At 63.1% G+C, this 52,963-nt stretch carries 62 protein-coding genes, 1 tRNA gene and 2 riboswitches (2 of these 65 running past the window's edge); of the genes, 23 read left to right on the top strand and 40 right to left on the bottom strand.

What is annotated here, in order from left to right; genetic code table 11:
- Positions 1–1,502, bottom strand: the 5' portion of a protein-coding gene (locus ACR0CU_RS08660; RefSeq protein WP_170446739.1) for a thiamine pyrophosphate-binding protein. Its footprint begins 118 nt before the window's first position; 1,502 of the gene's 1,620 nt are visible here — the first part of the coding sequence; it begins with the start codon at positions 1,500–1,502; its stop codon lies off the left edge, out of view.
- A gap of 79 nt (positions 1,503–1,581) precedes the next feature.
- Positions 1,582–2,043, bottom strand: a complete 462-nt coding sequence (locus ACR0CU_RS08655) for a DUF302 domain-containing protein (protein WP_170358436.1) — start codon at positions 2,041–2,043, stop codon at positions 1,582–1,584.
- A 144-nt stretch (positions 2,044–2,187) separates the two neighbouring features.
- Between ACR0CU_RS08655 and ACR0CU_RS08650 the strand changes: the two genes are divergently transcribed.
- Entirely contained in the window at positions 2,188–2,532 is a 345-nt protein-coding gene (locus ACR0CU_RS08650; protein ID WP_170435096.1) for a DUF1636 family protein, read from the top strand.
- Here the strand turns inward: ACR0CU_RS08650 and ACR0CU_RS08645 are convergent.
- The 9 genes from ACR0CU_RS08645 to cbiE form a co-directional block, all read right to left on the bottom strand.
- Positions 2,520–3,014 carry a hypothetical protein gene (locus ACR0CU_RS08645; protein ID WP_170338190.1) on the bottom strand — a complete coding sequence of 165 codons (495 nt, stop codon included), beginning with the start codon at positions 3,012–3,014 and terminating at the stop codon, positions 2,520–2,522. The two genes, ACR0CU_RS08650 and ACR0CU_RS08645, sit on opposite strands and share 13 nt — an antisense overlap.
- A 64-nt stretch (positions 3,015–3,078) precedes the next feature.
- Entirely contained in the window at positions 3,079–3,777 is a 699-nt protein-coding gene (locus ACR0CU_RS08640; protein WP_170337718.1) for a CbtA family protein, read from the bottom strand.
- 4 nt (positions 3,778–3,781) lie between these two features.
- Complete coding sequence (locus ACR0CU_RS08635) at positions 3,782–3,952, bottom strand: CbtB domain-containing protein (protein ID WP_005981986.1); 171 nt, start codon at positions 3,950–3,952, stop codon at positions 3,782–3,784.
- Positions 3,953–3,988: 36 nt separating this feature from the next.
- Positions 3,989–4,197, bottom strand: a riboswitch (cobalamin riboswitch).
- Between the two features lie 43 nt (positions 4,198–4,240).
- The gene (cobF, locus tag ACR0CU_RS08630; RefSeq protein WP_170446737.1) at positions 4,241–4,984 is read right to left on the bottom strand and encodes a precorrin-6A synthase (deacetylating); all 744 of its coding nucleotides are present in this window, start codon (positions 4,982–4,984) and stop codon (positions 4,241–4,243) included.
- Positions 4,977–5,705, bottom strand: a complete 729-nt coding sequence (gene cobA / locus ACR0CU_RS08625) for a uroporphyrinogen-III C-methyltransferase (RefSeq protein WP_170446735.1) — start codon at positions 5,703–5,705, stop codon at positions 4,977–4,979. Before cobA ends, cobF begins: the two co-directional genes overlap by 8 nt.
- Positions 5,702–7,018, bottom strand: coding sequence for a cobyrinic acid a,c-diamide synthase CobB (locus tag ACR0CU_RS08620; protein ID WP_170446733.1), 1,317 nt, complete (start codon positions 7,016–7,018; stop codon positions 5,702–5,704). Before ACR0CU_RS08620 ends, cobA begins: the two co-directional genes overlap by 4 nt.
- The gene (gene cobM / locus ACR0CU_RS08615; protein WP_170446731.1) at positions 7,011–7,805 is read right to left on the bottom strand and encodes a precorrin-4 C(11)-methyltransferase; all 795 of its coding nucleotides are present in this window, start codon (positions 7,803–7,805) and stop codon (positions 7,011–7,013) included. Before cobM ends, ACR0CU_RS08620 begins: the two co-directional genes overlap by 8 nt.
- Entirely contained in the window at positions 7,802–8,170 is a 369-nt protein-coding gene (locus ACR0CU_RS08610; RefSeq protein WP_170447093.1) for a cobalamin biosynthesis protein, read from the bottom strand. The genes cobM and ACR0CU_RS08610 overlap by 4 nt, the downstream gene beginning before the upstream one ends.
- Positions 8,167–9,366 (bottom strand): precorrin-6y C5,15-methyltransferase (decarboxylating) subunit CbiE, encoded by a 1,200-nt coding sequence (gene cbiE / locus ACR0CU_RS08605; RefSeq protein WP_170446729.1) that lies wholly within the window; start codon positions 9,364–9,366, stop codon positions 8,167–8,169. Before cbiE ends, ACR0CU_RS08610 begins: the two co-directional genes overlap by 4 nt.
- Here cbiE and ACR0CU_RS08600 point away from each other — a divergent pair.
- Positions 9,365–10,114, top strand: coding sequence for a cobalt-precorrin-6A reductase (locus ACR0CU_RS08600; RefSeq protein ID WP_170446727.1), 750 nt, complete (start codon positions 9,365–9,367; stop codon positions 10,112–10,114). The genes cbiE and ACR0CU_RS08600 overlap by 2 nt on opposite strands.
- Here ACR0CU_RS08600 and cobJ read toward each other — a convergent pair.
- The 8 genes from cobJ to ACR0CU_RS08560 all read right to left on the bottom strand — a co-directional run bounded on the left by cobJ (position 10,087) and on the right by ACR0CU_RS08560 (position 19,290).
- Positions 10,087–10,839, bottom strand: a complete 753-nt coding sequence (gene cobJ, locus ACR0CU_RS08595; RefSeq protein ID WP_170446725.1) for a precorrin-3B C(17)-methyltransferase — start codon at positions 10,837–10,839, stop codon at positions 10,087–10,089. The genes ACR0CU_RS08600 and cobJ overlap by 28 nt on opposite strands.
- Positions 10,836–11,564, bottom strand: a complete 729-nt coding sequence (locus tag ACR0CU_RS08590; protein WP_170446723.1) for a precorrin-2 C(20)-methyltransferase — start codon at positions 11,562–11,564, stop codon at positions 10,836–10,838. Before ACR0CU_RS08590 ends, cobJ begins: the two co-directional genes overlap by 4 nt.
- Positions 11,561–12,190: a precorrin-8X methylmutase gene (locus tag ACR0CU_RS08585; RefSeq protein WP_170446721.1), complete on the bottom strand. Its 630-nt coding sequence runs from the start codon at positions 12,188–12,190 to the stop codon at positions 11,561–11,563. The genes ACR0CU_RS08590 and ACR0CU_RS08585 overlap by 4 nt, the downstream gene beginning before the upstream one ends.
- Complete coding sequence (gene cobG / locus ACR0CU_RS08580) at positions 12,190–13,317, bottom strand: precorrin-3B synthase (protein ID WP_170446719.1); 1,128 nt, start codon at positions 13,315–13,317, stop codon at positions 12,190–12,192. The genes ACR0CU_RS08585 and cobG overlap by 1 nt, the downstream gene beginning before the upstream one ends.
- Positions 13,314–16,607, bottom strand: a complete 3,294-nt coding sequence (gene cobN, locus ACR0CU_RS08575; RefSeq protein WP_480642831.1) for a cobaltochelatase subunit CobN — start codon at positions 16,605–16,607, stop codon at positions 13,314–13,316. The genes cobG and cobN overlap by 4 nt, the downstream gene beginning before the upstream one ends.
- A 6-nt stretch (positions 16,608–16,613) precedes the next feature.
- Entirely contained in the window at positions 16,614–17,669 is a 1,056-nt protein-coding gene (gene cobW, locus ACR0CU_RS08570) for a cobalamin biosynthesis protein CobW (protein WP_480642829.1), read from the bottom strand.
- A gap of 2 nt (positions 17,670–17,671) precedes the next feature.
- Entirely contained in the window at positions 17,672–18,055 is a 384-nt protein-coding gene (locus ACR0CU_RS08565) for a DUF1636 family protein (protein WP_170390537.1), read from the bottom strand.
- An 82-nt stretch (positions 18,056–18,137) separates the two neighbouring features.
- A riboswitch (cobalamin riboswitch) is annotated at positions 18,138–18,342 on the bottom strand.
- A 72-nt stretch (positions 18,343–18,414) separates the two neighbouring features.
- On the bottom strand, positions 18,415–19,290 hold the full coding sequence (locus tag ACR0CU_RS08560) for a LysR family transcriptional regulator (protein WP_170446714.1): 876 nt from the start codon (positions 19,288–19,290) through the stop codon (positions 18,415–18,417).
- Positions 19,291–19,398: 108 nt separating this feature from the next.
- Here ACR0CU_RS08560 and ACR0CU_RS08555 point away from each other — a divergent pair, with 108 nt between their 5' ends.
- Positions 19,399–20,355, top strand: a complete 957-nt coding sequence (locus tag ACR0CU_RS08555) for an NAD(P)-dependent oxidoreductase (RefSeq protein WP_170446712.1) — start codon at positions 19,399–19,401, stop codon at positions 20,353–20,355.
- A gap of 221 nt (positions 20,356–20,576) precedes the next feature.
- Here the strand turns inward: ACR0CU_RS08555 and ACR0CU_RS08550 are convergent.
- Positions 20,577–20,650 (bottom strand) — tRNA-Cys (locus tag ACR0CU_RS08550).
- A gap of 227 nt (positions 20,651–20,877) precedes the next feature.
- Here ACR0CU_RS08550 and ACR0CU_RS08545 point away from each other — a divergent pair.
- From ACR0CU_RS08545 to ACR0CU_RS08535, 3 genes are all read left to right on the top strand, one after another.
- Positions 20,878–21,531 (top strand): protein-L-isoaspartate O-methyltransferase family protein, encoded by a 654-nt coding sequence (locus ACR0CU_RS08545; RefSeq protein WP_170338223.1) that lies wholly within the window; start codon positions 20,878–20,880, stop codon positions 21,529–21,531.
- Positions 21,532–21,626: 95 nt separating this feature from the next.
- The gene (locus tag ACR0CU_RS08540) at positions 21,627–23,045 is read left to right on the top strand and encodes a TolC family outer membrane protein (protein ID WP_170446710.1); all 1,419 of its coding nucleotides are present in this window, start codon (positions 21,627–21,629) and stop codon (positions 23,043–23,045) included.
- Between the two features lie 74 nt (positions 23,046–23,119).
- A complete protein-coding gene (locus ACR0CU_RS08535; RefSeq protein ID WP_170358470.1) occupies positions 23,120–23,938 on the top strand; it encodes a hypothetical protein in 819 nt (272 codons plus the stop codon).
- Between the two features lie 3 nt (positions 23,939–23,941).
- Here ACR0CU_RS08535 and ACR0CU_RS08530 read toward each other — a convergent pair whose 3' ends face one another.
- Together ACR0CU_RS08530 and ACR0CU_RS08525 are read right to left on the bottom strand one after the other, a co-directional pair.
- The gene (locus ACR0CU_RS08530) at positions 23,942–25,399 is read right to left on the bottom strand and encodes a cobyric acid synthase (protein WP_170446708.1); all 1,458 of its coding nucleotides are present in this window, start codon (positions 25,397–25,399) and stop codon (positions 23,942–23,944) included.
- A gap of 158 nt (positions 25,400–25,557) precedes the next feature.
- Positions 25,558–25,878 carry a DUF6280 family protein gene (locus tag ACR0CU_RS08525; protein ID WP_093962585.1) on the bottom strand — a complete coding sequence of 107 codons (321 nt, stop codon included), beginning with the start codon at positions 25,876–25,878 and terminating at the stop codon, positions 25,558–25,560.
- Between the two features lie 219 nt (positions 25,879–26,097).
- Between ACR0CU_RS08525 and efp the strand changes: the two genes are divergently transcribed.
- Complete coding sequence (efp, locus tag ACR0CU_RS08520) at positions 26,098–26,661, top strand: elongation factor P (RefSeq protein WP_093962584.1); 564 nt, start codon at positions 26,098–26,100, stop codon at positions 26,659–26,661.
- 40 nt (positions 26,662–26,701) lie between these two features.
- Here efp and ACR0CU_RS08515 read toward each other — a convergent pair whose 3' ends face one another.
- Together ACR0CU_RS08515 and ygfZ are read right to left on the bottom strand one after the other, a co-directional pair.
- Positions 26,702–27,667: an ABC transporter transmembrane domain-containing protein gene (locus tag ACR0CU_RS08515; RefSeq protein WP_170338230.1), complete on the bottom strand. Its 966-nt coding sequence runs from the start codon at positions 27,665–27,667 to the stop codon at positions 26,702–26,704.
- Between the two features lie 106 nt (positions 27,668–27,773).
- Positions 27,774–28,511: a CAF17-like 4Fe-4S cluster assembly/insertion protein YgfZ gene (gene ygfZ / locus ACR0CU_RS08510; RefSeq protein WP_480642825.1), complete on the bottom strand. Its 738-nt coding sequence runs from the start codon at positions 28,509–28,511 to the stop codon at positions 27,774–27,776.
- Positions 28,512–28,583: 72 nt separating this feature from the next.
- On the opposite strand from ygfZ, the gene ACR0CU_RS08505 reads away from it, so the two are divergent.
- Positions 28,584–29,183 (top strand): glycosyltransferase, encoded by a 600-nt coding sequence (locus ACR0CU_RS08505; RefSeq protein WP_480642823.1) that lies wholly within the window; start codon positions 28,584–28,586, stop codon positions 29,181–29,183.
- Here the strand turns inward: ACR0CU_RS08505 and ACR0CU_RS08500 are convergent.
- Positions 29,131–30,000: a hypothetical protein gene (locus ACR0CU_RS08500; RefSeq protein ID WP_480642821.1), complete on the bottom strand. Its 870-nt coding sequence runs from the start codon at positions 29,998–30,000 to the stop codon at positions 29,131–29,133. The two genes, ACR0CU_RS08505 and ACR0CU_RS08500, sit on opposite strands and share 53 nt — an antisense overlap.
- 106 nt (positions 30,001–30,106) lie before the next feature.
- Between ACR0CU_RS08500 and ACR0CU_RS08495 the strand changes: the two genes are divergently transcribed.
- Positions 30,107–30,877, top strand: a complete 771-nt coding sequence (locus ACR0CU_RS08495) for an alpha/beta hydrolase (protein ID WP_480642820.1) — start codon at positions 30,107–30,109, stop codon at positions 30,875–30,877.
- Positions 30,878–30,891: 14 nt separating this feature from the next.
- Here the strand turns inward: ACR0CU_RS08495 and ACR0CU_RS08490 are convergent, their stop codons facing one another.
- The 3 genes from ACR0CU_RS08490 to parE all read right to left on the bottom strand — a co-directional run bounded on the left by ACR0CU_RS08490 (position 30,892) and on the right by parE (position 34,168).
- Complete coding sequence (locus ACR0CU_RS08490) at positions 30,892–31,173, bottom strand: DUF1496 domain-containing protein (protein WP_170435065.1); 282 nt, start codon at positions 31,171–31,173, stop codon at positions 30,892–30,894.
- 159 nt (positions 31,174–31,332) lie between these two features.
- Entirely contained in the window at positions 31,333–32,094 is a 762-nt protein-coding gene (locus tag ACR0CU_RS08485) for a hypothetical protein (RefSeq protein ID WP_170446702.1), read from the bottom strand.
- A 115-nt stretch (positions 32,095–32,209) separates the two neighbouring features.
- Positions 32,210–34,168, bottom strand: coding sequence for a DNA topoisomerase IV subunit B (gene parE, locus ACR0CU_RS08480; protein WP_170417968.1), 1,959 nt, complete (start codon positions 34,166–34,168; stop codon positions 32,210–32,212).
- A gap of 156 nt (positions 34,169–34,324) precedes the next feature.
- Here parE and ACR0CU_RS08475 point away from each other — a divergent pair, with 156 nt between their 5' ends.
- A complete protein-coding gene (locus ACR0CU_RS08475; protein ID WP_170538854.1) occupies positions 34,325–34,933 on the top strand; it encodes a carboxymuconolactone decarboxylase family protein in 609 nt (202 codons plus the stop codon).
- Between the two features lie 45 nt (positions 34,934–34,978).
- Here the strand turns inward: ACR0CU_RS08475 and ACR0CU_RS08470 are convergent, their stop codons facing one another.
- The gene (locus ACR0CU_RS08470; RefSeq protein ID WP_170363088.1) at positions 34,979–35,857 is read right to left on the bottom strand and encodes an alpha/beta fold hydrolase; all 879 of its coding nucleotides are present in this window, start codon (positions 35,855–35,857) and stop codon (positions 34,979–34,981) included.
- Positions 35,858–35,991: 134 nt separating this feature from the next.
- Here ACR0CU_RS08470 and ppk2 point away from each other — a divergent pair, with 134 nt between their 5' ends.
- The gene (ppk2, locus tag ACR0CU_RS08465; protein ID WP_170363089.1) at positions 35,992–36,921 is read left to right on the top strand and encodes a polyphosphate kinase 2; all 930 of its coding nucleotides are present in this window, start codon (positions 35,992–35,994) and stop codon (positions 36,919–36,921) included.
- Positions 36,922–37,022: 101 nt separating this feature from the next.
- Complete coding sequence (locus ACR0CU_RS08460) at positions 37,023–38,375, top strand: MATE family efflux transporter (protein WP_170358487.1); 1,353 nt, start codon at positions 37,023–37,025, stop codon at positions 38,373–38,375.
- A gap of 15 nt (positions 38,376–38,390) precedes the next feature.
- On the opposite strand, the gene ACR0CU_RS08455 is transcribed toward ACR0CU_RS08460, so the two are convergent.
- Positions 38,391–38,792 (bottom strand): hypothetical protein, encoded by a 402-nt coding sequence (locus ACR0CU_RS08455; protein ID WP_170446695.1) that lies wholly within the window; start codon positions 38,790–38,792, stop codon positions 38,391–38,393.
- 14 nt (positions 38,793–38,806) lie between these two features.
- Positions 38,807–40,009: a pyridoxal phosphate-dependent aminotransferase gene (locus ACR0CU_RS08450; RefSeq protein WP_170338255.1), complete on the bottom strand. Its 1,203-nt coding sequence runs from the start codon at positions 40,007–40,009 to the stop codon at positions 38,807–38,809.
- 92 nt (positions 40,010–40,101) lie between these two features.
- On the opposite strand from ACR0CU_RS08450, the gene ACR0CU_RS08445 reads away from it, so the two are divergent.
- The 3 genes from ACR0CU_RS08445 to ACR0CU_RS08435 all read left to right on the top strand — a co-directional run bounded on the left by ACR0CU_RS08445 (position 40,102) and on the right by ACR0CU_RS08435 (position 41,315).
- Positions 40,102–40,494, top strand: a complete 393-nt coding sequence (locus ACR0CU_RS08445; RefSeq protein WP_170363091.1) for a helix-turn-helix domain-containing protein — start codon at positions 40,102–40,104, stop codon at positions 40,492–40,494.
- Positions 40,491–40,739: a succinate dehydrogenase assembly factor 2 gene (locus tag ACR0CU_RS08440; protein WP_170338258.1), complete on the top strand. Its 249-nt coding sequence runs from the start codon at positions 40,491–40,493 to the stop codon at positions 40,737–40,739. The genes ACR0CU_RS08445 and ACR0CU_RS08440 overlap by 4 nt, the downstream gene beginning before the upstream one ends.
- Positions 40,740–40,817: 78 nt before the next feature.
- Entirely contained in the window at positions 40,818–41,315 is a 498-nt protein-coding gene (locus ACR0CU_RS08435; protein WP_093962569.1) for a MarR family winged helix-turn-helix transcriptional regulator, read from the top strand.
- On the opposite strand, the gene ACR0CU_RS08430 is transcribed toward ACR0CU_RS08435, so the two are convergent.
- Genes ACR0CU_RS08430 through ACR0CU_RS08420 form a run of 3 tightly spaced genes read right to left on the bottom strand, consistent with a single transcriptional unit; the run spans position 41,309 to position 43,163 of the window.
- Positions 41,309–42,040, bottom strand: coding sequence for a DUF1194 domain-containing protein (locus ACR0CU_RS08430; RefSeq protein ID WP_170446693.1), 732 nt, complete (start codon positions 42,038–42,040; stop codon positions 41,309–41,311). The two genes, ACR0CU_RS08435 and ACR0CU_RS08430, sit on opposite strands and share 7 nt — an antisense overlap.
- Complete coding sequence (locus tag ACR0CU_RS08425) at positions 42,037–42,768, bottom strand: DUF1194 domain-containing protein (protein ID WP_254437558.1); 732 nt, start codon at positions 42,766–42,768, stop codon at positions 42,037–42,039. Before ACR0CU_RS08425 ends, ACR0CU_RS08430 begins: the two co-directional genes overlap by 4 nt.
- Positions 42,735–43,163: a VOC family protein gene (locus ACR0CU_RS08420; protein WP_170337804.1), complete on the bottom strand. Its 429-nt coding sequence runs from the start codon at positions 43,161–43,163 to the stop codon at positions 42,735–42,737. Before ACR0CU_RS08420 ends, ACR0CU_RS08425 begins: the two co-directional genes overlap by 34 nt.
- Before the next feature lie 178 nt (positions 43,164–43,341).
- On the opposite strand from ACR0CU_RS08420, the gene thyX reads away from it, so the two are divergent.
- Positions 43,342–44,253 carry an FAD-dependent thymidylate synthase gene (gene thyX / locus ACR0CU_RS08415; protein ID WP_093962566.1) on the top strand — a complete coding sequence of 304 codons (912 nt, stop codon included), beginning with the start codon at positions 43,342–43,344 and terminating at the stop codon, positions 44,251–44,253.
- 58 nt (positions 44,254–44,311) lie between these two features.
- The gene (locus tag ACR0CU_RS08410) at positions 44,312–44,605 is read left to right on the top strand and encodes a hypothetical protein (protein WP_170447089.1); all 294 of its coding nucleotides are present in this window, start codon (positions 44,312–44,314) and stop codon (positions 44,603–44,605) included.
- Positions 44,606–44,687: 82 nt separating this feature from the next.
- Here ACR0CU_RS08410 and ACR0CU_RS08405 read toward each other — a convergent pair whose 3' ends face one another.
- Positions 44,688–44,894: a cold-shock protein gene (locus ACR0CU_RS08405; protein ID WP_008758035.1), complete on the bottom strand. Its 207-nt coding sequence runs from the start codon at positions 44,892–44,894 to the stop codon at positions 44,688–44,690.
- Positions 44,895–45,107: 213 nt separating this feature from the next.
- Between ACR0CU_RS08405 and ACR0CU_RS08400 the strand changes: the two genes are divergently transcribed.
- Together ACR0CU_RS08400 and ACR0CU_RS08395 are read left to right on the top strand one after the other, a co-directional pair.
- A complete protein-coding gene (locus tag ACR0CU_RS08400) occupies positions 45,108–45,425 on the top strand; it encodes an ArsC/Spx/MgsR family protein (RefSeq protein ID WP_170338265.1) in 318 nt (105 codons plus the stop codon).
- A 42-nt stretch (positions 45,426–45,467) separates the two neighbouring features.
- Positions 45,468–45,836: a hypothetical protein gene (locus tag ACR0CU_RS08395; RefSeq protein WP_170358498.1), complete on the top strand. Its 369-nt coding sequence runs from the start codon at positions 45,468–45,470 to the stop codon at positions 45,834–45,836.
- A 1-nt stretch (position 45,837) separates the two neighbouring features.
- On the opposite strand, the gene ACR0CU_RS08390 is transcribed toward ACR0CU_RS08395, so the two are convergent.
- The 5 genes from ACR0CU_RS08390 to thrS all read right to left on the bottom strand — a co-directional run bounded on the left by ACR0CU_RS08390 (position 45,838) and on the right by thrS (position 50,537).
- Entirely contained in the window at positions 45,838–46,365 is a 528-nt protein-coding gene (locus ACR0CU_RS08390) for a DoxX family membrane protein (protein ID WP_170370759.1), read from the bottom strand.
- Positions 46,362–47,126 carry an HvfC/BufC N-terminal domain-containing protein gene (locus ACR0CU_RS08385; RefSeq protein ID WP_170446689.1) on the bottom strand — a complete coding sequence of 255 codons (765 nt, stop codon included), beginning with the start codon at positions 47,124–47,126 and terminating at the stop codon, positions 46,362–46,364. The genes ACR0CU_RS08390 and ACR0CU_RS08385 overlap by 4 nt, the downstream gene beginning before the upstream one ends.
- Positions 47,123–47,980 carry an MNIO family bufferin maturase gene (bufB, locus tag ACR0CU_RS08380; protein WP_170446687.1) on the bottom strand — a complete coding sequence of 286 codons (858 nt, stop codon included), beginning with the start codon at positions 47,978–47,980 and terminating at the stop codon, positions 47,123–47,125. The genes ACR0CU_RS08385 and bufB overlap by 4 nt, the downstream gene beginning before the upstream one ends.
- A 73-nt stretch (positions 47,981–48,053) precedes the next feature.
- The gene (locus tag ACR0CU_RS08375; RefSeq protein ID WP_005982123.1) at positions 48,054–48,356 is read right to left on the bottom strand and encodes a BufA1 family periplasmic bufferin-type metallophore; all 303 of its coding nucleotides are present in this window, start codon (positions 48,354–48,356) and stop codon (positions 48,054–48,056) included.
- 222 nt (positions 48,357–48,578) lie between these two features.
- Complete coding sequence (gene thrS / locus ACR0CU_RS08370) at positions 48,579–50,537, bottom strand: threonine--tRNA ligase (RefSeq protein WP_093962560.1); 1,959 nt, start codon at positions 50,535–50,537, stop codon at positions 48,579–48,581.
- Positions 50,538–50,756: 219 nt separating this feature from the next.
- On the opposite strand from thrS, the gene ACR0CU_RS08365 reads away from it, so the two are divergent.
- The 4 genes in view from ACR0CU_RS08365 to ACR0CU_RS08350 are tightly spaced (at most 20 nt apart) and all read left to right on the top strand, a layout consistent with a single transcriptional unit that may run on beyond the window.
- A complete protein-coding gene (locus ACR0CU_RS08365) occupies positions 50,757–51,506 on the top strand; it encodes an alpha/beta fold hydrolase (RefSeq protein WP_170446685.1) in 750 nt (249 codons plus the stop codon).
- The gene (locus ACR0CU_RS08360) at positions 51,506–52,498 is read left to right on the top strand and encodes an alpha/beta hydrolase (RefSeq protein ID WP_480642813.1); all 993 of its coding nucleotides are present in this window, start codon (positions 51,506–51,508) and stop codon (positions 52,496–52,498) included. The genes ACR0CU_RS08365 and ACR0CU_RS08360 overlap by 1 nt, the downstream gene beginning before the upstream one ends.
- Positions 52,498–52,923 carry a VOC family protein gene (locus tag ACR0CU_RS08355; protein ID WP_170539436.1) on the top strand — a complete coding sequence of 142 codons (426 nt, stop codon included), beginning with the start codon at positions 52,498–52,500 and terminating at the stop codon, positions 52,921–52,923. The genes ACR0CU_RS08360 and ACR0CU_RS08355 overlap by 1 nt, the downstream gene beginning before the upstream one ends.
- A 20-nt stretch (positions 52,924–52,943) precedes the next feature.
- Positions 52,944–52,963, top strand: the beginning of a protein-coding gene (locus ACR0CU_RS08350; RefSeq protein ID WP_480642978.1) for a hypothetical protein. The gene runs 595 nt beyond the window's last position; only the first 20 of its 615 coding nucleotides appear in the window; the start codon lies at positions 52,944–52,946; its stop codon lies off the right edge, out of view.

Genomic DNA, 52,963 nt, shown 5'->3' with positions numbered 1-52,963 from the left:
CCGTTGCCGCCGAACGCCCGGCCCATCGCGGCATAGTCATGCCGGTCGAAATCGACTCCCCGGTTGCCCATCTGGCGCTGGCGCTGTTTCAGCTCGATCAGGGCCAGGCTGGCATCGACAAAGACCAGAAAGATCGGGTTTCCTCCCATTTCCGCGGCGGTCGATAACTCACCGGCTACCATCAGGAATCCGGCATCGCCGGAAAAGCTGATGACCGGGCGGTCGGGTTCGGCCAGTTTCAGGCCGATCGCCATCGGAACGGCGCAGCCCATCGTGCACAGCGCCGAAGACTGGATCAGGCCGCGCGCCTCGGAGCATTGCCACATCTGGCTGAGAAGGATGCGGTGCGCGCCGCTGTCGGCGGTGGCCAGTGTTTCGGGGGGCAGGGTATCGCGGGCCTCGGCGATCACGGCGGCGGGGCCCCAGTCGTCATCGGTGGGAAAGGCCGCGGCCAAGGCGGCCTTGACCTGCGCCGGTTGGCCTTGGGGCCAGGTCGGTTGGGCGGGGTTGCCCTTGGCGATCGCCTCGAGCGTGGCGCCGGTATCGGCCACCAGGTTCAGCCCCGCCTGGTGCATGTAGTGGTCATTCACCACGGCCGAGATGTCGATCACGCGTTTCTTGTCCGGGTCCCAGATCTCGCGCCAGCCGGGGCGCATTTCGATGGGGTCATAGCCCAGGCACAGGATCAGGTCGGCCTGTTCGACCAGCGGCACAAGCTGCGTGTCGGCCAAGGGCGACAGCCCCGCGCCCCCCAGGCACAGCGGGTGATCCTCGGGCACCACGCCCTTGGCCTTGTAGGTCGTGACGAACGGGATGCCGAAATGTTCCAGAAACGCCCGCACCACGCTGCGCGAGTCGTCATACAGCACGTCCAGCCCGATGATCGCCAGCGGACGCTCGGCCTCGGCGACCCATCGGCGGGCCTTCTCCAGGCATGTGCCCTCGGGCGCGACGCGGGCGGCCCGGGTCAGCCGTCGGCGCTTGGCGACCGACACCCGTGTATCGGCGACCGAGATCGGCACGTCGATATGCACCGGCCCGGGGCGTGGCTGCGTGGCCAGCGACACGGCCTTGTCGGCGATGATGTCGGCGCCCTTGGCCGTCAGGGTGAACGTACCCTTGGTGATCGAGCGATAGACCTGCGCATGATCCATGACCTGATGGGTGTAAGTCAGCGCCTCGTCGGCATCGACGCAGCCAGTCAGCACGATCATCGGCACCCGGTCCTGCAGCGCGTTGGCCACGACATTGATGCCGTTCATGGCCCCAGGACCCAGAGTCGCCACCAGAACCGCCGGCGCGCCGTCGCGGTGGTGCACCGCCTCGGCCATGAAACCGGCCGAGTTTTCGTGCTTGGTCAGGTGAAAGGTGATCCCGGCCTGTTCCAGCGCATCGACCAGGGTCAACACCTCGCCCCCGGGCATGCCGAATGCGTGGCGGCACCCGGCCTCGTACAGCCGTTGCGCCAGAAGGTCCGCAGCGCGGGGGGACAGGTCCTGCATCGAACAAGCTCCGTAAGTTCCGTTGCGCAGCAGATTGCGGAGGTTCCGGGCCGGTGCAAGCCGCATCACGTCAGTGTGACTATTTGACAGCCATCTGGGCGATGGCGGCGAATTTGGCGTCCAACTCTGCGGCAATCGCGGGCAAGGCGTCGGAGCCACCGTTGTAGGGGGCAAAGACCAAAGTGGGCGTTTTGTAGGACAGCGTCGCGGTCCCGTCCTCGTTTTCCGTGACGTACAGGCGGATCGGCGCCTCGATCATCGCGGGCACCGATTGTTCCAGAACCCGCACCGCATAGTCGTTGTTGAAGACGCCGATCACCCGATTGCCCGGAATGGTGATGCCGCGCGCGGCGGCGGCCTTGGTGGGCCCGGCCTGCGTTACCACGATCAGACCGTTTGCCTTGACCGCTGCGATCGTGTCGGCCACCAGCGCGTCATGGGTCTTGGTCGTCGGGTGGACGGCCCAACCCGGCCGTGGTTCGATATCGGCAGCAAGCGCGGGCAGCGCCAGCAGGCCGAGGAAAAACATAAGACGTTTCATCACGGGCTCTCCAGGTCGTGGTTGGCCCAAGTCTTCCCGAATTCCCGGGTGCGTACAGTCACAATATCGTGGGCGGCGGGCTTGCGCCGGGGGTGCGAAACCCGCACAAGCGACAGTGTGAAACGGAAAAGGCAGGCGAGTGGCATGCGTGTTTTGATCTGCAGCAGCTGCGCGGGCGAGCGCGACTTGCCGGCCGAGCGTCAGGCCGTATCGGACGCCCTGCGCGCTGCGGGCGTGGACGGGCAGGTCGAGATCGCCGAGCACGCCTGTTTCAGCGGTTGCAATGAGCCGACCGTGGTGGCGATGCAGGGGGAAAGCCTGGCGTCCTACGTGTTTTCGGGGATCGATCCGGTTGCCGATGCCGATGACATTGCGGCGACCTGCCGGACCATTCTGAACAGCCCGAATGGCTGGATCGAAGACGCCCGGCCGTGCGGGCGGCTTCGCTTGTGTCTGCGGGCGCGGATCCCCGCGTTTCAGTCCACCTGAACCGTGACCGAGGCGCTGACCGGCACCCCATCCACGGCCAGCGGGCTGTGGCTGTTGGCGTTCAGCGAGACCTCGATGGTAGTGTCGCCCTTGGGCAGGTCCGAAATGTGCATCCAGTTGCCATAAAGCCGGGCCAGCTTGACGCCGTTTACATAGACATGCGCATGGCCTTCGCCGGGCTTGTTGTCCAGCGAGGCGTTCTCCGGCGAGAAGCGGAAGTTTTTTGGCATCACATGCAGGTTCCAACCCGCCATCGGGTCGGGGGAGACGGCGATCTCCAGCCCCGGCGCGTCCGGTCCGGCGGGCAGGTTGATGGCGGCGCTGTGGTCATGGGCCATGGCCTCGGCGTGATGGCCGCCATGTTGGGCGGGGTCGGAATGGTCGTGGCCATCGAAGGTGACGCCGTTGGCCGCGGCCAGCACGAACCCGGCACCCCCACCAAAGACCAGACCGATCGCGAAAAGAGCAAGCGAGCGTGTCATCATGTTTCCTTGAAAAGCAAATGACCCGCCGGTTGGGCGCCGGCGGGTCGTGGGATTTCGGGGATCAGGCCGCGGCTTCGACGCGCTTGCCCTCGCTTTGCCAGAAATACCCGGCAAACGAACCCAGCAGCACCCAGGCCACAAGGCCGACGCCAAAGGCGCGTGCTGCGAACAGGGCCCCGATCTCGGTCGGAACCGGCCCGGTGAACACGTCGGGTTCCGGCGCGCCGATCAGGTGCGGGGCCATCAACAGCACGGCCGCAACCAGATAGCTGACGATGTTGCCACCAAAGGCGATCAGCCACATGGCCACACCAGCAGCCGCGACGGTTGCCCACCACCAGATCTGCCGCGCGAACACATCGGCTGCGGCAACACCCGGAACCTCGGGGGCCAGGGTGAAGCCCGGCGCCAGGTGAAAGGCGATGAAACCGGCAAGCCCCCATAGCACGCCCGTGCGCCCGTCAACCGGGTGGCCTTGCGCCTCGGCCAGCGACATCAGGGCGACCAGAACCAGCGCATAGCCGGTATAGGTCAGCATGGTGAACACCACGCTCAACCCGTCGCGGGTCAGGTCCGAGAACATGCCCGGCAGTTCGGGATGGGCCGAGACGGCTTCGGCTCCGAAATGCACCAGCTCTCCGGATTCATAGAGTTCAGCATGCAGCAACACGGGTTGCACGAATACCAACTGCAGCAGGGCGACGATCAACCCGGCTGCAGCACCAGCGAACAACGCGCTGGTCAGAATGCGACTGAACATTGGTTTAGTGGCAGGGGAAGCCGGTTGCGTGGCGCACGTCATGGGCGGCGTCATGCAGCGCCGATGCCTGAACGTGACCGGCTAGGGTGATGATCCCCAGGCCCAGGGCCGCCGCGAACACTGCCGAAAGAATGCCAGCGCGTGCCGTTGATGCGGTTTGCGTTTGTGTCGTCATTTTCTGTCCTCCTGTGCCGCCGCACCCGACGGCCGGTGTTTCATTGTGCGCCTGGCAGGTCTCCTGGCTTGCGGGTCAGCGCCTTTGTTCGCCTTCCCCCCGAACGGATCGGGAGTGGCTGGTTGAACAGGGCTCACCGCTTACAGTCGCGGGGGCGGCTTTGGATTTGACCTGCGCGCAGGCCGCACCAAATTCCCTCTTAGCATCCGGATGTCTCCGGCAGGACCAGACCCGTCCATTTAGACGTGAATGCCGCTGTGGCGCAATCGCCATTTGCGACCTTTCGCGTCAATTCCCGCGCTTTTTCAGAACATAGATATCCATGATCCACCCGTGCCAGGCGCGGGCCTCGGTGCGGGTGCGCAGGATCTCATCGGCCACATCGGCCAGCGGACCTTTGATCAGGATCTGCTCGGGCATACCCACGTAAGCCCCCCACCAGATGTCAAAATCGGCCATGTCCAGCGTCTGGAACGAACATTCGCCATCCAGCATCACCGCAACCGTATCGGCGTCGCTGGGCCAGCCCTCGTCGCGGATACGCCGGCCGGTGGTCACCAGATAAGGCGCGCCGATCTCGTTGATCGGCATGGCATGGGCCGCCGTCAGCGCCTGCAGCGCCGTGATGCCGGGAATCACCTTGGTGTTCGGCTGCGGGTCCAGCCGCGCCGCGATTCGCAGCGAGCTGTCGTAGAGCGACGGGTCGCCCCAGATCAGCAGGGCGACGGTGCGCGCCTCGGGGTGCCGGGCCATTGCCTCCTCCCAGCGCAGGGCGATCGCGTCGTGCCATTCATCCACGCCGCGCAGATAAGCATCCTGCGACCGGCGTTCGGGAATGTCGAAATAGGCGATTTGGGGCGGTGTGTCAGTGACCTTGCGGATGATTTCCTCGCGCACGCCGGCCAGATCGGCCTTGTTGGCGCCCTTGCGGGGGATCAGGATCAGATCGGCCGCGCGGATCGCCTGCGCGCCCTGAAAGGTCACGTGGTCCGGGTTGCCGGTGCCGATCCCGATCAAGACCAGATCAATCATCGTCGAACTCCGCCAGCGGACCATAAAGGATCAGCGCAGGTGCAGTGCCGACCTCGGAGCCCAGGCGCTCGGCCAGGGCGCCGACGGTGGACCGGTGCAGCGATTGCTCAGGCGTCGAGACCGACTCGGCCATCAGCGCTGGGGTGTCCAGCGGCAGCCCATGCGCGTGCAGCGCCTGCGCCAGCAGGGGAAAGGTGCGCTTGCCCATGAACACCACCGTCGTCGCACCCGGGTCGGCCAGCGCGGGCAGGTTCAGATCCTCGGGCAGCTTGCCGCTGACATCGTGGCCGGTGACGAATTGCACCCGCCGCGCAGTCAGGCGCCGGGTCAGCGGGATGCCCGCAGCCGCAGCCGCCGCAATGGCCGAGGGGATACCCGGAATGATCTCGTACGCGATCCTGGCAGCGCGCAGGGCCACCAGCTCCTCCTCTAGCCGTCCGAACAGGCCGCCATCGCCCGATTTCAGCCGCACGATCCGCTGGCCGGTCTGGGCGTACTCGACCAGCAGGCGGCTGACATGGTCCTGCTTGGGCGAGGGCCGCCCGGCGCGCTTGCCCACGCCCACAAGGTCGGCCTCCTTGCGCGCATGGCTCAGGATCGGCCCGCTGCTGAGATCGTCGAACAGTACCGCGTCGGCCTTTTGCAGCCGGTCCACGGCCTTGAGGGTCAACAATTCCGGGTCGCCGGGACCGGACCCGATGAAGGAAACGAAACCGCTCATGCGCTGGCCTCTGCGATCAGATGGAAGAACGTACCGGTGACATGCCCGCGGCGCGATCCGGTCTGCGGACCTTCGGCGCCTTCGGCGTCAAAAACCCGTGCCAAGGGCACGTCGGGCTGCTCGACGATCGAGGAATAGTGGAACTCGTGCCCCCGCAGCGCGGTCCCGGCCGAGAACCCGGGCATGTCGGCCAGCAACTCGGCCCGGCGATAGCCCAGGTTGAACTTGCGCTTCTCGTACGAGGTGACCAGACCCAGCAGCCCGGCCATCCGGTGGCGGGTGCCATCCTTGTCGATCAGCCCTTCGCCCAGGGCCATGTAGCCGCCGCATTCGCCATGCACGAGCCGCGTTTCGGCATGATTGCGCAAGCCGGTCAGGAACCGGTCTGCCGCAGCCAGGGTTCCGGCGTGCAGTTCGGGGTACCCGCCGGGCAACCAGACGAGATCGGCGTCCGGGGCCGGCGCCTCGTCCGCCAGCGGAGAAAACGGCAGAATCTCGGCACCGGCCGCCCGCCAGCCTTCCAGAAGATGCGGATAGGTAAAGGAAAACGCGGCGTCCCGGGCAAGCGCGATCCGTTGCGCCGGAGGGGGCGGCAGCGCGGGCGACGACGGCCCCATCGGGCCCGAGGAGGCCGCCCGCTTGATCGCTTCCAGATCCACATGTTCACGCAGAAAGGCCGCATAGCCGGCAATTGCGCTTTCCAGATCAGGGTGCTCGACTGCCTGGATCAGACCCAGATGCCGCTCGGGCAGGGTCAGGTCGCCGCGCCGGGGCAGGACGCCCAGAACCGGCAGGCCTGCGCGCTCCATCCCCAGACGGGTCAGGCGTTCGTGGCGCGGGCTGGCGCAGCGGTTCAGAATCACGCCGGCAAAGGGCAGGTCGGGGTTGTACATCCGGAACCCCAGCGCCGTAGCGGCGGCCGATTGCGCCTGACCGCCCACATCCAGCACAAGAACCACCGGCCAACCCATGCGCAGCGCGGTCTCGGCGCTGGACCCGTGGCCCAGCTCGCCCGGCTTTGCGACCCCGTCGAACAGGCCCATCGACCCTTCGGCCACCACGATGTCGGCGCCTTCGGCCTGCGCCGCAATCGCGCCCAGTAACGGCGCGCCCATCGCCCAGCTGTCAAGGTTGAACGAGGCCCGCCCCGCCGCCGCCCGGTGAAAGGCCGGGTCGATGTAGTCGGGACCGCTCTTGAAAGGCTGCACCGTCAGCCCGTCCTCGGCCAGCGCGCGCAGCAGGCCCAGCATCACGGTCGTCTTGCCCGTCCCCGAGGATGGGGCCGAAATGAGCAGTCCGGGCGGGTTAGTCATCGCCGTGACTCCAGCTCGACCACGGGCTGTCGGCGCTTTGCGGACGATAGCGACGGTCATAGGTCTTTGAATACAGACAGCTTTCGTCGAAGCCTTCACCGGCCAGTGCCGGCCCGACCAGGATCAGCGCGGTGCGCGAGATGCTTTCGTCCAGCGATTCCTTCAACGTGCCCAGCTTGGCGCGGATGATCCGCTCGTCCGGCCAGCTGGCGCGGTACACCACGGCCACCGGGCAATCGGCGCTATAGGCGGGGGTCAGGTCGGCCACCACCTTGTCCAGATTGCCGATCGACAGGTGGATGGCCAGTGTGGCGCCGGTGCGGGCGAAGTTTTCCAGCGTTTCGCCCTCGGGCATGGACGAGGCGCGCCCCGGCGTCCGCGTCAGCACCACCGATTGCGCCAGCCCGGGCAGGGTCAGTTCGGTGCCCAAAGCGGCTGCCGCGGCGGCAAAGGACGGAACGCCGGGGGTCACGCTGACTGGAATGCCCATCTGTTTCAGGCGCCGGATCTGTTCGCCCATCGCCGACCAGACCGACAGGTCGCCCGAATGCAGCCGGGCCACGTCCTGACCGGCGTCATGGGCGGCTTGAATTTCGGCCATGATCTGATCCAGATCCATCGGCGCGGTATTCACGATCCGGGCGCCTTCGGGGCAGTGGGCCAGGATCTCCTCGGGCACCAGCGACCCGGCATACAGGCACACCGGGCAAGCGGCGATGATGTCGCGTCCGCGCAGGGTCAGAAGGTCGGCGGCGCCCGGTCCGGCGCCTATGAAATGAACGGTCATGTCTGTCCTCCGATGGCGACCGCGCAGGTGGCAAGCCGGTCGTCCGAGATCTGTCGGGGTGAAAGCAGCCGCGCGCCCGGTCCGGCGGCGGCGAGGGCGGAAGCTTCGGCCACGCTGCCGGTGCCATGGGTGGCGCGGCTGCGGGGCGAGCAGGTGAGCGTGCGTTGCCCGGCCAGATCGGCCGGGTCCGCGAAATGCAGGGGCAGGGCGCAGGCAGCGGCAAATTCGGCCAGCGCCGGGTGGCCGGCTTTGTCGGCGGCGGTGGCCAGCGCGTCCACCGCCTGCCCGGCAGTGGCGCGGTCGAACGCTGCGCGCAGGCTGGCGCAGGTCGCGGTGGACGAAAACCCAAGCCCGGCCACGATCATAGGGTCACACTCCACTGCACGACCGGATAGGCCGATTTCCAACCGCGCCGGGGGCCGAGGTCGCCAGCCTGTGCCAGCTCGATCCGCAGTAGGTCTCCGCCCAGCTTGGCGTGCCATTGGCTCAGCACTGCTTCGCTTTCCAGCGTAACGGCGTTGGCGACCAGCCGGGTGCCCGAAGGGAGATTGCTCACGAGCCAGTCCAGCAGTGCGTCGCTTAGCCCGCCGCCGACGAACACCACGTCAGGCAAGGGCAGTCCGTCCAGCGCGTCGGGCGCCCGGCCATGGATGACCTGCAACCGATCCTGTCCCAGCGCGTCGGCATTAGCGCGGATTCGCGCGGCGCGGTCTGCGCGCGGCTCGATCGTGGTGGCCGTCAGGGACGGGTCGCACATCAGCCATTCGATGCCGATCGATCCGCTGCCGCCGCCGATGTCCCACAGATGCTCGCCCCGCGCAGGCGCCAGCGCCGACAGTGTCAGCGCGCGCACCGGCCGTTTGGTGATCTGCCCATCGGTTTCGAAAATCTCGTCGGGTTTGCCAGAGGCCAAGGGCAGCTCACGCCCGTCGCCCGAAACCTCGAGCGCAACGCAGACCGGATGCTCGAACGCGCCCAGCAGGGCTTCGGTCAGGGACATGCTGCGCGCGCGTTCCCGAGGGCCGCCGAGGGCCTCCATCACGTGCAGGGTCGTTTCGCCGAACCCGGTCTCGGTCAGATAGCGGGCCAGCTCGGCCACAGCGGCCCCGTCGCGCAGCAGGACGATGGCGCGCAGGCCGCGCGACAGATGCGGACGCAGGCGGGTCAGGGGGGCAGCGTGCAGGCCGAAGGTGGCAACGTTTTCCAGAGGCAAGCCCAATCGCGCCGCCGCCAGCGAGAAGGTCGACTGGCCCGGCCGTGCCGCCCACTCCCAAGGGGCGAAATTGCGCGCGATCACCGATCCGGCGCCAAACCAGAACGGATCGCCCGAGGCCAGCACCACCGTGCGCCGGCCCTTCAGCCCTTGCAGGATGGTCAGCCCGTCAGCGAATGGCACCGGCCATGCGATGCGTTCGGCCCCGGTTTCGGGAACCAGCGACAGGTGCCGGGGTGGGCCCATGATGACCTCGGCGCGTTCCAGCTCTTGACGGCTTGCGGCCGACAGGCCATCCAGTCCATCCTCGCCCAGGCCCAGAATGGTCAGCCACGGAGTTTCAGACATGCCCAACCTCCTGATCCTTGGCGGCACGACCGAGGCCAACGCATTGGCCCGCGCCGTGGCGGATTTGGGTGTGGCGGCAACCTATTCCTATGCGGGCCGGGTCGACAACCCGCGGCCGCAACCGCTGCCTACGCGCGTAGGTGGCTTCGGCGGGGCCGAGGGTCTGGCGCGTCACATCCGCGACAACGGCGTGACCCATGTGATCGACGCCACCCATCCCTTTGCCGCGCAGATGAGCCGCAATGCCATCGCCGCCTGCCAGCAGACGCAGACGCCGCTGGCCGCGCTGACCCGCGCAGAATGGACGGCCGCGCCCGGCGACCGGTGGCAACACGTGCCCGACATCGCCGGCGCCGTCGCCGCGCTGGCCGGTCCGCCGCGTCGGGTGTTCCTTGCGGTGGGGCGCATGCATCTTGAGGAATTCGCGGCGCAGCCCCAGCACCACTATCTTCTGCGGCCGGTCGATGAACCCGGCCCGCTGCCCTTCGCCGATTGCGACGTGGTCGTGTCGCGCGGGCCTTTTACGGTTGAAGAAGACACGGCGCTGATGCGCCGGCACCGAACTGAACTGGTGGTGTCCAAGAACGCCGGAGGCACCGGCGCGCGCGCCAAGCTGGACGCCGCGCGAGCGCTGGGCATCCCGGTGCTGATGATCGACCGGTCCAGGCTGCCCCGCCGGGTCGAGTTGACAAGCGTGCCGCAGGTTCTGGACTGGCTGGCTCATTTCGGCGTGGACCTTGGCGTATAGACGATGGGGCCGATGGGCCGCTCGATGACGCGGGTCAGGGATGAGCCGACGATCACCACCGTTTGCATGTCGGCCATGTCGGGCGTTGCCTCGGCCAGGGTCGCGATGCGGATCGCCTCGTCTGGGCGCGATACGGCGCGGGCGAACAGGATCAGGCGCTCGGGCTCGCATTCCTGCCGCAGGATTTCCAGCGTCTTTACAAAGCCTTCAGGCCGCGACTTCGAGCGCGGATTGTAGAAGGCCATCGCGAAATCGGCCTGCGCGGCCAGCCGCAGGCGTTTCTCGATCACGGCCCAGGGCTTGAGATTGTCGCTGAGGTTGATGGCGCAGAAATCATGGCCCAGCGGCGCGCCCGCCCGGGCCGCGGCGGCCAGCATGGCGGTGATACCGGGTAGTACGACAATCTGGATGTTACGCCAGGCGTCGGGGCCGTTTTCCAGCGCCTCGAACACAGCGGCAGCCATGGCGAACACGCCCGGATCGCCCGATGAGACCACGACTACCCGCTTGCCCTCGGCCGCCATGCGCAGCGCGTGCTGCGAGCGGTCGATCTCGACCCGGTTGTCGCTGGCGTGCAGGGTCAGGCCAGGCCGTTCGGCCACCCGCGCAACGTAGGGAATATAGCCCACCACATCGGTCGCCTCGGCCAAGGCGGCGGTCACCTCGTGGGTCACCAGCGCCTCGTTTCCGGGGCCAAGCCCGGCGATCTTGACCCAGCCGCTCATGGCCGCCGCCCCTGTCCGTGCACGATGATGATCGAGAAATAGGGCGTGACCTCGGTGCAGGCGTCGCTCAGCTTGCGAACGGTCTGGTTGGGCATCTGCGCGTATTCCACGATCCAGGCCCGGTCGAACAGGCCCGCCGTTTTCAGCGCGCGTTTCACCTTGTCGATGTTGCGGCCGATCTTCATCACCACCAGCGCGTCGGTGCGCGCCATGCGGTCTGCCAGAACATCTTCGGGAAGGGTTCCCATCAGCACCGTGAGGATGTCATCGCCCCAGGTGATCGGATCGCCCGTGGCCGTCCAAGCGCCTGACATGCCGGTGATCGCCGGCACCACCTCGACGGGCACGACGTCGCGCAGGCGGCTGTAGAGATGCATGAACGAGCCGTAGAAGAACGGATCTCCCTCGCACAGCACCACCACGTCCTCGCCCTGATCGGCCAGTTCTTTCAAGCGTGCGGTGCAGCGTTCGTAGAACTCGGCCAGCAGAGCGTTGTAGCGCGGATCGGTGACCGGGATCTCGGTCGTGACGGGGTATTCCATTGGGAACTCGACCGCATCGTCGCGGATCATCTCGTTGACGATCTTGCGCGCCTGCCCGGTTCGGCCGGGCTTGCGGAAATAGGCCACGTGTTTCGCGCCGCGCAACAGGCGGTCGGCCCGGACGCTCATCAAATCGGGGTCGCCTGGGCCGAGGCCCACGCCATAGATCGTGCCCATGCTCATTCCGCCCGGCTTGCGATGGCGTTGATCGCGGCGACGGTGATGGCGCTGCCGCCCAGACGGCCCTTGACGATGCAGCAGGGCACCGGCTGCGCTTCCCACAGGGCGTCCTTGGATTCGACCGCACCGACAAAGCCCACCGGGCAGCCGATGATCGCGGCGGGGCGGGGGCAGTCGGGGTCTTCCAGCATGTTCAGCAGGTGAAACAGCGCCGTGGGCGCGTTGCCGATGGCCACCAGCGCACCCTCCAGATGCGGGCGCCACAGTTCCAGCGCGGCGGCGGATCGGGTGTTGCCCATCTTCTCGGCCAGCGCGCGCACGCGCTCGTCATGCAGGGTGCAGATGACCTGGTTGTCAGCGGGCAGGCGAAAGCGTGTGACGCCTTCGGACACCATCCGCGCGTCGCACAGGATCGGCGCGCCGTTTTCCAGCGCGGCGCGGGCGGTGCGCACGAAGCCGTCCGAGAAATGGATGAATTCTTCCAGCCCGACCATCCCGGCGGCATGGATCATGCGGACGGCGACCTGCTCTTCGTCCGGATCAAAGCGGGCCAGATCGGCCTCGGACCGGATCGTGGCGAAGGATTGCTTGTAGATCGCCGCGCCGTCGGTTTCGTATTCATAGGGCATCAGGTCAGGTCCATGGTCTTCAGTGTTTCGGGGTCCAGCCCGCGCTGGAGGGGCTCATCCCCCGCGCGGCCGTGTTTTACAAGATCAAATCGCCCATCGCGGCCCACCAGCGTCAGATCGGCCGCGCCCATGCGCGCGCAGCCCTTGGCGCAGCCCGAGACATGCAGGCTGCCGGACACGCGCGGGGCCAGTGCGCGGGCGATGGCCCGGGTTTCGGTCTGCGCCTGCGGGCAGAATGGCGCGCCGGGGCAGGCGTCGGTGGATAGCAGCGCGTCGGCGCCGTCCGTCACGAAGGCCGGGGCTGGGAGCGCCGCCCCGCCTTCCAGCAGGAACAACCGCCAGGGCGTGACGCGCAGGGCGGCGGCGCCCGAGGCCTCGACCAATGCACGCAACTCGGCGGCGGGCAGTTGCCCGAAGGCCGCGCCATAGATCGGGCCGATTGTGCTTTTACCGGGTTGCGGCGCCGGTGCCGTGGGGCCGGGGGCGTGGCCCTGCCATTCCTCGGGCAGAGCCTGCACCGCGATCAGGCGGGCCATGCGGCGGGTGTCAGAAGTAAAGCGCTCGGCGAACCACATGGCCAGATCGATCACGCGATCGATCGCCTCATCTTCGGTCACCAAGCGGCCGGTCTCGGCCCCGTCGGCGCGCAGGATCAGGCCCGAAGGTCCTCGCTCCAATCGGATATCGGCCGAGTCCCCGGCCAGCTGCCGCGCCTCGCCGGTATCCACCGCAAAGCCGAACTTGGCGGGCAGGGCGGGCAGATCACCGAGCCGGTCGATCAATGCCTGCGTCAGGCGCGCGGTCAGGTCGCCCGGTTGGTACAGCGGCGACACAAGGATGTTGCGCCGGGTCTCAAGCCCGGGCTCTGCATCCAGCAGTTTCAGCGCCGACAACTCGGCCAGCAGTGGCTGGTGATCGTCTTCGGCCACGCCGCGCAATTGCAGGTTGGCGCGGTTGGTCAGGTCGATGGTGCCGTTGCCGAAGCGCAGCGCCAGATCGCACAGCCCCAGCGTTTGGGCTGCGCTCAGCCGGGCCAGACGCGGGCGTACCCGCACCACCAACCCGTCGCCGGACATCATCGGGCGATGCGCGCCGGGGCACCAGCCCTGGACGACCGGGGCGCTCATCCCAACCCCTCCAGATCGGCGCGGATCGAGTTGCGGCGGGTGTTCCACAGCCCGGCCTCGTACAGCGCGCGGAACCGGTCCTGCATGGCCTGATGGGCCTGCGGATTGGCCTGCTGCAAAAAGGCGTCCACCTCCGGGTTGCCGAGGGTGGCATCGTGATAGAGGTCGAACAAATGCGGGGCGACGCTGCCCGACAGATGTGCGAAAGACGCCATGTGATCCAGCGTCGCGGCGATCTCGGCCGCGCCGCGGAATCCGTGGCGCTGCATACCGGCGATCCAGTCGGGATTGGCGGCGCGGGCGTGGACCACGCGGCTGATTTCCTCGGGCAGGGTGCGGGCGCGGGGTGTTTCTGGGCGGGTATTGTCCAGGTGGTACAGCTGCGCCTGCCCGCCGGTCAGCTTTTTGGCGGCGGCAAATCCGGCCTCATGCGTGGCATAGTCATTGGCCAGCAGCAGGTCGGTCTCGGTCAGGTCCTGCAAGTGCACGAAACTGTCGGCTTGCGCCACGCGCTGGGTGATCCCATCGAGGTCGTGGGCAATGTGCTCGCCCTCGAAGGCAAAGGCGCTGGCGTCCAGCCAGGCCTGACCGGCCTGCGCGCGCGCCTCGTCGGTATAGGTCTCCGACAGGTGGGTCATGTTCAGCCCATAGCTGCCCGGCGCCGGGCCATAGACGCGGGCGGCGGGCGGCTGGCCCGCATAGGGGTTCCAGTCGGGCGCCTCGTCGCGTTCCGACAGCGCCCGGACCGCCTGTCCGAACAGCGCCGACAGGGTCGGGAACACGTCGCGGAACAGGCCCGAGACGCGCAGGGTCACGTCCAGCCGGGGGCGCTCCAGATCGGTGATCGGCAGAACCTCGATCCCGCTCACGCGCTCGGAGCCCGGATCCCAGACCGGTTTGACGCCCAGCAGGTGCAATGCCATGGCGAATTCCTCGCCCGCCGTCCGCATCGTGGCCGAGCCCCACAGATCGACGATCAGGCCCTTGGGGTAGTCGCCCTCCTCCTGCAGGTGGCGGCGCACCAGTTCCTCGGCCAGTTTCACCCCCTGCGCAAAGGCGGCGCGGGTGGGGACCGATCGCGGATCGGTGGTGAACAGGTTGCGCCCGGTGGGCAGCACGTCGGTGCGTCCGCGATAGGGCGAGCCGGACGGGCCAGCCTCGATCCGTTTGCCGGCCAAGGCATCCAGCAGGGCCTGCCGTTCGGTCTGTGCTGACGCGGCAGTATCGAAATTGCCCGCAACCTGCGGCGCGCGGCCAAAGACGTGCAGCCCGTCGCCGAACTGGCTTTCCTTGATGTCACAGACGAAGCGGTCGATGCGGGTGATAGCTTCGGCGGTGCTGGTGGCCTGATCCAGCCCCAGATCGGCCTCGAGCCCGATGGCCTGCGCCTCATCACGGATATCGGCCTGCAACCGGTCGCGCCGTTTGGGGTCCAGCCCGTCGGCGTTCGAGAACTCGTCCAACAGCGATTCCAGCCGCACCATGCGGTCGGGCGTGCTGCTTTGCTTCATCGGCGGAGGAATGTGGCCCAGCGTAACGGCCCCGATCCGGCGCTTGGCCTGCGCGGCCTCGCCCGGGTCGTTCACGATGAACGGATAGATCACCGGCAGGTCGCCGATCAGCGCCTCGGGCCAGCACTCGGCCGACAGAGCCACGGATTTGCCCGGCAGCCATTCCAGCGTGCCGTGGGCGCCAATATGGACCAGCGCATCGGCGCCCAACCCGTGCCGCAGCCACAGGTAGAAGGCTACGTAGCCGTGCCGGGGCGTGCGCGACAGGTCGTGGTATTCGTCGTCGCGCAGTTCCGGAGTGCCGCGTTCGGGCTGTAACGCCACCAGCGCCTTGCCGCGCCGAAGCGCGGTGAAGTGGAAGGCCCCATCGGCGCAGGCCGGGTCGTCCTCGGGTGCGCCCCAGACGGTTTCCAGATCGGCGCGCAACGCCTCGGGCAGTTGCGCCAGCGCCGCGCGGTAGGCCGAGACCGGCCAGGAAATCCGGGCGTCCAGCAGGGTATCGGCAATCGGTTCGGCGGGGGCGGTGTCATAGCCGGCGCCCTGCAGGTCGGACAGGATCGCCTCGGCCGAGGCCAGCGCGTCCAGCCCCACCGCATGGGCCATCTGCCAGTCTTTGCCCGGATAGGTGGACAAGACCAGCGCGAGGACCTGTTGCGCCTTTGGCTTCTCGGCCAGGTCCACCCAGGCCATCGCCCGGTCGACGATGGCGGTGATCCGGTCGGGCTCGGGCCGGTGGGCGAAACGGGAATATTCCAGATGCGGGTCGCGCTTGCCCGGCTCCTTGAACGAGGCGACACCGGCTGTGATACGCCCGTCCACCTCGGGCAGGACCACATGCATGGCCAGATCGGCGGGCGACAGGCCGCGTTCGGCCTCGGCCCAGGCCTTGCGGCGCGAAGTGGCCAGCGCGACCTGAAATACCGGCACGCCCGCCACGTCCAAGGGCGATGTGCCCGACGCACCCTTGCCCGAAAACGAGGTGGCATTGATGATCGCCGAGGGCGTCATCTCGGGGATAATCTCGGCCAGCCATTCCGCCGCCGCAGGCGCCTTGAGCGAGGGCGCGAACAGCCCTACCGCCTGATGACCCCGCGCGCGGATTTCTCGGATCAGGGCCGCGACCGGCGCGGTATCGGCCGCGGTCAGGTAGGCGCGGTAGAACGTCACGATGATGCGCCGGCCTTCGCCCGCGAATGCGTCCTCGGGCGCAATCACGCCGCGATCCGGGCACCACGCGCCGCAGTCGGGCAGAGTCTTGGCCCCCATCACCGGCCCGGCATAGAGTCCCGCCGCCAGCGCCATCTGCGCCAGCGCCGCCTGCGCGGCCACCTCGCCGCCGGTGTCGCACAGATGCGCCAGCCGCCGCAGGGTCGAGACCGGCAGGGTGGAATAGTCGTCCAGCCGCGTATCCTCGCGCCCGTCGGCGGGCAGCACCGCCAGCGCGATGCCCTTGGCCTGCGCCAGCGCCAGCACCTGCTGCAACCCGTAGGACCAATAGGGCACTCCGCCGATCAGCCGGATCAGGATGCCCTTGGCGCCCTCCAGCGTCTGCTCAACATAGGTATCGACCGACAATGGGTGCTTCAGCGCCGTCAGGTTGGCCAGCCGCAACGAGGGCATCCGCCCCTCGGGCCCGCCGCCGCGATGCCAGCCGGCCGCGAAAGCCCCCAGGTCGCTGTCCGAAAAGGACAGCACCACCAGATCCGCCGGGCTCTGGCCCAGATCGGTCGGGGTCTCGGTTTCTTCGAGCCCGTGGCTTTCGCGGAAGACGACGTGCATCGGTGCTTACTCGGCGGCCTCGGTGACGCCCGTCAGGATGCCGCGGATAGCGTCGGCGTCGATGTCGTCATGCTCGGCGATGACCACAAGGCGCGAGCGGCGCTCTTCCTCGGGTTTCCACGGGCGGTCATACTGGTGCCGCACCCGCGCGCCGACCGCCTGGACCAGCAGGCGCATCGGCTTGCCCTGAACGGCGGCATAGCCCTTGACCCGCAGGATGTTCAGCTCGTTCGCCAGACGCTCGATATTGGCGACCAGCTGCGCCGGGTCGGTCTGTTCTGGCAGCTCGACCACAATGCTTTCGAAATCGTCATGTTCGTGGTCGTCATGGCCATCGTGATGCGAGGGGCGGGCGTCCATGTCGTCTTCGGCTGCGGCCTCCAGCCCCAGCACCACGCGCACGTCCACCGCACCCTCGGCCACTTCGACCACGGGCAGGGGGCGGGGCGCCTCGGCGGCGATGATCTCGCGCGCCTTGGCCACGCCTTCGGGGCCGGCCAGGTCAGGCTTGGTCAGCAGGATGATGTCGGCGCACGAGATCTGATCCTCGAACACCTCGGACAGGGGCGTTTCGTGGTCGATCGAGTCATCGGCCATGCGCTGGGCATCCACCGCCACGACATTCGGGGCGAAGCGGCCTGCGGCCACGGCCTCGGCATCGGCCAGAGCGATCACGCCGTCCACGGTGATCTTGGAGCGGATGTCGGGCCAGTCGAACGCCTTGAGCAGCGGTTTCGGCAGGGCCAGACCGCTGGTTTCGATCAGGATGTGATCGGGGCGCGGGTCGAGCGCCATCAGCGCCTCGATCGTGGGGATGAAGTCATCGGCCACGGTGCAGCAGATGCAGCCATTGGCCAATTCCATGATGTTTTCCGCCGGGCAGTCGGGGATCGCGCAGCTTTTCAGGATTTCGCCATCGACGCCCACGTCGCCGAATTCGTTGACCACCACGGCCAGCCGCTTGCCCTGCGGGTTTTGCATCAGATGGCGGATCAGCGTGGTCTTGCCCGAGCCGAGAAAGCCGGTGATGACGGTGACGGGAAGTTTTTCGAGGGTGCTCATGCTCAGGCTCCAATCGGGGGAATGCGGGCGGCGCAGTTCTTGCGGAAATGTTCAGGGCGGTCGCGCCATTTCACAAGGCCATCATCGGCGGCCAGATATTTGGTGGCGCCTTCGACGATGATCTCGACATGGTCGGATTCGTTCAGGTTCTCATAGACGAAGGTCCAGCGCGACGGCCCGCCGCGCAGAACGATCGAGCAGCCCTGATCGCAGTTCGACAGGCATTCGACCGGCTTCAGGGTGATGCCCGCGGGCAGGTCGGCGGCTGCCAGTGCCTTGTGCAGCAGCGTGCCGGGGCGCTGGGCGTCATCCTCGATGGGCAGCCCGCGTCGGCAAGTGGTGCAGACCAGCAGCTCGACTGGTGTGGTCTCGGTCACGTCTCTCATCCCCCCTCACTCGGTTGTCGGGGGACGGGGTATGCGCGGGCCACGTTGCGGACATGGGCCCGACACCGGAACACCCCGTCCGGTTTGTCTTCGGGCGTTGGCAGGTCTCCCGGCTTGCGGATGTCAGAGCGGCGCTCTGTCGGATGTCCCGCCTTCCCGGCCAGCGGCCAGTGGCATTTGGGCACCCTCTCCGGTCACGGTCGCGGGGGCGGCTGCGTTTGACGGAAAACCGCTGACGCATTCCCTTTTCATCTGCTTGCACAGACACCAACGCAAGCGACATGCGGCACGGGCAGGGGGGTTGTCAAGCGCGCGGGGCCAAGTGCCTCGCGTCGGATCGAAAAAGCGACTTGCCGGGATCAATCCGCGGCATCGCCGTCCAGCCGGTCGCGCAGCCAGGCCAGGAACAACTGGGCAGGGATGGACGGAGGCGCCGCGCTGACGCTGCGGATCAGATAATGCGACTGGGCAAAGGGAATCGCCGGCCCCGCAACCCGGATCGGCGCGCCCTGGGCGATGGCGTTGCGCGCGAACCGCTCCAGAACGGTGGCATAGCCAGCGCCGGCCATCACCAGTTGCAGCGCCGTGACGGTCGTATCCGCCGAATTACGCGCGGGGCGGTCGGGCAGGTCGGTGCCCGTGGCCTCGAAGTACCGCGCCCAGTTGTCCTCATACCCCAGAATGTGAATCAACGGGCCGTTTTGCAGGTCTGGCGCCGGGTCCTGCGCCCGGCAGACGGGCACCAGCCGTTCCGAGCACAGCTGTTCGGCCGCAACTCCGGGCCAGTCGCCATAGCCCAGCCGGATTTCCACGTCCACATCCGCAGGCGCGGCCGAGTCGTTCCAGATATGTGACACCAGCCGCACCGGGATCTCGGGGTGCTGGGCGCTGAACGCGGGCAGCTCGGCCGCGATCCAGTAGGTCATCGTCGATATCGCCGCCCGGATGGTCAGCGCCTGCCGCGAGGCGGGGCCGAACAAGCTGTTGGTGGACAGCGCAATATCCGACAGCGCCCGGCGCACGGTCAGCGCATAGGACTGGCCCAGCTCGGTCAGCGACAGGTGTCGGGCGTTGCGGGCAAAAAGCGGCTGCCCAAGGTCCGCCTCGAGCGAGCGGATATGCAGCGACACCGCCGTCTGGGTCAGGCCCAGTTCCTGCGCGGCGGTGGTGAAATTCAGATGGCGGGCGGCGGCTTCGAAGCTGCGCAGCCAGGCCGGATTGGGCAGGCGGTCCATTCAGCACCAAAATATTTTGCATTTAGATTGACTTATTATTCGTTTCTTTTGTCGATGGGCAACGGAAATACTCGTGCCAACGAAATTGCGCCTGCGGGAGGGCAGAACATGAAGGTCGGTTTCATCGGTTTGGGCAATGTGGGGGGCAAGCTGTCGGGGTCGCTGCTGCGCGACGGTATCGACCTGACGGTACACGACCTGAACCCCGATCTTGTGGCGGAGTTCGCCGCCAAGGGAGCAAAAGCCGGTGAAAGCCCGGCCCAGATGATGCGCGATTGCGATGCGGTCATCACCTGCCTGCCGTCGCCCGCTGCCTCGGACGCAGTGATGCAGCAGATGCTGCCCGAGGTTACCCACGGTAAGATCTGGATGGAGATGTCCACCACCGACGAGGCCGAGGTCAAACGCCTGGGGGCCATGGTGATCGAACGCGGCGGGGCGGCGGTGGACTGCCCGGTTTCGGGCGGGTGCCACCGGGCGGCCACGGGCAATATCTCGATCTTCGCGGGCTGCGACCGGGCCACGTTCGAGCGTATCCTGCCGTTCCTTACGACCATGGGCCGGCGCATTCTGCATACCGGCGATCTGGGCACGGCCTCGGTTCTGAAGGTGCTGACCAACTATCTGGCCACTGCCAACCTGATCACCTGCGCCGAGGCGCTGGTGACCGCCAAGGCCGCCGGGATGGACCTGAACACCACCTACGAGGCGATCAAGATTTCGTCCGGCACGTCCTTCGTGCATGAGACCGAAAGCCAGGTGATCCTGAACGGCTCGCGCGATATTTCCTTCACCATGGACCTGGTGAAAAAGGATATCGGCCTGTTCCAGGAGGTCGCCGACCGCGCCGGCGTGCCGTTGGAGATGAACCCGTTGATGATTAAGATCTTCGACGACGCCATCGCCCGCTATGGCGCGCGCGAGCTGTCGCCCAACGTCATTCGACGGCTCGAGGATGCAACCGGGCTGAGCATTACCGCGCCCGGTTTTCCGGCCGAGATGCAGGACGATGAACCGGAAGAGCCGGGGTATGAGGTGATTCCTCAAGGCCGAAGCACGGTTTGAGCCGACGGTCAGCGCAAGGCACGCCCTTTCCGGGGGGGGGCTCGCATGTACCGACCGCGTCGCTGGTGACCCAGCGCGGACTAAATCCTTGCTCGGAAATTACTGGTTAGCTCGGCTGCGCTAACCATCTCCGCGCGTATTTTGGCGTTTCGTATCAACAAACTGGTCCAGGCGACTATCACAGGACCAGAGAACAGCGATGCAATGCGAGGCTGGAAAGTTGGAGGCGAGTACCGGAATCGAACCGGTGTACACGGATTTGCAATCCGCTGCGTCACCACTCCGCCAACTCGCCTTTTCAAGCAATTTCAATTACTTGACGTGGTGCAGACGCGGTTCTAGCAGCTTTCCCGAACAACGTCCAGAGGGTTGCTGAAAATTCCGCCGACCACGGCGTTGGATGGTCGGTCAGCGCAGTGGCAACTTTTGTCGCGGCCTGCAATTTTTGCCGGGCTGGCCGTTGCCGGGCGGGATCGGATGTGGCAAAAGCCGAGCAACCATGGGAAATATACGAGCGGTCACATGACGGATTTCGCAGCCCGACGCCACACGATGGTAGACACTCAGATCAGGCCCTCTGATGTCACCAAATTCCCGATCATCGATTCAATGCTGAAGGTCCAGCGTGAGAACTTCGTGCCGGATGCCAGTCGCGAAGTGGCCTATGCTGGCGACCTGATCGACCTGGGAAACGGGCGCTGCCTGCTGGAGCCGAGGACTCTGGCGAAGATGCTGGATGCATTGAATATTTCGAATGACGAGGTGGTTCTGGATATCGCCCCGGCGTTCGGATACTCGACCGCCGTCGCCGCGAACATGGCGCAGCTTGTGGTGGGCGTCGAGGATGACGAGGCCAACGCAGCCGACGCGCAGTCCCGCCTGATGGAGGCGGATATCGACAACGCGATCATTCATGTCGGACCTTTGGAGCAGGGGGCGGCCGAGCATGGCCCCTATGATGTCATCATCATCCAGGGCGGTGTGGAACGTCTGCCCGATGCCCTGCTCGATCAACTGAAAGATCATGGCCGCATCGCCTGCCTGTTCGTCGAAGGCAATCTGGGCACCGTTCGCATTGGTCGAAAGTCCGATGGGCGGGTGACATGGCGTCATGGCTTCAACGCAAACGCACCGGTGCTGCCGGCGTTTTCGGCCGAGTGTGCATTTTCGCTATAGTCGATCAGCGGTTTTCCGCGGTCCCTTGATTAGTTGAAAACAAAGGCGCAAACTGCCTGCGGGCTTGCGTTATTTTGATTTGAGAGGATTTGGGTATGCTTGGAACGGCTGGAGGGAAGCTGGTCAAGGCAGTCGCTCTGACGGCGGGAATCGCGCTGAGCGTGATGCCGGGGCGCTCGGTTTTGGCGGACAATCTGACCGACGCGTTCATCGGTGCATACAACACAAGCGGGCTGTTGGAACAGAACCGCGCCTTGCTGCGCGCAGCCGACGAAGACGTTGCAATCGCATTGTCGGCCCTGCGCCCGATCATCAACTGGACCGTCCGTGTCAGCCAGGATTATGCCAAGTCTCGCGCCGGAACAGTGGTGTCGACGGTCGAACCGTCGCGCTTCTTCTCGGGACTCACGCTGAGCCAGCTGGTCTATGACGGCGGTGCATCGATTCTCGGGAAACAGTCGGCTCAGGAAACAGTTCTGGCAACTCGCCAAGCATTGATCGATATTGAGCAACAGGTTCTGTTCCGCGCAACGACGGCTTATCTGAGTGTTCTGCTACAGGAAGAAACGGTTCAGATTCGCCAGAACAACGTCAATCTCTCAGGCGAGGAACTGCGGGCCACGCAGGACCGTTTTGAAGTCGGTGAGGTCACCCGGACCGACGTCGCGCTGTCCGAAGCGCAGTTGGCAAGCTCGCAGGCTGATCTGGCCGATGCGCGAGGCGACCTGAGCACTGCCCAAGCGGAATATGTGAACGCCGTCGGCAAACAGCCGGGCCGTACTGCGGGCCAGCCGCGTCTGCCGAAGCTGCCCGGTTCTTTGGCCGAGGCCATCAGCCTGGCACAAAGAAACCATCCGGCAATCCTCTCGGCGCAGCATCAGGTGCGTGCCTTGGATCTGACCGTGCAGCAGCAGCGCGCGGGCCTGGGTCCGAATGTAAGCCTGAACGCGGACGCGGGGATCACGGAAAGCTATGACAACGACGACTATACCAACGATGCGTCCATCTCGTTGAATTTCAATCAGCCCATCTATGCCGGTGGCCGATTGGCGGCCAACGTGCGCCGCGCAATGGCTCAGCGGGACGCATCGCGCGCCAACCTCCTGAATGTGCAGAAAGACATCACTCAGGGTGTGACGGACGCCTATGTGCGCTTTGAAACGGCCACTGCCAGCCTGCGGGCATCCGTCGAACGGGTACGCGCATCGCAGGTCGCCTTTGACGGGATTCGCGAAGAGGCCACCTTGGGGGCTCGGACCACACTGGACGTTCTGACCGCTCAGCAGGATTTGCTGGACGCACAATTGGCCGAAGTTGCCTCGCGGACGGAACGGTCTCTGGCTGCCTATCAGTTGTTGCAGGCACAAGGTCTGTTGACGGCCGAGCGCCTTGGACTGGCGGTCCAGATTTATGACCCGACGCTCTACTACAACCTGGTCAAAAAGGCGCCTGCACAGATCAGCAAGCAAAGCCGCGACCTGGATCGAGTTCTCAAAGCTTTGCGGCGCGAGTGATCAGCCACACTATCTGTTGTTAGGTTCGACCGGATTGGATACACTGGTCCAAAAGGTCAGAGCGGTAGAGAACAATGACGGATAGCAGTGTCAAAGCAGGTGTCGAAGACGTATTGTCGTCGATCAAGCGTTTGGTCAGCGAAGAAGGGCGCAAGGTCCCGAACCTGATCAAAGCGACTGCGGCCCGCAAGCCGGGCCGACTGGTTTTGACGGATGCCCTGCGGGTTGGCACACCGGCCGAGGATCCCAAAGCACCTTTGAAACTGGCCCAAAAGATCTCGGCTGAGGCGGCCTCGCAGCATGCTGCGAATGTCGAGGCGGTGCGCCCGGCCAACGACCTGTCACAACCTATGCGGTTGCGGTCTTGCGATATCGTTCGTCCCGGAACGCCGGCAATCAATGACATTGGCGGTGAGTCTTCGGATGATCGCGAAGGCCGCAGGGATCTGGCCGGAAGCCTGAGCGCCAAGATCGCGGCTCTTGAGGCTGCGATTGCGCGGACCGAAGATCAGTGGGAGCCTGACGGTGAAAGCGACGACGCTTATTCCGGCACGCGCACCGACACGGTCAGTTGGGCCTCGGACACCGGGTTTTCGACGTCGAAGGATGCGGCTGCGTCCGAAGCTGAGATGGACGCTGACAGCGACGAGGAAACAACGCCTGCCACGTTTATCCGCGACAACCGGGATGCCTCAGAGGCCGAAGTAAAGCTGGATCAGGAAACGCCGGCGATGGCGACCGGCACGATGGATGAAGACGAATTGCGCGAGTTGATCGCAGACATCGTCCGTCAGGAACTGCAGGGCGCGCTGGGTGAACGTATCACCCGCAACATTCGCAAGCTGGTGCGGCGCGAGATCAACCGCGCTTTGGCCGCTCAGAATTTGGATTGACGCTCAGCCGAACCGAGGCTCGGCTGCCAGTGACAGCAGGGCATCAAGGTCCATATGCTGTTCAAGGTGATCGGCCAAAGACTCCAACGTTTGCTCAACACTGTCTTCGTATGCCAGTTCCGACCTGGCGCCAAACCGCTGCAGATACGACGCGCGGAAGGCGTCTGACGCGAAAATGCCGTGTAAATAGCTTCCCAGAACGCGCCCGTCTCTCGATGCGGCGCCTTCCGGGCGACCCTCCACCTGTAACCACGCACGGGCAGTATCCGGACCTTGGGTGCGTCCCATGTGGATTTCGTAGCCGGTGACAGGCTCGCCGCCGGGCAAGGCCTGCGCTGATCGCAGTTCGACCCGCTTTTCCCCGGACATAACCGTTTCCACGTCCAGCAAACCCAGCCCATCGACGCTGCCGGGTCTGCCGTCCACTCCGTCGGGGTCGGCGATCACCCGGCCCAGCATCTGATACCCGCCGCAGAGGCCAAGAACATGGCCGCCCCGCCGTACATGGGCATACAGGTCGATGTCCCAACCCTGTTTGCGGAAAAAGGCCAAATCTCCGATCGTTGATTTGCTGCCCGGCAGAATCACCAGATCCGCGTCACCGGGAAGGGGGCGGCCAGCCGGAATGATCTCGACCGAAACACCCGGTTCGGCAGACAGCGGGTCCAAATCGTCGAAATTCGCCATGCGCTCCAACTGCGGCACTGCAACCTTGCAGGTGCCGCCGGCGTGCGAGCGGATATCCATCATGTCTTCTGCGGGCAGTTTCCAAGCATCGTCAAACCAGGGAACGACGCCCAGGCAAGGCCATCCGGTGCGTGCCGCAATGTCGTCGCGCCCGTCATCAAACAGGCTGACATCTCCCTTGAAGCGATTGACCGCAAAGCCGCGGATCATTGCAAGATCGGCACTGTCCAGCACTGTGTGGGTGCCGACGATCTGCGCTACGACGCCGCCCCGGTGAATGTCTCCCACCAGTATGACGGGCACATTTGCGGCGCAGGCAAAGCCCATGTTGGCGATGTCGCCTGCCCGCAGGTTGGTCTCGGCCGGACTGCCGGCGCCCTCGACCAGCACAAGGTCGGCATCTTGGCAAAGCCTGGCAAAGCTCTCGAGCGCGGCGTTCAGAAGCTTGGATTTGTCCTTGCGATAGTCCTTGGCCCGCATCGTTCCCGCCCGCTTGCCCTGAACGATCACTTGCGCACCGGTATCGGTTTCCGGCTTCAGAAGGATTGGATTCATGTCCGTATGCGGCGGGCGCCCCGCCGCCCGGGCCTGCAGCGCCTGGGCGCGGCCAATCTCGCCTCCATTTGCCGCTACTGCGGCGTTGTTGGACATGTTCTGTGGTTTGAAGGGGGCAACCTTCAACCCTCGCCGCGCAAAGGCCCGGGCCAGCCCGGCCACAAGCATCGACTTGCCGACGTTGCTGCCGGTTCCCTGAATCATGATCGCGCGAACCATCTGAGCCTCCTGCGGATGTTGGCAGATGACCGCATTTATTCAGCCGACGAAAGCGTGGATCGGGCCATTTGCACGACGAATGCGACTATTCCGCTGCGTACAGGGCAAAAAAAAGCGCGCCGAAAGTACCGGCGCGCGTTTTTGGGTCGGGCAAAGCCTTAGGCGGCTTCGGCCTGCTGTGCAGCGTTGCGGCGTTCGCTTTCTTCGCGCGACAGGGCGACGGAGGTACGCACGCCACGGCCAACGAACTCCATCAGTCCGTGGACAACCCGTTCGTTCGGGTCGATGCCAGCGCAGGACAGCACTTCGCGCCCATCGCGCGAGCGTGCCCAGCGGGCGATTTGTTCCGGGCCATTGCCGTATTTCTTGTCATCGGCGATGGCATCATCGAGTGCAGCCAGCACAACGGCCGCGAAAAGTTTGCGGGCACGGTTGCCTTGCTCATTGTTAAAGGCGGTGCCGTCAACGAAATCTCTCATCTCGTTTTCCTTGTTGTTCTTGCTCTTGTAATTTTCGGCGTGGCGGTCCTTATGACCTATTTAGTGCGATTCGGATACACCTAATTTGCATAGTTGCGTTGCGTCATTTGCATGGCTCTCTGCAGGTGCAGCACTAGGTTTCGTTGTATTGCATGGATCGGTCCCGCCGGATATAGGGACGACAACTGACGCATCAACCATGTGTGAAGGAAATATGTCATGCCCAAGATCAATGGGAACGAAATTCGCCCGGGCAATGTGCTTGAGCATAACGGCGGTCTGTGGGCGGCGGTCAAGGTCGATCACGTCAAACCGGGCAAAGGCGGTGCCTTTGCACAGGTGGAATTGCGGAACCTGCGCAACGGTTCGAAACTGAACGAGCGGTTCCGTTCAGCGGACAAGGTCGAGCGTGTTCGGTTGGAGCAGAAAGACCAGCAGTTCCTGTATGAAAGCGACGGGATGCTGGTATTCATGGATGCCGAGACCTATGAACAGATTGAATTGCCTGCAGATTTGCTGGGTGACCGTCGTCCGTTCCTTCAGGACGGGATGACCATCGTGGTCGAATTCTATGAAAGCGAGGCGCTGAACGCGACGCTGCCTCAGAAAGTCGTCTGCAAGGTCGTCGAGACTGAACCGGTCGTCAAAGGTCAGACTGCGGCGAACTCGTTCAAGCCGGCGGTTCTGGACAACGGGGTCAAAGTCATGGTGCCGCCGTTCATCGCGCAGGACGAGATGATCGTCGTGAACACCGAGACCATGGAATATTCCGAGCGCGCGTAACGTCGCGTCATACTCGGAGAAAGACCAAGAAACCGCGCCGCTATTCGGCGCGGTTTTTTTCTTGCGAGGCGGCCCCGCCCCGGCGGTAGCGGGCGCGGTCCGGGCCGAACAGTTCCAGCAACAGCTCGAACTTGATGCGATTGGCGCTGACCTGCCGGTAAAAAGCGATGAGAAACCCGGTCGGCCCCTGGATCCGGGCCAGACCGCTGGTCGCGGCGACCACGGTTCCCACGTCGGTTTCTCCTTGCAGAACCAGCCATCCGCCCAGCATCAGAACACCGACGGTGCCTGCACCGTTGATCACGCTCAGCAGAAACTTGGCCGACAATTTCCACAGGAACATCCGCCGCCGGGTGTCGTAGATCGCGTCGAACTGGTCGTGCACCTCTTGAGTCACGGCCTCGATGTTTTCGATCGTCAGATGGTCGGTCGCGCTTCGCAATATGCGGACGCGATCCGCCACGAACACGTTCACCTTTCTCTGCGAGACGAGAACGATGAGGATCTGCGGCGCGATCATCGAAAGGGCGATCAGTCCCAGCCAGGGTTGCGTCGACGAGATGTAGCCAATCACGCTGACCAAGGTTCCGATTTGTACGACCGGGTCCGAGAACGCGCCCCCTGCGAATTTGCCCAGTTCTTCGGCTTCGGCAGAAATGGCCGTCGTCATGGTTCCCTTGCGGACATTCTCGCCGGACTCGTCCACGTCCACGGTGCGGGCCAGCAAAAGCTGGCGAATGCGACGGATCATGTCTTCGCCCAACGTCCCCGCGCGATATCCCAACACCCACTTCAGAGCGAGGCTCAGCAGGATCACCCCCATCATGCCGGCACCCAGCAGCAGGAGATGAGGCGCCTCGATATTGTCCGAGGTCAGATGGTTGATGATGTCCCGTTGAAACTCCAACGGGGCCGCGGCAAGAGCCGCGACCGACAAGGACAACAGGATCAGTATGACTTGCCGTCCGGCGCTGGCGCGCCAGATGGCTGAATACAGTTGGAGCATGCAGGCACCCGATCAGCCAAGTGCCTCAAGTCTTACCGTGTGGCCGGGCCGGATAAAACGTTTGCAAAGCAGCCCGGTTAGTGGTCGTGCCGGTTGGGCAACAGGCTCAATCCAGCAGACGCAGCCGGGCGTCTCCGGCCTGCATGTCGTCGCCCGCCCGATCAAGGCGCAGATAGGCGATGGCCTGTCCGTTCGATTGCGTGAACAGCGTACCAGCTGGCTTTCCCGCCGAAAGGATTTCGGAGCCGACCGGAGCCGCGCCGTCGATGGCGACAACCCGCAGCCCCTTACGCAACTGGGTCTTGTGCTTCATGCGAGCGGTTACCTCTTGCCCGACATAGCAACCCTTTTTGAAATCAACGCCGTTGAGCGGCTCGAAACCGGCCTCGAGGATATAAGTGTCCGGTGTCAGCTCGATCCCGGTTTCCGGGATGCAATAACGCACCCGAATTGCGTCCCAATCCGTTCCATCCTCGGCTTCGGGAGCGTCAGAATATGCGCGCCAGCCCATATCGGGGTGACGAGGATCGGGCAGGGCGCCTTCGGGTGCGGGCCCGGTTCCGCGTTGCAGGTGCAAGTTGGTTTCCTCGATACGCACGTCCGCCCGCAGCTTGTACATGTTCAGCCGCTTGATCAGTGCATCCGCCATCCCCTCAACCACGTCCAGCAGTACCGAGTCGCCATCGCGTTTCAGAAAGAAATCGGCCAGGTACTTGCCCTGCGGGGTCAGGATGGCCGCGTAGACAAGACCATCATCCAGCTTGCGGGTGTCATTAGTGACCAGACCTTGCAAGAAGCTGTCGGTATCCGTGCCGGTCAGGCGCAAAATGCGGCGGGTGCTCATCTTTGGGTCCTCGTCATTGCCCTGAGAGCGGTGATATAAGCGAACCCGTTGCCAAGACCAGAGGTTTCGAACGTGTCCGCCCCGATCAGTATCGTGATTCCGACATTCGATTCCCAAACCGAACTCGCGCGCTCGCTGATGACCCTGATGGAAGGTCTGCACGCCGGTCTGATCCGCGAACTTGTCATCGCCGATGGAGGGTCGACCGATCATACGTTGCGTATTGCCGATGAAGCAGGTGCCCGGATCGTTGCCGGGGCCGGGTCTCGTACCGCGCAGCTGCGCGTGGGATGCGACGCCGCGGTGGGCGACTGGTTGCTGATCATCCGTCCGGGGACCGAGCTTGAGCCGGGGTGGACCGATGCGGTGGCCGAGCACCTTGTAACGCAGCGTCCGGGTGTTTTTCGCCTTGGGTTCCGGTCCTCAGGCCTGAGCCCGAGTTTGACGGCAGGTTGGGCCAATCTGCGTAGCCGGGTCTTCGGACTGGCGTCTGGTGATCAGGGTCTGCTGCTGCCGGCGCAATTGTACAAGGCCGCCGGCGGATATCCGGATCAACCGGGGAAGGAGGAGGCGCTCATGCGCTCTCTGCCGCGCGCGACACTTTTGCGGGCGCGCGCCATTACAGGTGCCGGGCGCCGTGGTCGGACGCGTCCTGAGGCGCCACCTCGGTAACCTCGGTCTCAGGTGCTTCGGAGGTTGGCTTCCGCGCCGGCGGCTCGGTGATGAGGTTGGACCGCAACTCGACAACAGATTTGCCCAACCGGAATGGTGCCGCAAAGCTGACAAGACACAGCGCGATGATCTGTAGCACGAGAATGTGGGCGTTTTCCTGAAGGTATTCCCACTCTCCCTTCAGTTTGGCGACCTGAGCGATCAGGTCATCATAGCTTTGCGCGAGGATCATATAGTCTCCGGCAATTGCCGGCACTTTCCGCCGCATGTTGTCGATCGCGGTCTGCGTTTCCGCGTCCAGCGTGGTGAATACCAGGAATTGCTCGATGTCGAACGCATCGGCCTTGGCGGCCATGTCCTGAATGTCATCCATCTGGCCTCGGGACCGTGCGCCGAAGATGAAGTTCAGGCCCTGCAGCGGCGCAACTTCGTTGGTGACGGCGATGAACAGCGGCAGGTCGGCGTTGCTGGCGGTCGAGGCCGACAGGAACTCGACCTTGTCGCACAAAACCGCCGTGTCCGGGTCGTAGGCCGGATCGCAGAACCGCAGCCGGAACCGCGCGGCGTCGCGATCGAAGGCCAGTGTCGCCGCATAGGCAACGTCGATCTGCCTGTCCAACCTTGAGCTGTCGGATTTGTAGAGCCCCGCCATGACCGCCACCAGCGCGCCCAGCCCACCCAACACGACCCACACGAGGTCGGCCAGCTTCCATGCCCGGTGACCCGCTGGTTTGCGAAACAGGAACGCGGTGCCAATCGATCCGGCCAGAAAGAACAGCAACAGCAGGGGCAGCTGATAGTCGGTGATGAAGCTCATGCACCCGAGTTTAAGTGGTCAGTCTTCCCACGCAACAGCGATCACGTGCAGTTGTAACGCGTGTCAGGATGCCCATACTCGGGTCAGGAGCCGGAGGGAGAACGTGATGAGCAAAGAGATTGTGCTGATCCACGGGGCGTTTGCCGGGCCGTGGTGCATGGCGGACTATGCGGAGTTCTTCCGCGCCCGTGGATGGACGGCGCACACCCCGGCGCTGAGATTCCATGGCGGCGATCCCGCAGCCGACCCCGATGCGGGTCTGACCGACACCAGCGTGCTGGATTATGCCAACGACATTGCAGAATTCGTCCAGGGGTTGGACAGCAAACCCGTGATCCTTGGGCATGCCATTGCGGGCGTCGTTGCCCAGCAGGTTGCGTCTCGCGGGCTGGCCAGCGCCATCGTGTTGATCAACCCGAACGCGGCCTGGGGCACCCTGCCGGAAACCGATGACGAACGCGCAGTGCCGCGCGCCTTGATGGAGGGCGGGGCGTTCTGGAAGCAGCCCATGCGCGTCGACTTCGACCTGATGGCCCCATTTGCATTGAACAAAATGCCCAAAGCCCAGCAACATGCGGTCTTCGATCAGCTTGGCCCGGAAAGCGGGCGGGTGATGTTCGAGATGTTTTTCTGGATGTTCGACGATCACCACGCGATGAAGGTTGATATCGACAAGGTCGACTGCCCGGTTCTGATCGTTTCAGGCTCGGAGGACAGGGCGGTGAACCCCAACACCTGCCGTGCCTTGGCAAAACTCTATGGCGACCGCGCGACCTTTCTGCCTGCAGAAGGTCACGCGCATTTTCTGTTCATGGAGCCCGGTTGGGAAAAGCCAGCCGCACAGATTGCGGACTGGCTGGACCAGAAGCTGGGCTAGGGGCCGTTCAGGCGCTATTTGCTGACCTGAAACGTGCTCTGAGGCCGCCAACGCAGCACGCCGTCGCTTTCACGGTAACAACGCAACAGGCGTTCCTGCACCGTGCTCACCGTACTGGTAACGGTGTTGTCACCGACCATCAGCACAAAGGCATCCTCGGAATAGGCCATGCCTTCGTAATAGCAGAACCGGGTCTCGGCGCCTTCGGGGATGGGGGATGCGGTGCTGAGCATCTGCTGCGCGGGGGCTGCCGAGGCCATCAGGGTCAGGGCCAGCCCGAGAGTCAAAGTTTTCATGTCGTCCTCCCGTTCGGATATCCGATTTTCAAATTGGGTCTTGGACGCTCGGAACCTCAAAGCTCGTTCTTGGATGACGGGTTGAGAGTAAGTGTGAACGGGATCAACGGGTTAGGCAAGGGGGCGAATGCGTAGAATGAGTGGAGCAGCGTTGCCCCGCTACAGTCCAGTAACCACCACACGGTACGAACGCGGATCCTCATATAGTGTGACCATTCGACCCGCCGACAGGAGCCGATCGAGCGGGGCTGGGCGGCGGCGCAAATATCGTTTGCGCAGGTCCAGGCAAACACTGCCGCCGCCACCAATCGTCTGGACCATCAGGTCAATATAGTCATCTACTGGGTAGTGGAACCCGCATGAATAAAAGCTAGTGACCAAGTCCCCGCTGACCTGTGCCATGTCGTTAGGATTTTTTTGGGGATTCAGGGTTTCGACTTCGCGCGGGTCAGCTCCGTTGTGCACTAGAAGGTCGCGGGCATGGGCCAGACTGCTGTAACCGCTGCCACTTCTGGCCCAAGAATGGTACTGCTCATCGGTGTGTTCGATATCTACCAATGTAAGCTTAGGAGAATGATCGCGAAGCAGAAAAAGGGTCGGCAAGGCTTGACCGCAACCAATGTCGACGATTGACTTTGGTCGGATTTTGCGTTCGGCCAAATAGCGACGCAACGGGATGTGCTCTCGGAAGATTTCCAGCAACGCACCATTAAAGATTGCGCCGCGGCGCTCGACGACCTCGGCCACTAACGGGGCACGATTTCCGGCCATCCAAGCTTCTCGGGCCTGTTTGCTGATTTGTTTGGTTCGCTGAAAGCCCAGTAGGGCGATAACTGAATCGGGTAAGATGTCGTTAGATATGCCTAACGCGTCTACATCTCGCTCTGATGCCAGCGTTTCTAGCGTTTGTCGGTCCAACATAACGCAATCCCTTTGTATCCATAGGTGCTTTTAAACCGGTATCCTAATCGACGAAAAACTCCCTGCGCTTAGAAATAGTTATGTAATTCGCTGGTGAGCGCGAGCACGTTGGAACTCAAACATCCAACTCCTCCACAAACCGCGCGTTCTCCTGAATGTACTGGAACCGCAGTTCGGGTTTCTTGCCCATCAGACGCTCGACCAGGTCGCCGGTCTCGCCAGGTTCGTCCTCGTCGATGGTGACGCGGATCAATTTCCGCGACTTGGGGTCCATCGTGGTTTCTTTTAGGTCCTTGGCGTCCATTTCACCCAGACCCTTGAAGCGGCTGACGTCGATCTTGCCTTTGCCGCCCAGACCTTTCTCCAGCCATTCGTCGCGCTCGGCTTCGTCCAGGCAATAGACACGTTTCGCTCCTTGTGTCAGGCGGTAGAGCGGTGGGCAGGCCAGGTACAGGTGGCCCGCGTCGATCATCGGGCGCATCTGGGTGAAGAAGAACGTCATCAGCAGCGAGGCGATATGAGCGCCGTCCACGTCGGCGTCGGTCATGATTATGACCTTGTCATAGCGAAGGTCGTCGATGTTGAACTTGGTGCCCAGCCCGACGCCAAGGGCCTGCGTCAGGTCGTTGATCTCGGCGTTGGTGCCCAGTTTCGAGCTGGCCGCGCCCAGTACGTTCAGGATCTTGCCGCGCAAGGGCAGCAGGGCCTGTGTCTTGCGGTCGCGGGCCATCTTGGCCGAGCCGCCAGCCGAGTCGCCCTCGACGATGAATAATTCGGTGCCGTCGCGTGTTGAACTACTACAGTCCACCAACTTGCCGGGAAGACGGAGTTTCTTAGTGGCGGACTTGCGTTGTGTTTCCTTCTCGGCCCGTCGGCGCAGGCGTTCCTCGGCCCGCAGGATGAGGAAATCCAGAATGGCGCCGGCGGATTTGGTGTCGGCGGCCAGCCAATTGTCGAAATGGTCGCGGACCGAGTTTTCGACCAGCCGCTGTGCCTCGACCGTGGCAAGACGGTCCTTGGTCTGGCCGACGAATTCGGGTTCACGGATGAAGCACGAGACCAGCGCGCAGCCGCCGGTGATCAGGTCATCGCGGGTGATCTGGGCGGCCTTCTTGTTGTTGATCAGTTCACCGTAGGCCTTGATGCCCTTGAGGATCGCGGCCCAGAAGCCCGCCACGTGGGTGCCGCCCTCGGGCGTCGGAACGGTGTTGCAGTAGGACTGGATGAAGCCATCGCGCGACGGCGTCCAGTTGATCGCCCATTCCACCTTGCCGGGGGTGCCGAATTTCTCGTTGAAATCAACGGTTCCGGCGAAGGGCTGTTCGGAATAGGTCGAGGAGCCGTTCATCGTCTCCTTGAGGTAGTCCGACAGGCCGCCGGGGAAGTGGAAGGTAGCCTCGGTGGGCGTCTCGCCGTCGTCGATTGCGGTTTTCCAGCGGATTTCAACGCCCGAGAACAGGTAGGCCTTGGAGCGGATCGATTTGAACAGGCGGGCGGGTTTGAACCTGTGGTGGCCGAAGATTTCGGGGTCGGCGTGGAAGGTGACGGTGGTGCCGCGCCGATTGGGAGCCGAGCCCACCTTTTCGACCGGACCCAGTGGGATGCCGCGCGAAAAGCGCTGTTCGTACAGCTCCTTGTTGCGGGCCACCTGTACGACCATCGAATCCGACAGGGCGTTGACAACCGAGGCGCCCACGCCGTGCAGACCGCCCGAGGTCTGGTAGGCCTTGCCCGAGAACTTGCCGCCCGCGTGCAGGGTGCACAGGATCACCTCGAGCGCGGATTTATCGGGGAATTTCGGGTGCGGGTCGATCGGAATACCGCGGCCGTTGTCGCGCACAGTCAGGGCGTAATCGTCGTGCAGTTCCACCTCGATACGGTTGGCATGGCCGGCAACGGCCTCGTCCATCGAATTGTCGAGGATTTCGGCCACCATGTGGTGCAGTGCCCGTTCGTCGGTGCCGCCGATATACATGCCGGGGCGTTTGCGCACGGGCTCCAGACCTTCGAGGACCTCGATCGAGGAGGCGTCGTAGGTGGTGGCGGATTCGGGCGTCAACAGGTCGTCGGGCATGGGTGCTGCTCTTGTTTTTGGGTTTGGCCCATTATGGCAGGTGATGTGGGTCGGGGGAAGAGGGACGCGAGGTGTTGTATCAAACTTGCGGGCGGTGGCGGGTTGCAAAACGGGTAGTTTTCCCGCTGAGTTGCGGAAATCGTGGAGGAGCAGGTGATGAGCTGGATTAAGACGATACCATTCGACGAGGCCCGCGGTCGGTTGAAGACGCTGTATGACCGGGTCACGGGGCCTGGGAACAATGTGGACAACATCATGATGGTGCATTCCCTGCGTCCACATTCGATGGAAGGTCACATGGCGCTCTACAAGAACGTGCTGCACCATTCGGGAAACTCGGTTCCCAAGTGGTTTCTGGAAGTGCTCGGGGTCTGGGTCAGCTCGCTGAATCGCTGCGGCTATTGTGTCGAGCATCATTTCAGCGGGTTGCAGCGACTCTTGGGCGACGAGCAGCGCGGTATGGCCATCCGCGCGGCGATCGAGGCGGAAACACCCGAGACGGCGCCGTTGGACCCCGCACAGGTGGCGGCGATGGAATACGCCCGAAAACTGACCGAGAACCCGGCCGACCTGGTGGCGGCGGATATTGACGCGTTGCGATCTGTTGGCTGGGACGATGGTGAGATCCTGGAGATCAATCAGGTCTGCGCCTATTTCTCCTACGCCAACCGCACAGTTCTGGGGCTTGGCTGTTCGACCAAGGGCGACATTCTGGGGTTGTCTCCGAACAATTCGGACAATCCGGATGACTGGGGCCATCGGTGAAGGGCGCTGCCTCTTGCGTCCTTCGGCGTCGGGCGAAGAGTTGGCTCAGTTGTCCTGAACCCAATCGAGAATAGCGTCGGCCACCGCCTGAGGTTTCTGGTGATGCAGCCAATGGTCTGTACCGTCGATCTGCTTGCGGGTCAGGTTGGGTGCGAACTCCTCCAGCCCATCGGTGCATTCGGGAAGCAAGGCTTTGTCCCGCGGCCCCCACAGAAGCAAATGCGGGCAGAAGACTGTCAATCTGTCAACGGGCAGTTCCGGCAGGTCCGTGCAGGGCGCGCCCGGCTCAGCCACCACGAGGGGTGAGGCCCGGTACCAGTTCAGCATGGCGTCGAGCCGTCCGGGGCGGGCCCATTCGGTGCGATAGTCGCCCATGCGCGCGTCGCTCATCCAGTCCAACCCCATGCCATGCCGAAAGAATTGTTCGAGCTTGGCGAAGTTGTCGGCCGAAAGAAATTCGGCTGCATCGGGCGCGCGCAGGCGGTTGATGTATTGCGAGGCCTCAGATTGTTTGCCCGCTGCCGCCAATTCGCGCTGGAACGGGACAGGGTGAACACCGTTGGCGATGACCAGGCGGCTGACCAACTTGGGGTGGAACATGGCAAGACCGTAAGCCACCGAGGCGCCCCAATCATGTCCCAGCACAGTGACGGGGTCGCCGAACTGCTCGATCAGCGCAGCCATGTCCGACACCAGCTTGGACAGCGCATAGTTCGAAATACCCTCGGGCGCCCAGCTTTGACCATAGCCACGCTGGTCCGGCGCGATGCAGTGAAAGCGGTCCGAAAGGTGCGGGGCCAGGTCGGACCACGCGCCGCCATACTCCGGGAAACCGTGCAACATCAAAAGCGTAGGCAGGTTGGGATCGCCCCAGCGGCGGACGAAGAAAGGGTGGCCGTTGAGGTCGAAGAATTCGCTGTCCATGCCGGATGCCCCTGACTGAGTTCACACCTGCAGAGTTTTCGGAGCCGTCGCCGAAGTCAACTTGATACGGATCAACGCGGAAAAGATGCAAATTTGCTAGGCGTTTCGGCGGACAGTGACACAGGAGAGAGCATATGGACGCAGTGACCCAAAAAAAGACGAACGCAGCCCCCGTGGCCGTCATGGCCAAACCGAACGCGGACACCGAAGCGCCCACTCGCGAAAAGATCCGGCAGGCCTTTGAAAGCGGGGAGTATCCGTATCGCTCGAAACTGTCGCGGGCGGCTTATGAAAAGCAGAAAGCCCAGTTGCAGGCCGAATTGTTGAAGGTGCAATTGTGGGCGCAGGAGACCGGGCAGAAGTTCGTGCTGCTGTTCGAGGGTCGCGACGCCGCCGGCAAGGGCGGCACCATCAAGCGGTTCATGGAGCATCTGAACCCGCGTCAGGCCCGGGTGGTGGCGCTGAACAAACCGACCTGGGAGGAGAAGGGCCAATGGTATTACCAGCGCTATATCCAGGAATTGCCCACTGTCGGCGAAATGGTGTTCTATGACCGGTCCTGGTACAACAGGGCCGGGGTCGAGCGGGTGATGGGGTTCTGCACCCCGAACGAATACCTCGAGTTCATGCGCCAGACGCCCGAGTTGGAGCGCATGATGGTTCGGTCGGGAATCCAGCTTTATAAATACTGGTTCTCGGTGACGCGGGATGAGCAGCTGCGCCGTTTCAAAAGCCGCGAGACGGACCCGCTGAAGCAATGGAAACTGTCGCCCATCGACAAAGCCAGCTTGGACAAATGGGACGACTATACCGAGGCGAAAGAGGCGATGTTCTTCTATACCGACACCGCCGACGCTCCCTGGACCATCGTCAAGTCGAACGACAAAAAGCGCGCCCGGCTGAACTGCATGCGGCATTTCCTGTCGACGCTGGATTATCCGGACAAGGATCATGACATCGTGGGCCAGCCCGATCCTCTGATCGTGGGGCAGGCACATCATGTGGTCCACCGGTCGGATCACATCCTTGGTACGGCGATCCATCCCGAGGCGCGCGTCACCTGATTGGCCCGACGGGCGTTATCGAGGTCTCGAAGTGAAATTTCAGAGATCTCCCCTTGCCCCGGCTCGGGGCCGCGCATATGGCTGGCGGGATGAGAAAGGTCATGACATATCCCGCCCATTTCCGGGCCATTGCTGTGCTGGGGCTGCCGTTGATCGGTGGTCATCTGGCGCAATTCGCCATTGGCCTGACGGATACGATCATGCTGGGCTGGTATGGCGTCGAGGCACTGGCTGCGGTGACGCTGGCCAGCAGCTTTTACTTTGTTCTGTTTCTTTTCGGAGGCGGATTTGGCCTAGCCGTCATGCCGATGGTCGCGACCGCGGCCGCAGAGGAGGATGAAACCAGCATTCGCCGCAGCACCCGAATGGGTCTGTGGCTGTCGCTGCTGTATGGCATGCTGATCATGCCGCTGCTGTGGTGGTCCTACCCGATTCTGATCGCCACGGATCAGGATCCGCAAGTGGCGCAAACCGCGTCCGAGTATCTGCGGGTCGCGGGCTGGGGCCTGTTCCCGGCGCTGGTGGTGATGGTTCTAAAATCCTATCTGGCCGCGTTGGAGCGCACGCAGATCGTGCTGTGGATTACCGTTGCGGCGGCAGTGGTCAATGGGCTTACGAATTATGCGCTGATCTTCGGCAACTGGGGCGCGCCGGAACTGGGCGTGATGGGGGCCGCGATTGCGTCGGTGGTCACGCAGACCGTGTCGCTGGTGGCGGTGATCATTTACGCGGTGAAAGTCCTGCCGGAGCATAACCTGTTCCAGCGGTTCTGGCGCCCGGATTGGGAAATGTTGCTGAGCGTCCTGAAGCTGGGTGTGCCCATCGGTCTGACCTTGTTGGCCGAAGTGTCCCTGTTCGCCATGTCCGCCTTCATGATGGGTTGGATCGGACAGGTGCCGCTGGCGGCGCACGGGATTGCGCTGAACCTGGCCTCGGCCACATTCATGGTGCATCTGGGCCTGTCGAATGCAGCAACGATCCGGGCCGGCAACGCGCTGGGGCGCAAGGATCGACCGCATCTTGAGAAAGGCGCAATTGCGGTCACGGGCATGTCCCTTGTGGTGTCCGTGCTGACAATCATCCTGTTCCTGACCTGCGCCGAGCCGCTCATCTCGGTATTTGTCGAACCGGACGACCCGCAGCGTCCCCAGATTCTGGCCATCGGGACCGGCCTGCTGGCCATGGCGGCCTTGTTCCAGCTGGTGGACGGCGCGCAGGTAATCGCTCTGGGGCTGTTGCGCGGGTTGCAAGACGCCAAGGTGCCCATGGTTATGGCAGGCCTCAGCTATTGGGTCGTGGGGATCCCCGCATCTTACTACTTTGGATTCGTACAAGGCATGGCCGGGATCGGAGTCTGGCTTGGCCTTGTTCTAGGCCTTGCCTGCGCGGCGGTCATGCTGATGGGCCGGTTCTGGCTGCGATCCGTCCGCGTGGTTGGTGCGCCCGCCGCATAGCGACAACCGGCAGGCTCAACCCTTGTCCAGCCGGTCGGCCTTCTTACGCACCAGTACCGTGCGCAAGTCGTGCATCGCCAGAAGCAACCGGTCCGTGATGTCTTCCAGCTGTGTATCGGTCGCCTTGGACTGTGCCCATTGCGTGGTCAGGTTCAGGTGATCGATCGTGCGGTGGATGTCGTCGACGTCGCGCCGCGCAAGCAGGGCTTTGCGTTCGTCCATCCAACGGTTGATTTCGGTTTTGTCGGCTTCGGTCAGGGTACCCTGACCATGCGGCTTGACCTCGCCGTTGCGGATGTTGATCACCGCGATCTGGTCCATTTCGATCCGGCGCTGCCGGTTCTCCGTGTCGATCTTGAACACGACCGCGCCGTTCTCGCGGACGCGAAAGTAATATTCGGGCAGTGCTGCGGACATGACGAACCTCGGTCTTAGCTCAGGGACGCGCAAAACCGCTGGATGCGGGTGCAGGCCTCGGTCAAGGCTTCGTCCGATGTCGCGTAGCTGACGCGGAAATTGGGGCTGAGGCCGAACGCCGCTCCAAACACTACGGCCACGTCTGCTTCCTCCAATAGGGCGGTCGCGAAGGCCTCGTCCGTGTCGATGACCGTACCGGCCGGTGAGGTCTTGCCGATCAACCCGGCGATGGACGGATAGACGTAGAATGCGCCCTCGGGAGTGGGGCAGGTGATGCCGTCAATCTGGTTCAGCATCCCAACCACAAGATCGCGCCGGCGTTTGAAGGTTTCATTGTTCGGGGCAAGGAAGACTTGGGTGCCGTTCAAGGCCTCGACCGCGGCCCACTGGCTGATCGAGCACGGGTTCGACGTGGATTGCGACTGGATCTTGCGCATGGCCGCGATCAGCTCGACGGGGCCTGCGGCATAGCCGATACGCCAACCAGTCATGGCATAGGCCTTGGAGACACCGTTGCACGTGAGTGTGCGATCATACAGCCCGGGTTCGACTTCGGCTGGCGTGCAGAACTCGAAGCCGTCATAGGCCAGGTGTTCATACATGTCGTCCGACATGATCCAGACATGAGGATGCTGCATCAGAACATCGGTCAGAGCCTTGAGCTCGGCGCGGCTGTACCCGGCTCCTGTCGGGTTCGACGGCGAGTTGAAGATGAACCATTTGGTGTTTGGCGTGATTGCGGCTTCCAACTGGTCTGGGGTCAGCTTAAAGCTGTTTTCCAGTGTGGTCTCAACCACGACAGGCGAACCGCCCGCAAGCAGCACCATGTCCGGATAGCTGACCCAGTAGGGGGCGGGAATGATAACTTCGTCGCCCGGATTCATCGTCGCCATCAGCGCATTGTACAGCGTCTGCTTGCCACCTGTTCCGACCGAGATCTGTGCGGGCGTGTAGTCCAGCCCGTGGTCACGTTTCATCTTGGCGCAAGCGGCCTGTTTCAGCTCGGGAATGCCGTCAGGCGCGGTGTATTTCGTTTTACCGGCGGCGATTGCGGCAACGGCTGCGTCCTTGATGTTCTGCGGCGTGTCGAAATCGGGCTCACCTGCGCTGAGGCCGATGACGTCCCGTCCGGCGGCCTTCAACTCTGCGGCTTTGGCCGTCATGGCAATGGTCGGCGAAGGTTTGACGCGCGACAGTGTCGCAGACAGAAAGCTCATGGCGGGCCCCGGTTTGTATGTTGCTCAGGACTGTCATAGGGTGCCGCCGATACACGATCAAGCGATATGCTTTTGAAGAACTGGAGAGTTTGATGAGCGACGAAACCGACTGGTTCGGACCCGAGGCCGCGACATTCGGAGACCGGGTTGCAGGCGCACGCGAAGCCGCCGGCATGACCCAGACCCAACTGGCCCGTCGGCTGGGTGTCAAGAAGTCCACTGTGGTGGCCTGGGAGAATGACCTGTCAGAACCGCGCGCCAACAAGCTGTCGATGATGGCAGGTATGTTGAACGTGTCGATCATGTGGCTGCTAACCGGTGAAGGCGAGGGCATGGATGCTCCGGATATCGCGGAAGCCGCGGATATGGAGCTGGCACCGCTGGTCGCGGAGTTGCGCGCCATCCGAGGTGAGATGCGCGCCAGTTCCGAGCGCCTTGCGCGGGTCGAGAAAACGCTGCGGCTGAAGCTGGAGAAAGGCGAATGAACGACATCCGGATCAAGCGGCTGAAGATGCGGTCGATGCGGCGCGGCATCAAGGAAATGGACATAATTCTGTCTGCCTATGCCGACCAGCGGCTTGAGCGGATGTCTGCGACCGAATTGGACCTGTACGAAGCTTTGTTGCACGAAAACGATCAGGACCTCTACCAATGGGTAACCGGGCAGGTCGCCGCCCCTGAACACTACGCGAGCATGATCTTCGATATCTCGCAAGTATTTCAAAAATAATGGCAAAACAGACTTAACAGATTCTTCGGGATTTCGCGTCAAAGTTTCCTGAACGGCGCGATTGAATCGGAGGATCGGATGAGTTTGGAATTGCAGGTCTCCGCACCCGGAACCAAGGGGTTCATGTCCAGCTATCTTGAGGCGCTGGCCTTGGTTGAACGTCTGCATCGGTTGCTTCTGGACGTCATCAAGGACGAGTTCGAGCGGGTCGGCGTACTGGAAATCAACGCGGTGCAGGCGCTGCTGTTGTTCAACATCGGTGACCACGAGGTGACTGCCGGTGAACTCAAAAGCCGCGGCTATTATCAAGGCAGCAATGTCAGTTACAACCTCAAGAAACTGGTCGAGATGGGGTTCATGCATCACCAGAGATGCGAGATTGACCGACGTTCGGTGCGGGTGCGTCTGACACCTCGGGGGCGGGAAATCCGTGACATCGTGGCCGATCTCTTCTCGCGGCACGCCGAAGGGCTACAGGCCAAAGGTGTCCTTGGCACCGAAGGGATCGAAGAGATTACCAGCGCTTTGCGCCGGGTTGAACGGTATTGGACGGATCAGATCCGGTACATCTACTGACTACCGCCGTTCAATGGCAAAACTTGGGACAGGGTCAGCGAATCCAGCTCTCTGATCAGCTTGCGCGTCATCGCGTCTTCGTAGGCTTCAAATCCCAAAGCGGTTTCGACGAAGGCTCCGGGCCCCAGAATGACCCAAGCGTTGTAATAGGCCGACAACTCTCCGATTTGCACATACCGCTTGTCCCCGGTGCTGGGATCATCGGCTCCGATCACGAGCCCATTGATCGTGATGCCGGTTGCCTGCAGTTGGGCTTTAGCTTCTCTGGGATGGAGGCCGACATTGTGCTTGCCATCTCCTGAGAGGTCCAGCGTTCGCTTCCAGCAATCGGCTTGGGCATCCAACAAATCTGCCCCGTACTGCATGGCAGACCCCACCGCTGTGCCCTGGGGTGCCGATGACCGACGCGTGGATTGCAGACGTCGCGCAATCCCGGACAAATCGGTCGGGGACCGAATATCGGTCCAGCCGACCAACAGCCGCTGGAAACCTGCTTCGCTCCATTCGAAAACGGCGATCCGAACGGGGGCTTCGGGATTCGACAGGATCAGCCGTTCCACCTCCGGTCGTTGCAATGCAGCGGCCAAGCCGTCCAATTGAAGTCGGTATTCGTTGCTGTCGACTGAGCCTGAAACATCCAACCCAAGCGCCAGGGCTTGCCGGCATTGAGCAGCGGCCGGGCTGCCCAAGGCCAAACAACACAGAGCCAGGGCACGGGTAATCATTTTGCGCTGCGCCCCAACGCGCCGACCTGAAGGCTGGTCAATTCCCGTTCCAGCTTGCGTCGCATGGCGCGCTCAAAGTCTTCGAACCCTTGCGCGATTTCCAAAAAGGCGTTTGGCCCATGCAAGACGTTGTTCTCAAAAAACGGGATGAGGAACAGCTCCCCTTCGAAATCCGCCGCATTTATGACCAACCCATTCACGGTTATGCGGTCGAAGGGAAAGTGGCGATAGGCGATCTGCGGGCCGTAGCCGTCATTGTTCGAGCCGTCCCCGGACAGGTCAATCGTTTGAAACAGGCATTGCGGAGCCTGCTCCATCAGAGAGGCCCCGAAAGCCAGGGCATATCCCATGGCAGTGGCCGAGCCGCTGTCAGATCTTTGGGACTCGCTCACCTGTGTCGCCGCAACAAGCAGATCAGCCTCGGTCTCGATCAGGCGCCAGGGAAGGACGATGTACTGGGCGTCGCGACCGCTCCACTCATAAACCGTCAGGGCTACGGGCAGCGGCGAGGAAAAGAACGCTTTCCGGACTTCAGGAGCGATCAGGGCTGAAGCCAGGCCCTGCCGCTGCAGGGCGTCTTCTTTGGCGTCGACCGAAACGGATATGTCCAAAGCAAGCGCCAAGGCCAGCCGGCAGTTTTGGGCCTCAGCAGAGCTGGCCAGAACGGCCAGCCCCAATCCTGTCAGCCAGTGGATCACCAGTGGCCGGTGCTTTCCATGCTGGCCCAAGGTTCGGCCGGGGGCAAGGCATCGCCATTCTGCAGCAGTTCAACCGAAATGTTGTCAGGCGAGCGCACGAACGCCATACGCCCATCGCGGGGAGGGCGGTTGATGACGACGCCATTGTCGGCAAGGTGCTGACAGGTCTCGTAAATGTTGTCGACCCCATAGGCTAGGTGGCCGAAATGGCGGCTGTCGCTTGGCAAACCCTCATCGCCATCCCAGTTCCATGTCAGCTCGATCGGCCTGTCCTCCTGACCCGGAGGGGCCATGAAGATCAGCGAAAACCGCCCTTCCTCGCTGTCGTAACGGCGGGTTTCCTGGAGTCCCAGCAGCTTGTAGAAGGCCATGGATTTTTCCAAATCCTTCACGCGCACCATGGTGTGGAGGTATCTCAGCCCCATCTCGGCGATCCTTTCGGTGTTGATGATTGTGTGCAGCTTAGCGCGCTGCAGGGGCGTGTCGAGGGGGCGGTCGCAGAGAAACCGAAAAATGCGCGACGCAGCACACATATGGCGGTTTCAGTGCTGATGTTGCCGATATATAGTGGTCGGCGACTCATTTCAAAAACGAGGTATGTCCATGCCGCTGTCCGCCGAACAACTGGCCGAGATCGAAGAGCAACGCGCACAAACGCAGTCGACCCGCCGTGTTGTGGCTCCGGGTATGGAACAGCACCTCTACACTGCGCATCCTGTTCTGGACCACGGATTCGTTCGGGTCATCGACTATATGGGCGATGATGCTGCGATCTGCCAGGCGGCCCGCGTGTCCTATGGCAAAGGTACGAAGTCCGTACAGAATGACGAGGGGTTGATCCGCTATCTGATGCGCCACTGGCACTCGACCCCGTTCGAGATGTGCGAAGTGAAACTGCACGTGAAACTGCCGGTCTTCGTGGCCCGCCAGTGGATCCGCCACCGGACGGCCAACGTCAACGAATACTCTGCTCGCTATTCGATCCTTGATCGGGAATTCTACATTCCCGCGCCGGATCAATTGGCTGCGCAATCAGCGATCAACAATCAGGGGCGGGGCGAGGCGCTGCAGGGCGAAGAGGCTGCGCGCGTGCTGGACATTCTCAAGGCCGACAGCGCCCGCTGCTACGACAATTACGAAGCGATGATCGGCCAGGATGGCCAGCAGGGTCTGGCGCGCGAACTGGCGCGGATGAACCTGCCGGCAAACATCTACACGCAGTGGTATTGGAAGGTGGACCTGCACAATCTGTTCCACTTCCTGCGCCTGCGGGCAGATCCGCATGCGCAATACGAGATCCGCGTCTATGCCGAAACCATGTGCAAGATCGTGGCCGACTGGGTACCGTTCGCGTACAAGGCGTTCGAAGACTATCGCCTGGGTGCGGTCAACCTGTCGGCACAGATGGTCGAAGCGCTGCGTCGGATGCTGAAGGGCGAGCAGGTGACGCAGGAAAACTCGGGCATGACCGCGCGCGAATGGCGCGAGTTCGAAGCGGTGATCCGCGAAGGCTGATCGCCACCTGTTCGGATTGTCATGATCCTGTTACACTTTGGGCATGACGTTCAGCTTGATGTTTAGAACTGCGGCGATCGCTTTGTTGCTGGGCCAGCCGGCCTACGCAAAGTCGCCAATCGCTGAGGTGATCTGTGAGCCCACGGCGCGGATGCATGACAAACTGCGCCACCAATTCGGGGCGCAGCAGACCGCCTCCGGTGTTCGGGGACCCGAGCAGATCATGGAGGTGTGGACCAGCCGTCGCGGTGACTGGACCCTTGTCGTAACCTATGCGACCGGGACGTCCTGCATTGTGGCCATGGGCGATAACTGGACAAACCGCAACGAGGCCGACCCGACGCGAGGTTAGACTATCCGGGAAGAGGGTGGACAACGGCCTGTCAATTGGCCGTTGACCTTGTTTCGTCGCACCCGCCAGTTGGCGGGCCCTTTTACAATGGCTTCAAATCAGCCGCCATTTGGCGGCCGTCACGTCCGTCCTGCAACTCGTACGAGACTTTCTGATTGTCGGCGAGTCCGGTCAGGCCGGATCGTTCTACGGCCGAGATATGCACAAACACATCCTTACCCCCTTCATCGGGGGCAATAAAACCATAGCCTTTGGTCGTATTGAACCACTTCACGGTGCCGGTTGGCATTTCCCGTGTCTCCTTCTCCTTGCGCGTCACCCAGCAAATCGGCAGGGCATAGTCAAAGCGACCACAAACCCACGCAGTTCCGAACGAACGAGACGGCGTAAATTGTGTGTTTCGCCTTTTTCAACATTGCACGGTGAAGTAAAAAATCAAGGAATACTGGGTTAACCTATTCGTTTTGCCCGAAATTGCTGCAACGACCGGAGTAGATACATCATGCGCCTTTTTGGCCTGAAGACCTGCGATACCTGCCGTAAGGCATTGAAATCACTGCCTGATGCCGAATTCATTGATGTCCGAGGTGCGGGTGTTCCTTCGGAGGTGCTGGCCAAAGCGTTTGACCAGTTCGGCGAAGCCTTGCTCAACACCCGCTCGACAACCTGGCGTGGATTGGACGACGATCAACGCTCGCGACCACCGCTGGAACTGCTGGCGGATCATCCTGCCCTGATGAAGCGTCCGCTGATCGAACGCGACGGTCACTTGTTCCTGGGCTGGACCCCGCAAACCCGCACAGCCCTTGGCATTGCTTGATCGGGTGACTATCTGAACCGGCGCAACAATCAGGAATACTTCATGCGAAACGCAGCCATGATATTGGGTGTCATTGCCGGTCTGGTCGGAATGATCGTCGGTTTTTTTGGGTACGGGTTTGTCGAGCTTGTGGATCGTTACGGCGAGATCGAGGGGCTGGCAGAGCAGGTGGAAAACCCCCAGCTTATCAAGACAGCATCGCTTTTGGCGCCGTTGCTGGCGATTGCCGGGGGGGCCATGGCGCATGCGCGTGCGCTGGTGGCGGGAGTGCTTCTGCTGATTTCCGCTGCGGGGATGTACTATGCCTTTGGCTTTGGCGTGTTCACCATGTTCCCGATTGCCTTCGCCGGCGTCGCCGGGCTGCTTGGGATCGCCGCGGGCAAGCCGGACGAACCCAAAGCGCATTTCTAGATCATTTCAGGCGCAGGACCCGGTCGAGCGAGAGTGGGCCCGCGCCGTTGATCACGATCACCACGAACAGGAAGGTCCACATGACCCGCTGATCCATCAGAGTGATGGTGTTGTCGAACAGACCACCCAGTTTGACCCCGTGCCCGGTGACATCGGTGAAGGTCTGGACCCAGACGAACCCGATCATGCCCAGGGCGGCAAGGCGGGTCAGCAGTCCCACCAGCAGCAACGCAGGCAGGACGAACTCGGCCCAGGTTCCGGCGACGGCAACGGGCCAGGTAAAGAACCCTAGCTGCGAGCTGTCGTAGCCGACGGCCTCCATGGCCTTGGGGAAGATCTGGACATAGGCCCCATCCGAGGGGAACAGGAACCCGAAAAAGCCGCTGCCCAGCTTGGTCATGGCCGAGTTCCAGTAATAGACCAGAAGAACCGCTATGAAAGTCAGCCGCGCCACGGTCGGTGTCAGCCAGTTCGAGGCGTGGTCCAGCTTTCCAAGTGCGGAATTATGCATAGAGATCAGGGCAGTCATGTTTCCGGCCTTTCGATAGTCATTGAAGTAATTGCACTGCCCTGCAACAGCAGTGCCAGGGTGGTTCCCAGGTCGAACGCGGGAGTCCGGGCGGTGGTTGCCTCGAAGGCCTGACCAATGGTCTGGCCGGCCTGAATGGCGGTGATCCAGTCGACCCCGCCGGGCGGCAGCAGGTGTGGCGACGGGTCGAATTCGGGGCGCGTGATCAGCACGTCCTGCGCACCGGGCTGAGGCTTTGGCGCGCCGTCTTCGGTGTTGAACCGCCAGATGGAGTGGATGGGCCAGTCGGATCGGATCAACTGCATGGCCGGGGCAAAGCCCAGCCGGGCCTGCATCAGGTCTTCGGGCGGCAGGGCGGCCAGCGCGTCGGGCGCGATCGGTTGGCTGTCGGCGGCGTGGTAGGACCGGCGCAATGCCAACTCCAGCCGTGCCACGTCGGGCAGATAGCCAAGATGCGCCAGTTGCTCGGTGTCGGCGAGGAATTCGGGGAAGTTCTCGCCATAGAACATCATCAGCGGAGAGCTAGGCGGGTGCTGACGCAGATAGATCCCGGCCAGACCGTCCATATTCTGCGGACCCAGCAGCTTGGTTATGACCGGAAATGCCTGGTGCATGGCCTCGGTCAGCGACACGGCCACGTTGTTGCGGTAGACGCTGAAGCGGCGTCCGGCGGGGCGGGCCTGATCGTCCAGCAACCCCTCGGGCACGGGAGCCGTCGGATCCAGCAGGGCCGCCCGGAATTCTGATTGTGAGACGCTCATGCCGGGATCCGGTCCAGCGCGGATTGCGCGCGTTCTGCCTCGGCGCGCAGGGTGGGCCAGTCGGGCACGTCATTGTCCCATTCGATCAGCACGGGTTTGGGGCCCGACTGGTCGAGCACATAATCCAGCAACGCCCAGACCGGATCGACGACGGCGCGGCCGTGGCTGTCGATCAGCAGGGGTTGGCCGTGATCGTCCTGATCCTCGTCATGGCCGCCAAGGTGGATCTCGCCAACCTTGTCCAGAGGGTAGGTGTCGATATAGGCCTGCGGGCTGTAATTCAGATTGGTGGCCGAGACGAAGACGTTGTTGACGTCCAACAGCAGGCCACATCCGGTCCGGCGCGCAACCTCGCGCAAGAAGTCGGGTTCGGACCACGTGCTTTCGGTAAAAGCGAGATAGCTGGAGGGATTTTCCAGCAACATCTGCCGGCCCACCGTCTGCTGTACCTGGTCGATATGATCGCAGATGCGGGCCAGTGTGGCGTCGGTATAGGGCAGGGGCAGCAGATCGTTCAGGAACTGGCTGTCATGGGTGGACCATGCCAGATGCTCCGAAAAGCTGGCCGGGTTCAGCCAGCCCACAAGATGCTTCAGGCGGGCCAGGTGCTCGGCGTCCAGCGGGCCTTCGCCACCGATGGACAGGCCCACGCCGTGCACGGAAATGGGAAACCGTTCGGACAGGTGGCGTAGCTGCGCCAGCGGTCGGCCGCCGTCGCCCATGTAGTTTTCGGCGTGAATTTCCAGCCAGCCGACCGGGCCGGGCTGGTCAAGGATCTCGGCATAGTGCTGCGGCTTGTAGCCGACCCCGGGCGCGGCGGGCAGCCGTTGCATTCTGCGGGCGTCATCCAACATCGCGTGATCCTTCTCAGCAAGAAACAGGGCGGGCTGTTTGGTTTAGCCCGCCCCTGACATTCCTTCCCGTGCCTTATGCCGGCAGATCGCGTTCCAGCGGCTCGAGCGAGCCTTTGCGGGGCGTTCCGTCCGCGGATTTGGGCAGCTCGATGTCGGCGCAGGTGCCCGCATCGACCAACGTCCAGGCGTTGCCTTGGTAATCCACGGTCGAGGTGCCGGCACATGTGGTGCCCGGTCCGGCGGCGCAGTCGTTCTGGCCTGCCAGCGATACGCCATAGCATTTTTCTTTGGCCTGAGCGGCGGCGGTGGTTGCAGAGCCCGCAACGGCTGCGGCAACGGCGCTTGCGATTACGAGGGTTTTGGCGGTGTTCGACATCTCAGGTAATCCTTTTCGTGATTGCGTATGTCTGCTTGTGACAGTGACAAAGGTAACGGCTGACACTGCTCTGTTGAATTCACGAGCCCGTGTCTCACGGCTGTGTCAGGGAGCGTTAATGCCCCTTGCAAGTTAACACACTGTAATAAATTAGGAAATCCAGAAATGTTTCAATCCGGCCCCGTGCTGGGGGCCGGATTGGCGGCAAGACTGTGCCGATTGTTACAGAAGATCGGGGGGCGTTGCCGCGTGCGCCAGCTCTTTTGTTACAGCGTCAAGCGGCTGGACCTGGGTCTGCTTCTCGCCCAGGCGGCGGACGCTGACTGTGCGCTCTTCGACCTCGCGGTGGCCGACGGCCAGGATCACCGGCACCTTGCCGACGGAATGTTCGCGGACCTTGTAGTTGATCTTCTCGTTGCGGATGTCGGCCTCGGCCCGGACACCGGCAGCCTTGAGCGTTTCGACCACTTCCAGAACATAGTCATCGGCCTCGGAGGTTATCGAGGCCACGACGACCTGGCGCGGCGCCAGCCAGAACGGCAGTTTGCCGGCGTGTTCTTCGATCAGGATGCCGATGAACCGTTCGAACGACCCCAGGCAGGCGCGGTGCAGCATCACCGGACGGTGTTTGGCCCCATCGGCGCCGATATAGGTGGCGTCCAGCCGTTCGGGCAGGACGAAATCCACCTGGAATGTGCCGCATTGCCAGTCACGCCCGATTGCGTCGGTCAGGACGAATTCCAGCTTCGGCCCATAGAAAGCACCTTCGCCGGGGTTCAGTTCCGGCTCGACCCCCGCAGCGCGGGTGGCGGTCAGCAGGGCTTCTTCGGCCTTGTCCCAGACCTCATCCGAGCCGGCGCGCTGTTCGGGGCGATCCGAGAATTTGACCTTGAAACTGTCAAAACCCAGATCCTTGTAGACATCGGTCAGAAACCCGATGAAGCGGGCACATTCATCGCCGATCTGGTCCTCGGTCGAGAAAATATGCGCGTCGTCCTGAGCAAAGCCGCGGACCCGCATGATGCCATGCAGCGCGCCCGAGGGTTCGTAGCGCGCGCAGGATCCGAATTCGGCCATGCGCAGCGGCAGGTCGCGGTAGGATTTCAGGCCCTGCTTGAAGATTTCCACGTGGCAGGGGCAGTTCATCGGTTTGAGCGCGTTCACAGCCTTTTCGCGGGCGTGTTCCTCGTCGACTTCGACGATGAACATGTTTTCCTGGTACTTGTCCCAGTGGCCCGAGCGTTCCCACAGCTTGCGGTCGACCACCTGAGGGGTGTTGACCTCGACATAGCCGCCGCGGTGCTGGGCACGCCGCATATAGTCCTGAAGCTGGGTGTAGATGGTCCAGCCGTTGGGGTGCCAGAAGATCTGGCCCGGGGCCTCTTCCTGCATGTGGAACAGGTCCATCTCGCGGCCCAGCTTGCGGTGGTCGCGCTTGGCGGCCTCTTCCAGCATGTGCAGGTGCGCCTTGAGCTTTTCCTTGCCGGTGAAGGCAACGCCATAGATACGCTGCAGCATCGGGCGGTTGCTGTCGCCACGCCAGTAGGCGCCGGCGATGGACATCAGCTTGAACGCGTCGCCGGGTAGTTGGCCGGTATGCTGCAGGTGCGGGCCGCGGCAGAGATCCTGCCAATGGCCGTGCCAATACATGCGCACCGGCTCGTCACCCGGAATCGCCTCGATCAGTTCGACCTTGTAGGGCTCGTTGTTGGCCTTGTAGAACGCGATGGCACGCTCGCGGTCCCAGATCTCGGTGGTGACGGGATCGCGCTTGTTGATGATCTCTTTCATCTTTTTCTCGATGAGGCCGAGATCTTCGGGCGTGAAGGGTTCTGCGCGGTCGAAGTCGTAATACCAGCCGTTTTCGATGACCGGGCCGATGGTGACCTTGGTGTCGGGCCAGATTTCCTGCACCGCGCGGGCCATCACGTGGGCGAAGTCGTGGCGGATCAGCTCGTTGGCCTGGGCCTCGTCCTTCATCGTATGGAGAGCGATTTCGGCATCCTGTTCGATGGGCCACTGCAGGTCCCAATGCTGGCCGTTGACGGTGGCCGAGATGGCCTTTTTCGCCAGCGAGGTGGAGATGTCGGCAGCGACCTCGGCCGGCGTGACGCCCGCCGCGTAGGATCGGGAATTGCCATCGGGGAAGGTAAGAGAGACGGATTTTGAATCCAGGGCCATGGTCTGGCTCTCCTCGTCGGTTTGGCGCCCACTGAACGCCCGGTTGCGGGTTATGGTGTCGGGTCCGTTTGGCAGGTGGTGGTGGCTGTGTCAAGCGTTGGCGGGCAGAGGGCTCTGCTTCAAGTGTGCCGCGGGATATCTGCCGCCAGATGACGGAGGGGCGGGAATTGCACTTGGGCGCGGTGCGTGCATGATGCTGGAAAAGCAAGTGAGGGTTTCATGGCAGCGACGACATTTCTAGACACGCCGCAGGGGCGGCGGCTGGCCTATCACAAGAGCGAAGGGGCAGGGCCTACGGTCGTTTTTCTGGGTGGTCTCAAGTCGGACATGGAGGGCACCAAGGCGGTGCATCTTGAGGACTGGACGCGGGCGCGTGGGCAGGCTTATCTGCGGTTCGACTATTCCGGGCATGGGGAAAGTTCCGGCCGGTTCGAGGAGGGCTGCATCGGGGATTGGCACGAGGATACGGTTGCGGCGGTTTCCGCGCTGACCGAGGGGCCGCTGATCGTGGTTGGTTCGTCTATGGGCGGCTGGCAGGCATTGCTGCTTGCGCGGGCCATGCCCGAGCGGATCGCGGGGATGGTCACCATCGCTGCGGCGCCGGATTTCACCGAGGACGGCTATTGGTCCTCGTTCAGCGACGAACAGAAACAGGCGCTGGAGACGGTCGGGCATGTTGAACTGCCCTCGGACTACATGGAGCCTTACATCATCACCAAGCGGATGATCGAGGATGGACGGACGCGGCTGGTGTTGCGGTCGCCGTTGAACCTGCCGTTCCCGGTACGGTTCCTGCAAGGCACGGCGGATACGGCGGTTTCCACCGAGACGGCGGTACGGCTGCTCGACCATGCCAGCGGTCCGGACATGCGGCTGTTGCTGGTCAAGGATGCGGATCACCGGTTTTCTGACGGTCCGTGCCTGGGGCTGATCGAAGATGCGGTTCGCGACGTGATGGGGGGCAACTGATGCGGCGGCTGGGGCGGTTTCTCGGGCGGGCCTTGCTGGCGTTGGTGGTGGTCGGCGGGCTGATCTACTGGTTGGGCCCGCGCGAAGAGGTGGATCTGCACCCGCAGTTCGATCCGCGCAAGTTCGGCGAGGGGATTCAGGTCTATTTCGAAAGCATCGAGTCCGCCTATGACGATATCGTGCCGGGTGTCGAAAAGCGGGTGATCTGGCGGGACGGATTCAAGGAACGGCGCACACCCTATTCTGTGCTTTATGTGCACGGGTTCTCGGCCTCGTCCGAGGAAATCCGCCCGGTGCCCGACAGGATCGCCGACGCGCTCGAGGCCAATCTGGTCTATACGCGCCTGCAGGGGCACGGGCGCGACGGGCTGGCAATGGCCGAAGGGACGGCCTCGGGCTGGATGCGGGACATGGCCGAAGGCCTGGCCGCCGCCCGCGCCGTGGGCGACAAGGTTATTGTGATCTCGACCTCAACCGGGGGAACCCTGGCGGCAGCTGCGGCTTTGGACCCCGAACTGAGCAAGGACGTGGTAGGGATGGTGTTCATCTCGCCCAATTTCGGGGTGCAGGCGGCCGGATCCTGGATACCATCACTGCCTTGGGCGCGCAGCTGGCTGCCGTTGCTGATGGGCGAAACCCGCGACGTGTCGGGCCCTGATCCGGAAAAGAACCTGTACTGGTCGTCCTCTTATCCGTGGGAGTCGGTGGTTCCGATGTCAGTTCTGGTCGATACCGTCTACGCGCTCGATTTTTCAGGCGCAGTGGTGCCGGCTCTGTTCTGGTTCTCGGATGATGATCAGGTGGTTCGGCCCGACCTGACGCACAAAGTTGCAGAAGACTGGGGGGCACCTGCGACCGTTCAGACCGTAACCATGGGGCCAGGTGACGACCCGCAATCGCACGTCATTGCCGGACGGCTGATGTCGCCGGGGCAGACCGATGCGACGGTGGCGGGTATTCTGCAATGGCTGAACGATTTGGGGGCAGAGTGATGGAGCAACGCGTCAGCCTGATCACGATCGGGGCCGAAGATCCCGAAGCCGCAGCCCGCTTTTACGAGGCGCTGGGCTGGCGCCGCACCGACAGCCCGGACGGGGTGATCGTTTTTGACCTGATCGGCCAGACGCTGGGTCTGTACCCATTGACCGCGCTGGCCGAAGAAATCGGGGTTGGCGTTGAAACCCTGGGTCGCGGCGCGATGACGCTCAGCCACAATTGCCGATCCAAGGAGGGTGTCGCCGAACTGTTGCAAGCTGCCGAGGCAGCGGGGGCCAAAATCCTGAAACCAGCCTCAGACGTGTTCTGGGGCGGGCACCATGGGTACTTTCGGGCACCGGATGGTACGATCTGGGAAGTTGCGTTCAACCCGTACTCGGCCCTCGCGCCGGATGGGGCCTTTCGCTGGAACGGGTACTGAATATGCGCAGACCGGGCAGCATGTGGAGCCTCGAGACCTT

It is taken from the genome of Ruegeria sp. BC2, from assembly GCF_056539245.1.
The sequence above is the reverse complement of the archived record's forward strand: the minus strand, read 5'-3'. Positions and strand labels throughout refer to the sequence as shown.

Coding starts and splice junctions, on each gene's coding strand:
- ACR0CU_RS08655 (WP_170358436.1), bottom strand. CDS start 2,043: ATGAAACGTCTTATGTTTTTCCTCGGCCTGCTGGCGCTGCCCGCGCTT.
- ACR0CU_RS08650 (WP_170435096.1), top strand. CDS start 2,188: ATGCGTGTTTTGATCTGCAGCAGCTGCGCGGGCGAGCGCGACTTGCCG.
- ACR0CU_RS08645 (WP_170338190.1), bottom strand. CDS start 3,014: ATGACACGCTCGCTTGCTCTTTTCGCGATCGGTCTGGTCTTTGGTGGG.
- ACR0CU_RS08640 (WP_170337718.1), bottom strand. CDS start 3,777: ATGTTCAGTCGCATTCTGACCAGCGCGTTGTTCGCTGGTGCTGCAGCC.
- ACR0CU_RS08635 (WP_005981986.1), bottom strand. CDS start 3,952: ATGACGACACAAACGCAAACCGCATCAACGGCACGCGCTGGCATTCTT.
- cobF (WP_170446737.1), bottom strand. CDS start 4,984: ATGATTGATCTGGTCTTGATCGGGATCGGCACCGGCAACCCGGACCAC.
- cobA (WP_170446735.1), bottom strand. CDS start 5,705: ATGAGCGGTTTCGTTTCCTTCATCGGGTCCGGTCCCGGCGACCCGGAA.
- ACR0CU_RS08620 (WP_170446733.1), bottom strand. CDS start 7,018: ATGACTAACCCGCCCGGACTGCTCATTTCGGCCCCATCCTCGGGGACG.
- cobM (WP_170446731.1), bottom strand. CDS start 7,805: ATGACCGTTCATTTCATAGGCGCCGGACCGGGCGCCGCCGACCTTCTG.
- ACR0CU_RS08610 (WP_170447093.1), bottom strand. CDS start 8,170: ATGATCGTGGCCGGGCTTGGGTTTTCGTCCACCGCGACCTGCGCCAGC.
- ACR0CU_RS08600 (WP_170446727.1), top strand. CDS start 9,365: ATGCCCAACCTCCTGATCCTTGGCGGCACGACCGAGGCCAACGCATTG.
- cbiE (WP_170446729.1), bottom strand. CDS start 9,366: ATGTCTGAAACTCCGTGGCTGACCATTCTGGGCCTGGGCGAGGATGGA.
- cobJ (WP_170446725.1), bottom strand. CDS start 10,839: ATGAGCGGCTGGGTCAAGATCGCCGGGCTTGGCCCCGGAAACGAGGCG.
- ACR0CU_RS08590 (WP_170446723.1), bottom strand. CDS start 11,564: ATGAGCATGGGCACGATCTATGGCGTGGGCCTCGGCCCAGGCGACCCC.
- ACR0CU_RS08585 (WP_170446721.1), bottom strand. CDS start 12,190: ATGCCCTATGAATACGAAACCGACGGCGCGGCGATCTACAAGCAATCC.
- cobG (WP_170446719.1), bottom strand. CDS start 13,317: ATGAGCGCCCCGGTCGTCCAGGGCTGGTGCCCCGGCGCGCATCGCCCG.
- cobN (WP_480642831.1), bottom strand. CDS start 16,607: ATGCACGTCGTCTTCCGCGAAAGCCACGGGCTCGAAGAAACCGAGACC.
- cobW (WP_480642829.1), bottom strand. CDS start 17,669: ATGAGCACCCTCGAAAAACTTCCCGTCACCGTCATCACCGGCTTTCTC.
- ACR0CU_RS08565 (WP_170390537.1), bottom strand. CDS start 18,055: ATGAGAGACGTGACCGAGACCACACCAGTCGAGCTGCTGGTCTGCACC.
- ACR0CU_RS08560 (WP_170446714.1), bottom strand. CDS start 19,290: ATGGACCGCCTGCCCAATCCGGCCTGGCTGCGCAGCTTCGAAGCCGCC.
- ACR0CU_RS08555 (WP_170446712.1), top strand. CDS start 19,399: ATGAAGGTCGGTTTCATCGGTTTGGGCAATGTGGGGGGCAAGCTGTCG.
- ACR0CU_RS08545 (WP_170338223.1), top strand. CDS start 20,878: ATGACGGATTTCGCAGCCCGACGCCACACGATGGTAGACACTCAGATC.
- ACR0CU_RS08540 (WP_170446710.1), top strand. CDS start 21,627: ATGCTTGGAACGGCTGGAGGGAAGCTGGTCAAGGCAGTCGCTCTGACG.
- ACR0CU_RS08535 (WP_170358470.1), top strand. CDS start 23,120: ATGACGGATAGCAGTGTCAAAGCAGGTGTCGAAGACGTATTGTCGTCG.
- ACR0CU_RS08530 (WP_170446708.1), bottom strand. CDS start 25,399: ATGGTTCGCGCGATCATGATTCAGGGAACCGGCAGCAACGTCGGCAAG.
- ACR0CU_RS08525 (WP_093962585.1), bottom strand. CDS start 25,878: ATGAGAGATTTCGTTGACGGCACCGCCTTTAACAATGAGCAAGGCAAC.
- efp (WP_093962584.1), top strand. CDS start 26,098: ATGCCCAAGATCAATGGGAACGAAATTCGCCCGGGCAATGTGCTTGAG.
- ACR0CU_RS08515 (WP_170338230.1), bottom strand. CDS start 27,667: ATGCTCCAACTGTATTCAGCCATCTGGCGCGCCAGCGCCGGACGGCAA.
- ygfZ (WP_480642825.1), bottom strand. CDS start 28,511: ATGAGCACCCGCCGCATTTTGCGCCTGACCGGCACGGATACCGACAGC.
- ACR0CU_RS08500 (WP_480642821.1), bottom strand. CDS start 30,000: ATGAGCTTCATCACCGACTATCAGCTGCCCCTGCTGTTGCTGTTCTTT.
- ACR0CU_RS08495 (WP_480642820.1), top strand. CDS start 30,107: ATGAGCAAAGAGATTGTGCTGATCCACGGGGCGTTTGCCGGGCCGTGG.
- ACR0CU_RS08490 (WP_170435065.1), bottom strand. CDS start 31,173: ATGAAAACTTTGACTCTCGGGCTGGCCCTGACCCTGATGGCCTCGGCA.
- ACR0CU_RS08485 (WP_170446702.1), bottom strand. CDS start 32,094: ATGTTGGACCGACAAACGCTAGAAACGCTGGCATCAGAGCGAGATGTA.
- parE (WP_170417968.1), bottom strand. CDS start 34,168: ATGCCCGACGACCTGTTGACGCCCGAATCCGCCACCACCTACGACGCC.
- ACR0CU_RS08475 (WP_170538854.1), top strand. CDS start 34,325: ATGAGCTGGATTAAGACGATACCATTCGACGAGGCCCGCGGTCGGTTG.
- ACR0CU_RS08470 (WP_170363088.1), bottom strand. CDS start 35,857: ATGGACAGCGAATTCTTCGACCTCAACGGCCACCCTTTCTTCGTCCGC.
- ppk2 (WP_170363089.1), top strand. CDS start 35,992: ATGGACGCAGTGACCCAAAAAAAGACGAACGCAGCCCCCGTGGCCGTC.
- ACR0CU_RS08460 (WP_170358487.1), top strand. CDS start 37,023: ATGACATATCCCGCCCATTTCCGGGCCATTGCTGTGCTGGGGCTGCCG.
- ACR0CU_RS08455 (WP_170446695.1), bottom strand. CDS start 38,792: ATGTCCGCAGCACTGCCCGAATATTACTTTCGCGTCCGCGAGAACGGC.
- ACR0CU_RS08450 (WP_170338255.1), bottom strand. CDS start 40,009: ATGAGCTTTCTGTCTGCGACACTGTCGCGCGTCAAACCTTCGCCGACC.
- ACR0CU_RS08445 (WP_170363091.1), top strand. CDS start 40,102: ATGAGCGACGAAACCGACTGGTTCGGACCCGAGGCCGCGACATTCGGA.
- ACR0CU_RS08440 (WP_170338258.1), top strand. CDS start 40,491: ATGAACGACATCCGGATCAAGCGGCTGAAGATGCGGTCGATGCGGCGC.
- ACR0CU_RS08435 (WP_093962569.1), top strand. CDS start 40,818: ATGAGTTTGGAATTGCAGGTCTCCGCACCCGGAACCAAGGGGTTCATG.
- ACR0CU_RS08430 (WP_170446693.1), bottom strand. CDS start 42,040: ATGATTACCCGTGCCCTGGCTCTGTGTTGTTTGGCCTTGGGCAGCCCG.
- ACR0CU_RS08420 (WP_170337804.1), bottom strand. CDS start 43,163: ATGGGGCTGAGATACCTCCACACCATGGTGCGCGTGAAGGATTTGGAA.
- thyX (WP_093962566.1), top strand. CDS start 43,342: ATGCCGCTGTCCGCCGAACAACTGGCCGAGATCGAAGAGCAACGCGCA.
- ACR0CU_RS08410 (WP_170447089.1), top strand. CDS start 44,312: ATGTTTAGAACTGCGGCGATCGCTTTGTTGCTGGGCCAGCCGGCCTAC.
- ACR0CU_RS08405 (WP_008758035.1), bottom strand. CDS start 44,894: ATGCCAACCGGCACCGTGAAGTGGTTCAATACGACCAAAGGCTATGGT.
- ACR0CU_RS08400 (WP_170338265.1), top strand. CDS start 45,108: ATGCGCCTTTTTGGCCTGAAGACCTGCGATACCTGCCGTAAGGCATTG.
- ACR0CU_RS08395 (WP_170358498.1), top strand. CDS start 45,468: ATGCGAAACGCAGCCATGATATTGGGTGTCATTGCCGGTCTGGTCGGA.
- ACR0CU_RS08390 (WP_170370759.1), bottom strand. CDS start 46,365: ATGACTGCCCTGATCTCTATGCATAATTCCGCACTTGGAAAGCTGGAC.
- ACR0CU_RS08385 (WP_170446689.1), bottom strand. CDS start 47,126: ATGAGCGTCTCACAATCAGAATTCCGGGCGGCCCTGCTGGATCCGACG.
- bufB (WP_170446687.1), bottom strand. CDS start 47,980: ATGTTGGATGACGCCCGCAGAATGCAACGGCTGCCCGCCGCGCCCGGG.
- ACR0CU_RS08375 (WP_005982123.1), bottom strand. CDS start 48,356: ATGTCGAACACCGCCAAAACCCTCGTAATCGCAAGCGCCGTTGCCGCA.
- thrS (WP_093962560.1), bottom strand. CDS start 50,537: ATGGCCCTGGATTCAAAATCCGTCTCTCTTACCTTCCCCGATGGCAAT.
- ACR0CU_RS08365 (WP_170446685.1), top strand. CDS start 50,757: ATGGCAGCGACGACATTTCTAGACACGCCGCAGGGGCGGCGGCTGGCC.
- ACR0CU_RS08360 (WP_480642813.1), top strand. CDS start 51,506: ATGCGGCGGCTGGGGCGGTTTCTCGGGCGGGCCTTGCTGGCGTTGGTG.
- ACR0CU_RS08355 (WP_170539436.1), top strand. CDS start 52,498: ATGGAGCAACGCGTCAGCCTGATCACGATCGGGGCCGAAGATCCCGAA.